This is a genomic window from Paracoccus sp. (in: a-proteobacteria) (assembly GCF_030538495.1).
In the GTDB taxonomy this organism is placed as follows: Bacteria; Pseudomonadota; Alphaproteobacteria; order Rhodobacterales; family Rhodobacteraceae; genus Paracoccus.
On the sequence record NZ_JAUNTW010000006.1, the window covers coordinates 158108 to 213605 of the forward strand.

Genomic DNA, 55498 nt, shown 5'->3' on the forward strand with positions numbered 1-55498 from the left:
CACACACACAACGCCCGCGAACGCGCGCACCCCAAACCAAAAGCCGCAAAGGCACAACACCCCTGCGGCTTCTTCTGTGTCTCAATCCTCACATCGCGACGGGGCCGCGCGTGTTACGCCTGTTGGCTTTTGGGACGGCGCGACGGGCGGCGGGCGGGGCGTTTGTTGGCCGCGTTGTCCATCGGCTTGCCCGCAGGTTTCCCGGCCCCACGACCCGCACCACCCCCACGGGCGGGACGCGCGGCCGCCGCATGGGCCGGGCGTTCGCCGCCGATCAGGGGAATGTCCGCCTTCATCGCCTTTTCGATGGCGCGCAATTCGCCCAGTTCCGCGGGCGAACAGAACGCCACGGCGCGGCCATCACGACCGGCCCGCGCCGTCCGCCCGATCCGGTGGACATAGTTCTCCGGCACATTCGGCAGGTCATAGTTATAGACATGCGCGACCTGCGGAATATCCAGCCCCCGCGCGGCCACATCGGTGGCGACCAGCACATGGGTCTGGCCCTGACGGAACGCCTCAAGCGCGCGTTCACGTTGGCCCTGACTTTTGTTGCCGTGGATCGCGGCGACCGCAAAGCCCCATTTTTCCAACAGCTTGGCCAGCTTTTCACAGCCGTGCTTTGTGCGCCCGAACACCATGGCCAATTCGCCCGGATGCTTGGCCAGATATTCCGACAGCAGCGTCGCCTTGTCGCCCTGATTGACGAAATGCACGCCCTGTTCGATCTTTTTCGCGGCCTGACCCGGCGGGTTGACGGCCACGCGGACCGGATCGGTCAGATAGGTGTCGGCCAATTCCTCCATCAGCTTCGGCATAGTGGCCGAAAACAGCAGGGTCTGGCGATCACGCGGCAGCATCTTCGCAATCTTGCGCAGCGTATGAATAAAGCCGATGTCCAGCATCTGATCGGCCTCGTCCAGGACCAGATAGGTCGTCGCCTCAAGACTGATGGCGCGGCGTTCGATCAGGTCCATCAGACGCCCCGGCGTGGCGATCAGCACGTCCACACCGCGCGACAGGCGTTCGGTCTGCACATTGATCGATGCGCCGCCAACCACGCGAAAACTGCGAATCGGGGTGCCTTCGGCATAGGCATCAATGTTCTGCGCGATCTGAGTCGCCAGTTCCCGCGTCGGCGCCAGAATCAGCGCGCGGCAGGTTTTCGGATCGGGCTTTTTGCCGTATTTAATCAGCCGCGTCAGCATCGGCAGACCAAAGGCGGCGGTTTTGCCCGTCCCCGTTTGCGCCAGCCCCAGCACGTCGCGGCCCGCCACAACCGACGGAATCGCCTTTTCCTGAATGGGCGTCGGTTTGACCAGCCCCATAGCGGTGATGTTGGCATTGATGCGGTGATCAATCCCCATATCGGCAAACGGCCCGGTTTGCATGGGCGGGCGCGACGGCGCGCGGCGGCCTTCGTTTGCGATCGGTTCCGCGTGGCGCGGATTGGGTTTGGTGCCACGGTTAAAGCGGCGGTTTTTATTACGTTGTTCCATCATATCACTTTCACACGCCCCGCGCCCCCCTTATCGGGCAACGGGACAAGGGCCGCGTGTTGCGGCCAATCAAAGGGGGTGCAGACGCGATAGGGTGCCTGCAAGCCTCCCCGCGTGAATGGGAAACTGAAAACGGTGTGCCATCGGGGCAGAGTTCTGCGGCTGCTCACGCGGCAGCGGATGGCGACGTGTTGCAGATGGGGGCTGGTGGCGCGGATGTCAAGCGCGGTCGGCGCTGTCCAGCCAGATCGTCACCGGCCCGTCATTGGTCAGGCTGACCGCCATATCCGCGCCAAAGCGTCCGGTTTCCGTCGCAACACCCAGATCACGCAGCGCGCCCGCCAGCCGTTCATACAGCCGCCGCCCATCGTCCGGGGCGGCGGCGGATGAAAAACCGGGGCGGTTGCCGCTGCGCGTATCGGCGGCCAGCGTGAACTGACTGACGACCAAAGCGCCGCCGCCGATGTCCAGCAGCGACCGGTTCATCCGCCCCTGATCGTCGCGGAAAATCCGCAACTTGGCGATGCGCGCGGCCATTTTATCGGCGGCGTCGTCCGCATCGCCCTGCATCGCGCAGATCAGCACCAACAGCCCCGGCCCGGTTTGCCCGATGACCTGACCATCGACCGCGACGGATGCGTGGGTGACGCGCTGAATTAATGCCCTCATCTACGGCTCCATATTCCGAACAGGGCCATGCCGGACGCCATGGCCGCCGCGAATATCAGCACGGGAACCCCGCCATAGGCAAGGGACGCAATCGCCGGGCCGGGACATAAGCCCGCCAGCCCCCAGCCCAGCCCGAACAGCGCCGCGCCGGTGATCAGCCGCGCGTCGATGGTGGGCGGCGGGGGCGGCGGGGGTGCGTTTCTGGCCACGCGCCCGACCAGTCGCCCCACCCCATGCCACGCCATCAGCATCGGGATAATCGCGCCGGTCAGCACAAAGCCCAGCGTCGGATCCCATGCGCCGAACACATCCAGCCAGCCTTGCACCCGCGCGGGGTCGGTCATGCCCGACACCACCAGACCCGCGCCGAATAACCCGCCCGACAGGGCTGCGATGATCACCCTCATGCGGCACCTAAGGCGCGGGCGGCGATGACGGCGATGCCTCCGGTCAGCAGGTAAACCACGGTTGCCACAATGCCGCGCCGCGAAAACCGCGATATGCCGCACACGCCATGCCCAGAGGTGCAGCCATTGCCCAGCCGCGTGCCAAACCCCACCAGCAGCCCCGCCAGCACCAGAACCTCTGTTCCCGCGACCGGAGCCGCCGCCTGCGTCAGCCCAGCCGCCGCCATCAGCGCCGGCACCCCGATCAGCGCCGCGACAAAGGCCACGCATTCCGCGCTGCGCCCGCTGCCGTCGATCAGCCCGCCCATAATACCGCTGGCCCCCATCACGCGGCCATTGCCCAAGAGATACAGTGCCGCCGCGCCGCCAATCATCAGGCCGCCCAGCAGCCCCATTAACCAATCGTGATTCATCATCGCCCCGCCTTTATTGACGGGGCCAACATATTCCCATTTCGGAATGCGTCAAGGCTTCAGAAAAATCCCCACCACCACCATCATCAGCCCAATGGTGGACGCGGCCAATGCGCCCATATTGACCGCCAGCACGCCCTGCATTTTCTGGCGCAGGGCGTCGTCGTCCAGCCCCGCGCGGCGGGCGCGTGTCACGGTCAGGATGCACCAGACCAGTGCCGCCAGCCCCGCCATCGTCAGCGCAGCACCCGCCCAGATAATCATGTCATACATCACGCGATCCTTTCCGTTTCGCGCGGCTTAGCGGCGATTGCACCGCGCGGCAAGACCGCCTAACAGAGGGGCAAAACCATCATGAGGATCCCGCAATGGCGAATGATCAGGCCTATAATGTCGCCGCAGACGAGCTGCGCCAGTTCATCGAACAATATGAACAACTGGAAGCCGAGAAAAAAGACATCACCGAACGCCAGAAAGAGGTCATGTCCGAAGCCAAGGCCCGCGGCTATGACACCAAAGTGATGAAGAAAATCGTCGCTTTGCGCAAACGCGACCGCGACGACGTGGCCGAGGAAGAGGCGATTCTGGATCTCTATAAATCCGCCCTCGGGATGGAATAATCAGCGCTTCAGCCACGGGGCGTCGTCGTTTTCCTGCCATCCCGTGCGGTGCAGCAGCGGCGTGTCGTCGCTGCGTTCGGGCCAGCCGATGCACAGCCACGCCGCAAACCGCCAATCCGGCGGGGTGTCCAGCAACGCGGTGATCCGGTCGGGGTTCAGGATCGACACCATCCCCACGCCCAGATTCTGCGCCCGCGCCGACAGCCACAGCGCAAACACCGCCATCGACACCGATTGCATCAGCGTGTGCGGCATCGTCTGGCGGCCCAGCCCATGCCCCTGCGCCGGGTCATCCACGCAAAACACCGCCAATTGCACCGGCGCGGCGTCCAGCCCCGCCAGCTTTAGCGCGGTGTATTCGGCGCGTTTGTCGCCCTGATACCGCCCCGCTGCGGCGGCGTTGCAGGCCGCGAAATCGTCGCGCACGGCGGCGCGAATGGCGGGGTCATCCACGCGGATCACCCGCCACGGCCGCGCATTCCCGACAGAAGGGGCCAGACGCATCGCGGCCTCTAACCGGGCGATCATGGGTTCTGGCACCGGATCAGGTCGGAAATGGCGCACATCGCGCCGCCATGCCAACAGCGTCATCAGCGCATCATGATCGGCGGAGGAAAACTGCATCGGGCATCCTTGGGGTCTGCGTGGTCTTTTCATGGCGCGCGCGCCGGGCTATGGCGCGTCATGGCGAAACTGTATTTCCATTATTCCACCATGAACGCGGGCAAAAGCACGCTTTTGTTGCAGGCGTCCTATAATTACCGCGAACGGGGGATGGCGACGCTGCTGCTGACCGCCGCATTGGACGACCGCGCCGGCGCGGGCCGCATTGCCAGCCGCATTGGCATTGGCGACGACGCGCTGACCTTTTGCGCCGACACCGACCTGTTCGCGCTGATCGACATGCGGGGCCGCGACTGCGCCTGTGTGTTCATCGACGAAGCGCAATTTCTGTCGCGCGAACAGGTCTGGCAACTGGCGCGTGTGGCCGATGATCTGAACATCCCCGTCATGTGCTATGGCCTTCGCGTTGATTTTCAGGGCGAATTGTTCCCCGGATCAGCCGCGCTGCTGGCTTTGGCGGATGATCTGCGCGAAGTCCGCACCATCTGCCATTGCGGGCGCAAAGCCACCATGGTGATCCGCCGCGACGATCAGGGCCGCACCATCACCACCGGCGCGCAGGTGCAGGTGGGCGGCAACGAAACCTATGTGTCGCTGTGCCGCCGCCATTGGCGACAGGCGGTGTCCTGACCGGCGTTGCGGGTTCGCGGGGGTTGTTGTATCCACGAGGGCAAACAGGCAAGGAAATATCAGATGCGTGGATTGCTGTTGTGGATCGTCGCGGTGCTGGCTCTGGCGGCTCCGGTTCGGGCGTTTGATACCAATGCGACGGCGGCGTGGGTCTTGGACGTCAACACCCACACCGTGTTGATGGAAAAAAACGCCGATGCGCCGATCCCGCCCGCGTCGATGTCGAAACTGATGACGCTGTATATGCTGTTCGAGGCATTGGAGGATGGCCGCCTCAGCATGGACACCCAACTGCCCGTATCGACCAAGGCGCGTCAGATGGGCGGATCGACCATGTTCCTGAACGAACGCGACCGCCCCACCGTTGCCCAACTGATCAAAGGCATCATCGTGCTGTCCGGCAATGACGCCTGTGTCGTCGTCGCCGAAGGTCTGGCCGGGACCGAGGACGCCTTTGCCCGCCAGATGACCGAACGGGGCCGTCAGATGGGGCTGACCCATTCGACGTTCAAAAACTCGACCGGGTGGCCGCATCCCGAACACCGCATGTCGGCCGAGGATCTGGGCATCGTCGCCCTGCGCCTGATCGAAGATTTCCCCCAATATTACAGCGATTTCGCGCTGACCGAATACCGCTTTGACGACCGCGCGCCGTCGAACCGGTATAACCGCAACCCGATCCTGTCGCTGGGCATCGGGGCCGACGGCCTGAAAACCGGCCACACGCAAGAGGCGGGCTATGGTCTGGTCGGCTCTGCCCAACAAGACGGGCGGCGGGTGATTTTCGTCATCAGCGGGCTGCAAACCGACCGCGCCCGGGCCGAGGAATCCGAACGCATCGTCAACTGGGCCTTTCGTCAGTTTTCCATGCAAACGCTGGTTCCGGCGGGCGAAACCGTGACGCAGGCCCCCGTCTGGCTGGGGACGCAATCCCGCGTCGGGCTGACCGCGCAGAACGGGGTGAATGTGCTGATCCCCGCCGGTGCGCAGGATCGCGTCCGGGTCGAGGTGGTGTATGACAGCCCCATCCCCGCCCCCATTGCCAAGGGCGACCCGATCGGCCAGTTGGTCGTGACCGTCCCCGGCGCGCGCGACGCCATCACGCCGTTGATCGCCGCGCAGGACGTCCCCGAGGCGGGCTTTGCCGGGCGGATGAAGTTCGCGGTGATGCAACTGGCGCAACAGGCCATGCACGCCGCAGGCATCTGATGTTCATCAGTTTCGAAGGGATCGACGGCTGCGGCAAGTCCACTCAGGCGCGGATGCTGGCGGATGCTCTGCGCCGGGATGGCCGCGACGTGACCCTGACCCGCGAACCCGGCGGCAGTCCGGGTGCCGAAGAAATCCGCAACCTTCTGGTTCAGGGCGCGGGCGAACGCTGGTCGGCGGAAACCGAATGTCTGCTGTTCACGGCGGCGCGGCGCGACCATCTGGAACGGGTGATCCGGCCCGCTCTGGCGGCGGGGGGCGTGGTCATTACCGACCGCTTCGCCGACAGCACCCGCGTTTACCAAGGCACCACGCGCGGCGATTTGCGCGCCATGGTGGACCGGCTGCACGACCTGATGATCGGGGCGGAACCGGATGTGACCTTTGTCATCGACATTGCGCCCGAAACCGGGCTGGCGCGGGGCAAGGCGCGCGGCGGAGCCGAGGATCGCTTTGAAAACATGGGGCTGGCGTTTCAGGAACGGCTGGCGGCGGGGTTTCGCGCACTGGCCGCCGAATATCCGGGCCGGGTGCGGCTGATCGACGGATGCGGCACGCCTGAACAGGTCGCCGCCCGCGTCCGGGCCGCGTTGTGAAGGAACCGGATGACATCCCCGAACCCGACCGGGTTCCCGGCGCGCCGCATCCGCGCCATGCCCCCCGCGTCATCGGTCAGGATCAGGCCGTGCGCGATTTCATCGACGCCGTGCGGTCGGGGCGGCTGCATCACGGCTGGTTGCTGACCGGCCCGCGCGGCGTGGGCAAGGCCACGCTGGCCTGGGCCATTGCCCGCTGGATGCTGTCGGGCGCGGTCAGCGACGATCTGACCACCGACCCCGACGCCCCCGAAATTCACCGCATCACCGCGCTGTCAGAACCGCGTTTGCAGCTGATCCGTCGCCCATGGGACGACAAAGCGGGCCGCCTGCGGGCCGAGATCACCGTGGACGAAATCCGCAAACTGCTGTCGTTTTTTCACCTGTCGGCGGCGGGTGGCGGGCGGCGCATCGCGATTATCGACGCCGCCGATGACCTGAACCCAAACGCGGCGAATGCGCTGCTTAAGGTGCTCGAAGAACCGCCCGCCGACGCGCTGATCCTGCTGATCGCGCATCAGCCCGCCGGTTTGCTGCCAACGATCCGGTCGCGCTGCCGGACGCTGCGGCTGTCACCTCTGACGCCGGGGCAGATGGCGGGCATCCTGACCGATCACGGCATCCATGACGACGCGGACGCCTTGGCCGCGCTGTCGGGCGGATCGGTGGGCGAGGCGCTGCGCCTGTCGGGTCAAGACGGGCTGGATCGGTATCAGGAACTGGTGAACCTGTTCGCCACCCTGCCCCGTCTGGACCGTCTGGCGGCGGCGACATTTGCCGATGGCGCGGCGGGGCGTGCGGGCGCGGATGGCGACCCGTTCGATCTGACCATGACGCTGCTGGATGTGTTCCTGAACCGGCTGGCGCGCGCGGGGCTGATGGGCGCGCCCATCCCGCAGGCCGCGCGCGGCGAAGGCGCGGTCATGGCGCGTCTGTCCCCCGATGATCTGGCCGCGCGGGCTTGGGCGGATGCGCAGGCGCGGCTGTCGGCGCGGGCGCGGGCGGCGCGGGCGGTGAACCTTGACCCCGCCGCTTTGGTAATGGATATGGTTCTGGAATTGGGGCAGTTGCCGCCGGCGCTGTCCGCCCCACCCGCCAAAGGTTGACGGATGAATGATGCGGCCCCCCCGCCAATCGTGGACAGCCATTGTCATTTGGACTTTCCCGATTTCGACGGTGAACACGACGCCCTGATCGACCGCGCCCGCGCCTCTGGCGTCACGCGCATGGTCACGATTTGCACGAAACTGCGCCAGGAACCGCAGGTGCGCGCCTTGGCTGAACGGTTCGACGGCGTGTTCTATGCCGCCGGAACCCACCCGATGAGCGTGGCGACCGAGCCCATGGCCACGCTGGATCAGCTGATCGCACTGGCCGCGCATCCGAAATTCGTGGGGATTGGCGAAACCGGGCTGGATTATCACTATACCGCCGACAGCGCCGCGGTGCAGCAGGACAGCCTGCGCATCCATATTCAGGCCGCGCGCGCCACGCGGTTGCCGCTGATTATCCATTCGCGCGATGCCGATGACGATATGGCCCGGATTTTGGCGGATGAACACCGCAACGGCACGTTCAGTTGTGTGATGCATTGTTTCACCTCGTCCCCGGAACTGGCGCGGGCGGCCTTGGATTTGGGGTTTTACCTGTCCATGTCGGGCATCGCGGCATTTCCGCGATCGGGCGATCTGCGCGACATTTTCCGCGCCGCGCCCATCGACCGGATTCTGGTGGAAACCGACAGCCCCTATCTGGCGCCGCCGCCCTATCGCGGCAAACGCAACGAACCCGCCTATGTCGCGAAAACGGCGGCTGTGGGGGCGGACCTGTTCGGCATGGATTACGCGGAATTTGCTGCTCAGACATCCGCCAATTTTGACCGCCTGTTCTGGAAGGCCGCGCCATGATCCGCGCCACGATTCTGGGCTGTGGATCATCGGGCGGCGTGCCGCGCATCGGCAATAACTGGGGAACCTGCGACCCCACCAACCCCAAAAACCGCCGCCGCCGCTGTTCCTTGCTGGTGCAGCGTGTGGGCGCGGAAGGGACCACCACGGTTCTGATCGACACCGGCCCGGATCTGGTGCCGCAGATGCTGGATGCGGGCATCGCCACGCTGGACGGCGTGGTCTATACCCACGCCCATGCCGACCATGTCCACGGCATCGACGATCTGCGGCAACTGGTGTTCAACGCGCGGCAGATGCTGCCCGTCTGGGCGGATCGCGACACCGCCGATCAGCTGGTCAGCCGGTTCGGCTATGTGTTCACCACGCCCGAGGGCAGCTTTTACCCGCCCATCTGCGAACTGAACCTGATCGAAGGGCCAATCACCATCACCGGCGCGGGCGGGCCGGTGCGGCTGATCCCGTTCCGGGTGCAGCATGGCGAAATCACCGCTTTGGGGTTCCGCATCGGCGGGCTGGTTTACCTGCCCGATGTGTCGTCGATCCCGGATGCCGCTTGGCCGCTGATCGACGGCGCGCCCGTGTTTATCTGCGACGCGCTGCGCCCGGTGCCGCATCCCAGCCACGCGCATCTGGATCTGGCACTGGAATGGATGGCCCGCGCGCAGAACCCGGCGGGCGTGTTAACCAACATGCACTTTGACATGGACTATGCCACCGTCGCGCGGATCTGCCCGCCGCATATCCGCCCGGCCTTTGACGGGATGGAGATTGACACGACCGCCGACACCCCGGACCTGCCCGCCGCATTATGACCGCGCTGTTCACGATCATTCTGCCGGTGTTTTTGGTCGTGGGCTTTGGCTATGTCGTCGCGTGGCGTGGCTGGTTCCGCGAAGGGTCGGTCGATGGGCTGATGATGTTCGCGCAGAATTTCGCCGTGCCGATGCTGCTGTTTACGTCCATGGCGCGGCTGGACCTGTCCACCGGGTTTCGGGCGGCGCTGTTGGTGCCGTTCTATGCCGGAGCCTTTGCCAGCTACGCGATTGGGTGGAGCGCGGCGAAATTCGCCTTCAGACGCCCGCCGATGGATTGCGTGGCGATTGGGTTTGTCTGCCTGTTTTCCAATTCGCTGCTGTTGGGGGTGCCGATCACGGAACGCGCCTATGGCACCGACGCGCTGCTGGGGAATTGGGCGATCATCGCGCTGCATTCGCCGCTGCTCTACACCTTTGGCATCACGATGATGGAGTTCACGCGCGCCCGTGGAACCGGCCTGTCGGTCGGGCGCGTGGCGATGCGGGCGCTGTCGGGGGTGGCGCGCACGCCGCTGGTCATCGGCATCCTGTGCGGGCTGGCGGTGAATCTGATGATGGCGCAGGGGCTGATCCTGCCCGAAGGGTTCTGGGCCGCCGTGGATATGATCGCCCGCGCCGCCCTGCCCGCCGCGCTGTTCGGCTTGGGCGGCGTGCTGCATCGTTACCGCCCCGAAGGCGATGCTGGCCCCATCATCATCTGCTGCGCCTGCGCGCTGATCCTGCATCCGGCGATCACGCTGGGGCTGGGGCGCGTGATGGGGCTGGACAGCGCCGGGATGCGGTCGGCGGTGATGACCGCGGCCATGGCGCCGGGGGTCAACGCCTATCTGTTCGCCAATATCTATGGCGCGGCGCGACGGGTGGCGGCGTCCGCCGTGCTGGTCGCGACCGCGCTGTCGGTGCTGTCGGTGTGGATGTGGCTGGCGGTGCTGCCTTAATCGGCGGTTTCAGCCGCTAGGGCCTTTTCCAACTGCGGCAAAAACCGCTGCGTGTAATCATCGCGGATCAGCGGCCCGGCATGGCGGTATAACACCTCACCCCGGCTGTTGATGATAAAGGTCTCGGGCGGCGCGCTGACGCCCCAGTCAATCGCCACACGCCCGCGCGGGTCGTTGCCGATCGCTGCAAACGGATCGCCATCCACGGCCAGAAACGACAGCGCGTTATCGTCATTATCGCGCAGCGCGACGCCGTAAACCGGCATCTGCTGCGACAACTGCATCAGCGTGGGATGTTCAGCGCGGCAGGGCGGACACCAGCTGGCCCAGAAATTCACCAGCTTGACCCCCGGTTCGCGCAGCATATCGTCGGTCAGTTGCACCTTACCGGGCAGCGTTTCAACCGGGACAGAGGGCGCCGCTTGCCCGACAAAGGCCGACGGCAGCGCCTGCGGATCATCGCGGTTCATGCCCCACAAAAACATCGCGGCCAGCCCGGCAAAAGCCAGTGGCGGCAGCGCAACAAGAGGCGAGATTTTAGCCATTCTTGCGTCCCTCGTGCTGGTCCAGATCACGGCGGGCGCGGGCATTGGCGGCGACCGTCTGCCAGATCAGCCCGCCCAGCAGCGCCAGCGAAATCCCCCAGGACGCCAGAACCGTGACCGCGTATTTTCCCAAATCCATCATGCGCGCAATTCCCGTGCTTGCAGTGCCGCCAGACGACGGCGGCGAATCTCGGTGCGGGTGCGAATCAGCATCAGCGCCAGAAACAGCAACCCAAACCCCGCCATCGTCAGATAGAGGGGGTAACGGTAAACCGCGCTCATGCGTTCGCCCGATTGGACCGACAGCGACGCGCCCTGATGCAGCCCTTGGTTCCAGAACAGCACAGCATAACGCGACAACAGCGCAAACAGCGATCCGACCAGACACAGAACGCCGGTCAGATCGGCGGCGCTGTCGGGATCATCGACCGCCGACCACAGCGCCATATAGCCCACATAAAACAGAAACAGGATCAGGAAACTGGTTAATCTGGGATCCCATTCCCACCACGTCCCCCACATAGGTTGCCCCCACAGCGCGCCGGTGATCAGCGCAATCAGCGTCATGATCGCGCCAATCGGGGCGGCGGCGCGCGCGGCCAAGGCGCTGACATGGTGGCGGCGGATGATCCAGATCAGCGATGCCACCAGCATCATCACCCAGATATTGATCGCCATCATCGCCGCCGGGACATGCAGGAACACGATTTTGACCGTGGACCCTTGGCGGAAATCATCGGGCGTCATGAACCCCCAGACCAGCCCGCCAACACAGGCGATTGCGGCGGCCACAACGACGAAGGGCAGCACCTTATCGGTGGTGCGCATGAACTTGACGGGGTTTGCGTATTCCCAGATCGACATAGGCTGTATCTATCCCCCGGCGGGCTGTGGCTCAAGCCTTGGCTAGCGCAGATTAACGCGCAGCGCAGCCGCTGCGGCAAAAGGTATCAGGGCGATGACGCCCAGCGTGATGCCCGCCTGAAACACCAGCGGAGTCGTAACGGGCGCGCCTTCGGAACCGCGGCGGATGATCTCGGCCCCGAAAATCAGCGTCGGGATATACAGCGGCAGCACCAAGAGCGACAGCAGCAACCCGCCCCGGCGCAGGCCAACGGTGATCGCCGCACCAAACGCGCCCAGCATCGACAGCGCAGGCGTGCCAATCAGCAGCGACAGCACCAGCCACGGCACCGCCGCCCCCGGCAGATGCAGCAACAGACCGAATACCGGCGCGGCCACGATCAGAGGCAGGCCGGTGGTCAGCCAATGGGCGAATGCCTTGATCGCGACCGTGCCTTCCAGCGGAATGGGCGCGGTTGCCAGCAGGTCCAGACTGCCATCTTCGTGATCCAGTGCAAAGATGCGGTCCAGCGACAACAGGCAGGCCAGCAACGCGCCGACCCACAAAATCCCCGGCGCGACGGGGGCCAGCGTGTTGCCCCCCGGCCCGACCCCAAACGGCACAAGCGCGCACAGGATCAGGAAAAACGCCACGCCCAGACCGAATCCCCCGCCCGCGCGGGTGGCCAGTTGCAGGTCGCGGATCAGCAGGGCCTTCATGCGAATGCCTCGTTAAAGCCTGCGGGACGGGCGGCGCGTCCGGGGGCGGCGCGATAAGGGGTCAGGTCCAGAACGCGGGCCTCGGCCAGACCCAGATCAATATGCGTGGCCATCAGCGCCGCCCCGCCCGACGCCAGATGCGCGCGGATCACGTCGCCAAACCGCGCCACCGATGCCGCATCCAGCGACACCGTCGGTTCATCCAGCACCCAGATGGGACGCCCGCTGACCAACAGCCGCGCCAGACCCAGACGGCGTTTCTGCCCCGCCGACAGCGCCGCCGCCGGACGATCGGCAAGCGCGCTCAGGTCCAGTGCCGCAAGCGCGCGCTCCACCTGCCCGCCGCCGAAAATCGCGGCCCAAAAGGCCAGATTTTCCGCCGCCGTCAGCGCGCCTTTCAACCCATCGGCATGGGCGGCATAGGCCACGGCGTCGTCGGGCATGGTGATGGTGCCGTCAACCGGCGCTTGCAGCCCGGCGATTGTGCGCAGCAGCGTGGTTTTGCCGATGCCGTTGGGGCCGCGCAGGATCAGCGCCTGCCCGGCCTGCACATCAAAACTGACGCCCTGAACCGTGCGCAACCCGCCACGCGATACGGCCAGATTGTGAACGGTCAGCAGCGTCATACCGGCAACAGCGCGCAGGCAACGCGGCGGCCTTCGGACAGGGTGACGTTGTAAATGCGCGCGGCTGTGGACGAGGCCATGGGTTCCACCTGTATACCCACACCCGCCAAAGCATCGACCAGATCGCGCGGGGCATAGGCGATGTCAGCGCCCATCCCCAGAAACAGCACATCCACCCGACCACCCAAAGCGACCAGCGGGGCCAGATCGTCCAAGCCGCCCCACGCAATCGCGGTGTCCTGTTCCACGATGACCGGGCCGTGATGCACCTGCCCGCCCACGCGGAAAAAGCCGGGGCCGAACCCGTCAATCGCCGCCGCGCCTTCGAATTCGGACGGGCGCAGGGCCATCAGCCTTCCTCGGCGCCTTCGAAGGGGGAAACGGCTTTGCGCTTTTTCGGCTCTCCGTCATTGCCCCAGTCGCGTTTGACGCCCAGCCACAGGACGAAGTAGTTCGCGACATAGATCGACGAATAGGTCCCGATGATGATGCCCAGCGTGATCGCCGAGACAAAGCCCCGGATCACATCGCCGCCCAGCACCACAAGCGCAATCAGCGCCAGCAGCGTGGTTCCCGACGTCATCACCGTGCGCGACAGCGTTTCGTTCACCGACAGGTTGATCAGATCGCGCAGATCGCGTTGTTTGAATTTGATCAGATTTTCGCGCAGGCGGTCATACACAACCACGGTGTCGTTGATCGAATAGCCCACAATCGTCAGCAGCGCCGCAATGGTGGTCAGATCGAACCGGATCTGGAACAGCGCGAAAATGCCAATCGTGATGACCACATCATGAAACAGCGACACAATCGCGCCCACGGCAAATTGCCATTCAAACCGCACCCAGATATAAATCGAAATCCCGATCAGCGCCGCCAGCACCGAATAAATCGCGGTGTTGATCAATTCGCCCGACACCTTGGGACCAACCGATTCGACGGACGGGAAGGTGATCGAAGGCTCGACGGTCTTCAGCGCCTCTTCGACGGCGGCAATGATTTCGGGGGTGATCGCCTCGGCCCCGTCCTGCGCGCTGATGCGGACCTGCGCGACATGCTGATCGGCGCGGAAACTGGGGTCAAAGACCTGCGTAATCGCAACATCGCCCAGATCCATATCCGACAGCGCCGCGCGATAGGCGGCGACATCGACGGGTTGGGTCGCCTCGGTCCGGATGGTGGTGCCGCCGCGGAAATCGATGCCGAAATTCAGCCCGTTCACGAACAGCAGCACAACCGACGCCACGCACAGGAACACCGACAGGGCAGAGGTTACATACTGCCACCGGATAAAGTCGAAATTCGTGTTGTCCGGGACCAGTTTAAGACGAAAGGCCATGTTACACCTCGACGGTTTTGGGGCGGGCGCGTTCAAACCACATCACGGTCAGAAGGCGGGTGACATACAGCGCCGTAAAGACCGAGGTGATCAACCCGATGGTCAGCGTCACGGCAAACCCTTTGACCGGGCCAGAGCCCAGAACAAACAGAATCCCCGCCACGATCAGCGTGGTGATGTTGGCGTCCACAATCGCCGACATCGCCTTTTCATAGCCCAGTTCAATCGCACGCGCCGGACCGCGCGCAGTGCGCAATTCTTCGCGGATGCGTTCGAACACCAGCACATTGGCGTCAACCGCCATGCCGATGGTCAGCACGATCCCGGCGATGCCCGGCATGGTCAGCGTGGCCCCGATCAGCGACAAAATCGCAAACATCAGCGCCATGTTCAGCAGCAGCGCAATCGACGCGAACACGCCGAACAGCCCGTAACACGCCACCATCAGCACAATCACCGCGACAAAGCCAACCGCGCCCGCGATTTTACCCGCGTCGATGCTGTCTTGCCCCAGTTCGGGGCCGATGGTGCGTTCTTCCAGAAAGTTCAGTTCCGCCGGCAGCGCACCCGCGCGCAGCAGCACGGCCAGACGGCTGGCTTCGTCAAAGTTCATCGACCCCGAAATCTGGCCCGACCCGCCGGTGATGGCGGAACGGATGGTGGGGGCGGAAATCACTTCGTTATCCAGCACAATCGCGAAAGGCTGGCCGATATTGGCGGCGGTATAGTTGCCGAACGCGCGCGCCCCGGTCGGGTTAAACCGGAAATTAACCGAGGGCATCCCGTTTTCATCGGTCGCGGGCATGGCATCGACCAGTTCTTCGCCCGTCACCACCGGCGAGGCGTCCAGCGTGTAAAACAGCCCCGGATTATCCACGGATGGCAACACCATCTGCCCCGCAGGCACCAAAGCGGCCGCATCGCTGCCGATCCCCAGAACGGGGTTAAAGGTCAGTTGCGCCGTGGTGCCGATCAGCGCCTTTAGTTCATCGGCGGACCCGATGCCGGGAACTTGGATCAGAATACGATCTTCGCCCTGACGCATGATGGTGGGTTCGCGGGTGCCGACTTCGTCCACGCGGCGGCGGACGATTTCCAGCGATTGCTGGATCGTGCGATCGTCGGTCAGCGATTTTTCCGCATCCGACATTTGAATCGTGATGACATTGCCGCGCGTGGTGATGGCCAGCGATTGCTGGCCCACTCCGGTCAGCGTCTGCACCGGCGTGCTGAAGGTGCGGGCGATTTCAACCGCGCGGGTCATGGCATCGGCATTGCCGATTTCCACCGACAGCACGCCATCGGGCGCGTTCACGCGGCGCACCGCGCCGATGCGGTCGCGTTCGGCGGTCAGCGCGCGGCGGTATTCCGGCCACAGCGAATCCATCCGCGCCTTATAGACCTGTTCGACCTTGACTTCGCCCAACAGATGCGCGCCGCCGCGCAGGTCCAGACCCAGATTGACCAGACTGGAGGGCAACCACCCCGGCCAGCCATCCCGCGCCGCCTGCAATTCGGGCGTGGTCACGCCGGTTGCAGTGATGGTTTTGACGGCATCGTTATGCGCCTCGACCCGGGGATAGAAAATGTTCGGCATCGAAAACAGCAAACCAAGGGCGCAAATGGCCCAGATCAGAATGCGCTTCCAGCGGTCAATCTGCAACATAGTGGCTTACGCCTTTCAGTTATTGGCGGCGACGGGGGTTGTGGCGGTCACAACCTGACTGATGCTGGCGCGCACCACGCGAACACGAACACCGGTCGCGATTTCGACTTCCAGTTCGTCATCGCGAACCGACGTGATTTTGCCCAGGATACCGCCTTGCGTCACAACCTGATCGCCTTTTTTGATCGCGGCGACCATGTCGCGATGTTCGCGCAGGCGTTTTTGCTGCGGGCGGATCATCAGGAAATACATGATCGCGAAAATCAGGATCAGCGGGATGAACTGGGCGAATGCCGCACCGGCACCACCACCAGCGGCCTGAGCGTAAGCGGGGGTCACAAACATAAGCAATCCTTTCGGGCTTGGGGGCGACACCCGTGGCGCCGACCTGTCTATTTGGCGCGCAACCTATCGCCGCCGCCCGCCCTTGGCAAGAAAGGCGGGCGCGTGGCATGGCAACGCCTGCGTGATCTAGTGCGCGGGCTGGGCGCGTTCCACCAGCCGGGCGAAAAAACTGGCCCCGATGGGCGCGATGTCGTCATTGAAATCAAAGCCGGGATTGTGCAGCCCCGGCCCTATGCCTTGGCCCAGAAACAGGTAACAGCCCGGACGTTCGGCCAGGAAATAGCTGAAATCCTCGGCCCCCATTTCGCGGCCTGCGTCGTCATGAACCAGGGCATCGCCGGAAATATCGCGCGCGACCTGCACGGCAAAGGCGGTTTCCGCGGCGTCATTCACCGTCGCGGGATAGCCCTGTTGGTAATCCAGCCGCACCGCCACGTCATAGGCCGCCGCCTGCCCGTCGCAAATCTGCGCCATGCGCCGCGCCACCATGTCGCGCACCGCAGGGTCAAAGGTGCGCACCGTGCCGCAGATATAGGCCCCGTCCGGCACGATATTATCCGCGCTGCCCGTATGGATCTGCGTCACCGACAGCGCCAGTTCCTGCAACGGGTTGTGATTGCGGCTGGAAATCGTCTGGATCGCGTTCACCACCCCCACGGCGGCAACAATCGGGTCGGCGGTCTGATGCGGCATCGCGCCATGCCCGCCCCGCCCCTGAACATAGATTTCGAACGTATCAACCGCCGCCATGATCGGGCCGGAGGTGGTGTGGAAACTGCCCACCGGCTGATTGGGGTTGGTGTGCAGCGCAAACAGCCGCGAAATGGCGAATCGGTCCAGAATACCGGCGCGGGTCATGACATCGGCGCCGCCTCCGCCTTCTTCGGCCGGTTGAAAGATCAGCGCGACCCGGCCCGCGAAATTGCGCGTTTCCGCCAGATATTTCGCCGCCCCCAGCAGCATCGTGGTGTGGCCGTCATGGCCGCAGGCATGCATCATTTCCGGCACGCGGGACGCCCATTCCGCGCCCGTGGTTTCGGCCATGGGCAGCGCGTCCATATCCGCGCGCAGGCCAATGGTGGGGCCGTCCCCCTGCCCGTTGATGATCGCGACGATGCCGGATTCCGCGATGCCGGTGTGAATCTCATCCACGCCAAAGTCGCGCAGGCGTTCCACGACAAAAGCCGCTGTTTCGTGGCAATCAAACCCCAATTCCGGGTGCTGATGCAGATGCCTGCGCCATGCGGTCATCTGGTCAGTGAAATCGGCAATTCGGTTCAAAACGGGCATGGTGGACTCGCGCGGCTGGCTGTGGCAATCGGGCCGCATCTTGCCCCAGCCACAGGACGCCCGCAATGGCCCAACCGCCCCGCGATCCCGCCGCCGAAATCACCCGCCTGATCGACATCATGGCCGCGCTGCGTGACCCCGACACGGGCTGTCCGTGGGATATTGAACAGACATTCGCCACAATCGCCCCCTACACCATCGAAGAAGCGCACGAAGTCGAAGACGCCATCACCCGTCAGGCATGGGACGAATTGCCCGCCGAATTGGGGGATTTGCTGTTGCAGGTGGTGTTTCATGCGCAAATGGCGTCCGAAGATGGCATGTTCGATTTCGCCGATTGCGCCGCCGCCATTTCGGATAAGCTGATTTCGCGTCATCCGCATGTGTTCGGCGACGAATCCCGCGACAAAACCGCCGAACAGCAGGTCGCCGATTGGGAAGCGATCAAGGCCCAGGAACGCGCGGGCAAGGCCGAACGCGGCACGCTGGACGGGGTGGCCTTGGGCCTGCCCGCGCTGACGCGGGCGGTGAAACTGCAAAACCGCGCGGCGCGTGTGGGCTTTGACTGGCCCCATGCGGGCGATGTGCTGGACAAACTGGCCGAGGAAACCGCCGAGCTGGTCGCCGCCCACGACATGACCGCTGATGACCGTCAGGAAGAATTCGGCGATCTGTTATTCGTCATGGCTAATCTGGCGCGGCATCTGAAGATTGACCCGGAACTGGCGCTGCGTCAGGCGAATACGAAATTCACCCGGCGGTTTGAATATATCGAAGCCGCCCTTGCCACCGAGGGCCGCCGCCCCGCAGACAGCGATCTGGCCGAAATGGACGCGCTGTGGAACGCGGCAAAACGCGCCGAACGCGGCACGCCCGATTAAGTATCGGGCGTTTTGTAATCGTCGGAATCGCGATCCGGTTCGGCGTCCGTGTTGTGGGTCAGCTCGTCGGCGGTGACCTCTTCGCCGCTGCGGATCAGACGGCGTGAGGACGGAACCTCGGGCGATCCGGCGATGCGGTCGCGGTGCAGCGCGACGCGCCCCAACAGCATCAGCGTGACCGGGGTTGTGATCATCACGAAACAGCCGATGACCAATTCGTGAATGATCGTCCGCCCGTCCAGCCACGAAAACAGCCCCATCGACGCCAGCAAAATGCCCGCCGCGCCCCAGCTGGTCCCCATAGTCGGCGCGTGGATGCGGTCATAGAAGCTGCGCAATTGCAGCAGGCCCAGCGTCCCCAGCAGCGTCAGCCCGCTGCCCAGCAGCACGAAAAACGCGACCGGAATCGCCAACCACAGCGGGATTGCGTCCAGATGGGTCATTCGATCACCTCGCCACGGATCAGGAACTTGGCCAACGACACCGTAGCGACAAAGCCCAGCATCCCGATGACCATGGCCCCTTCAAAGAAAAACGGGCTGCCCATGCGCATACCGGTGACGATCAGCAGTAACATCGCCGTGACATAGAGCGTATCCAGCCCCAGAACGCGATCCTGCGCGCGCGGGCCGCGCACGGTGCGCACAAAGGCCAGACAGGCCGCAACGCCCAGCAGAAACTGCGCAACCGACAGCGCCATCAGCAAAATCATTCCGCCGGTCATGCAAAAGCCTCCATCAGCAGGGATTCGTAGCGGGTGCGGATCAGCGTCCGCCATTCGTCTTCGTCCACCATATCAAAGACATGCAGCAACAGGATGCCGCTGTCGGAATCGTATTCCAGCCATGCCGTGCCGGGGGTCGCGGTCAGGATAATCGCCAGCAGCGCCAAAGGCGCCGGGTCGCGCAACTGCAACGGGATTTCGACAAAGGCCGATTTGCGTTTGCCATGCCGCCCGCGCGTCAGAATCAGCGTGGCGACGGCGATATTGGACCGCACGATGTCCGCCGACACAATCGCCATCAGCCGGATCAGCGCGGGGATGGACCGGATGCGCACGGCCTCGGGTTCCAGGGGGCGGAACGCCATCCCGGCCATGATGGCAAGCGCGGAACCCAGCACCAGCTGGCCCAGCGAAAACCGCGTCAGCAGCAGCCACATGAACAACAGGACCAGCGACAGCATGGGATGGGGCAGGATACGCTTCATTGGCTGTTCTCCATCACCTCGACCGCGCGGGGGGCGTCCAGAACGCCGTCCACATAGACGGTCTGGCGGTGCAATGCCTCGGCGGTGTTGCGCATAAACCGCATCACATCTTCGGCCTGAACGGTCATGATCACGATCATCCCCAAAAGCGCGATGATCGGCGCGATTTCCAGCGGCATCACCCGCGGCGCGATGCCGTCAGACGCCCAGAAGGTCTGAATACCAATGCGGATCAGCCCGATCAGCGTCGCCAGACCGGCCAGAATAACAATGGCGACAAAGGCCCAGCCCATCGGCGCATCCAGAAGCGGCGACCCGATCATCCCGCGCAGCATCACCAATTTACCGATGAAGCCCGACAGCGGCGGCAACCCGGCAAGCGCGATCAGACAGCCGACAAAGCACAGCGCCAAAATGGTCAGAGTTGCCGGAACCGACAATCCGTCGCTGCCTTCGCGTTCGTCTTCGGTCAGGTCCAGACCATAGGCGTCGGCGGTCAGCGCCAGAAGGTCGGCGATGCCGCCTTCTTCGCGGCTCATGGGTTCGATCAGCAGGAACAGCGCACTGGTCGCCAGCGTGGAACTGACCAGATAAAACAGCGCCCCCGACAGCATTTGCGTGCCGCCTCCGGTGACGGTAAAGCCGATGACCGACAACAGCGTGCCGGATGAAATCAGCACCAGATGCGCGGCCACGCGGCCAATGCCCTGCGATCCCAAGACGCCCAGAATCCCGAACACCATCGTCGCCAGACCGCCCATAATCAGCACCTGCCCGCCGAACCCGGCGGACGGCCCCGCGCCTTCGCCGACCAGCAGCGTGGACAGGCGCAGGATGATATAAACGCCGACCTTAGTCATGATCGCAAACATCGCCGCGACCGGCGCCGCGCCCGCCATATAGGCCGTGGGCAGCCAGAAGGACAGCGGCCAGACACCCGCCTTCACCAAGAACGCCAGCCCCAGAATGGCAATGCCGGTATGCAGCAAGGGCCGGTCGCCCGCAGGCATCAGCGGCACGATATTGGCCAACTGCGCCATGTTCAGCGTGCCTGCAACGCCGTAAATGATCGACACGCCGATCAGGAACAGCAGCGAGGCCGCCAGGTTGATCGCGATGTAATGCAGCCCCGCGCGCACCCGCAACTGACCCGAGCCATGCAGCAACAGGCCATAAGACGCGGCCAGCATCACCTCGAAGAACACGAACAGGTTGAACAGATCGCCCGTCAGAAACGCGCCGTTGATCCCCATCAGCAGGAACTGGAACAGCGAATGAAAATGCTGCCCCTGCCGATGCCAGAACGCCGCCGAATAGATCAGCGCGGGCAGCGCCAAAAGCCCCGTCAGCACCAGCATCATCGCCGCCAGACGGTCGATGACCAGCACAATCCCGAACGGCGCCGCCCAGTCCGCCAGCAGGTAAAACCCGATATCGTTGCCGTCGGACAGAGGCCCGCCCTTGGACTGGTTCAGCAGCTTGACCGCGACAAACAGCATCGCCAGCACCGACAGAATGCTGATGGCCATTTTTTCGCGCCGCTGTTTGTCTTCATACAGCAGCATCAGCGCGCCCGCGAACAGCGGAATCAGGATGGGCGCGATAATCAGGTGGTTCAGCACGTTGGTCATTGGGTCTCACGCTCCTTCCCGTCCACATGGTCGGTTCCGGTCAGACCGCGCGACGCCAAAATCACCACCAGAAACAGCGCCGTAGTGGCAAAGCTGATGACGATGGCGGTCAGAACCAAAGCCTGCGGCAGCGGGTCGGCATAGGTGGTCGGGTCAATCATCCCGCCTTTGGGCATGATCGGCGGACCGCCCAGCGTGATGCGCCCCATCGAAAAGATGAACAAATTCACCGCATAGGACATCAGGCACAAGCCCACGATCACCTGAAAGGTGCGGGGCCGCATCAGCAGCCACACACCGGACGCGGTCAGAACGCCAATCGCAGCGGACAGAACGATTTCCATCAGGCAGTCTCCTTTGCGGTGTCTTTGTCGGCGTCATGTTCGCGCAGGCGCGCCAGACGCAGCGACTGGTGCGCAATCGCGATCAGCAGCAGCACAACCGCCCCCACAACGACCATGTAAACGCCCACATCAAACGCCATGGCCGTGGCCGCCGGAACCGCGCCGATGAACGGAATGTCGATATACTGTGCATGGGCCGTCAGGAACGGATAGCCAAAGGCAAACGCCCCCAGCCCGGTTCCCAGCGCAATCAGCAGGCCAATCCCCATCCAGCGGATCGGCAGCACGTTCAGGCGCGCCTCGACCCAGCGGACATTGTTGCCCAGATATTGCAGCATCAGCGCAATCGCCAGCGTGACACCGCCCGCAAAGCCTCCGCCCGGCAGATCATGCCCGCGCAAGAAGAAATAGGCCGACAGCATAATGATCGCCGGGAACATCCACCGCATGATGACCGACGGCACCAGCAGATAATCATGCAGAGATTCCGCTTCACGCGCGCGTTGCTGATCCAGACTATAGGCGCGGTCCTGCGGCGGGCGGAAACGACGCAGCAGCGCGTAGACCGTCAGCGCCACGATGGTCAGAACCGCGATTTCGCCAAAGGTATCAAAGGCGCGGAAATCGACCAGCACCACGTTCACCACATTGGTGCCGCCGCCTTCGTAATAGGCGTTGCGCAGGAACCAGTCGCCCACATTCGGAACCAAGGGCCGCGTCATGATGATATAGGCGATCATCGCCACGCCAAAGCCCGCAACGGATGCCACCAGAAAATCCCAACTGCGGCGGATGCGCGCGCGCACGGCCCGGTCTCCGGCGATTTCTTCGTTCCGTTTCGGCAACCACCGCAGGCCCAGCAGCAGCAGCACCGTGGTGACGATTTCGACCAAGAGCTGCGTCACCGCCAGATCGGGGGCCGAAAACCACGCAAACGTCACGCAAGTCACCAGCCCCGCGCCCCCCAGCAGCACCAGAGAGGCAAAGCGGTGATATTTCGCCTGCATCGCCGCGCCGACCCCACAGGCCGCGCCGACAATCCACATCAGCGCGAATGCCGGGTGCAGGTCGTTCGAAATCGCGCGCGGCGTCGTCAGCGGCCCGCCCCACAGGATCAGCGCAACCGCCGCAATCGTCAGCAGCGTCATGATCCGCAGCTGCGGCTGCAACCGTTCCGTGCCGAACAAATGATGCAGAACGCGCGGCTGACGCCAGGTCAGTTCAAACAGGGCGACCTCGAACACGCGCTGACCACGGATGTTGTGCAACAGCGGCGGGCCTTCGGGGCCTTCGGCGATCTGGCGCTTAAACGCCCAATACAGCGCGCCGCCAATGACGATGCCCAAAATGCTCAGGATCAGCGGCAGGTTCACCCCATGCCACAGATAGATCGAGGTATAGGGCATATCCGGCCCCACCACCGACCGCGCGGCAATGTTCATGACCGGCACCACCAGCCCCGGCATCAGACCAATCACCACACTGGCCGCAACCAGCAATTCGACGGGGCGGCGCATCCATGCGGGCGGCTCGTGCGGGGTGGGGTTGGGCAGGTCCGTGGTTTTGGGGCCGAAAAACACCGCATGAACCAGACGCAGCGAATAGGCGACGCCGAAAATCGCGGAAATCAACCCAAGGATCGGCAGCGCGTTGTCCAAGACCGACCCGTTATGCGTTTCGGTCAGCAGGGTCAGGAACATTTCTTTCGACAGGAACCCGTTCAGCGGCGGCAGGCCTGCCATGGCCGCCGATCCGATAATCACCAGCGTCCCCGTAATCGGCAGATACGCCATCATCCCCGACAATTTGCGCATGTCGCGCGTGCCGGTTTCATGGTCGATAATCCCCGCCGACATGAACAGCGACGCCTTGAACACGGCGTGGTTCAGAATGTGGAAAATCGCCGCGAAAATCGCCGCCGGGCTGCCAATCCCGGCCAATGCGGTGATCAGGCCCAGATGGCTGATGGTGGAATAGGCCAGCAACCCCTTCAGATCATGGCGGAACAGCGCCACCACCGACCCGATAATCAGCGTCGCCATACCCGTGCCGGTGACCAGCCAGAACCACAGATCCGACCCACCCAAAGCGGGCGAAAACCGGATCAGCAGGAACACCCCGGCCTTAACCATGGTGGCGCTGTGCAGAAACGCGGATACCGGCGTCGGCGCGGCCATAGCGCCCGGCAGCCAGAAATGAAACGGAAACTGCGCCGATTTCGTGAACGCGCCCAGCAAAAACAGCACCAATGCCAACGGATACAGCGGATGCGCGCGGATCACATCGCCGGCCCACAGCACGCGGTCCAAATCATAGCTGCCGACGATCTGACCAATCACGATCATCGACAACAGCAGCGCAAGGCCCCCGGTCGCGGTGATAATCAACGCCATACGCGCGCCGTCGCGGGCCGACTGGTTCTGATACCAATACCCGATCAGCAGGAACGAAAAGATCGAGGTCAGTTCCCAAAACACCACCAGCATGATGATGTTGCCCGACAGCAGCATCCCCACCATGGCGCCGGTAAACGCCATGAGGAACGAATAAAACCGCGGCACCGGGTCGGTTTTCGACATATAGAACCGCGCATACAGCACGACCAGCACGCCAATCGCCAGAACCAGCGTGACAAACATCCACGCGAACCCGTCCATGCGGAAATTCAGGTTCAGCCCGATGGACGGCATCCATTCGAGCGTGCCACGGATCACGCGGCCTTCGTCGATGGTGTCGTAAAGGCCCGCCATAATCGCAAGGCCCCCGGTCAGGAACAGCCCCGACACCCAAGCGGCGGCGGTGCGCCCATGCTGCGGCAGCGTAGCGCAGGCAATCGACGCGATAAAGGGCAACAACACCAATGTCAGGATCAGGTTCTGGTCGATCATTCCGGTCTGGTCCCTTTCGTCATCGGCATCACGCAGCCCCAAAGATCAGGCGCGGCAAGGCATCGTCCAAAAGGGCGACCGCAATTTGCCTGTCCGGGGTTTTGCCTTTCCTTAAACGCCCCGCCCCCGGTTTTTCAATAGCGCGCGCATGACAAAACCGCCGCCTGTCACGAAAACGTCAAGCGCGCCAAACAAAAACGGGCAGACCATCGGCCCGCCCGTTTCGTTTTCAGAGGTCGCCCGGGATCAGATCACGCCAAGCGCGCGCATCGCATCGGCCACCCGGACAAAGCCCGCGATATTGGCGCCCAGAACGTAATCGCCCGGCGCGCCGTATTCGTCAGCGGTCGCGGCGCAATCGTCGTGAATGTTGCGCATGATCTTGGCCAGACGTTCCTCGGTCTGGTCAAAGCTCCAGCTGTCGCGGCTGGCGTTCTGCTGCATTTCCAGGGCCGAGGTCGCCACCCCGCCCGCATTCGCGGCCTTACCCGGCGCGAACATGACGCCCGCTTGCTGGAACACGCGAATCGCTTCGGGGGTGGATGGCATATTCGCGCCCTCACCCACGGCGATGACGCCGTTTTTCACCAGCGTCTGCGCGTCTTTGCCGGTCAGTTCGTTCTGCGTGGCCGACGGCATGGCAACATCACACGCCACATCCCAGACCGAACCGCCTTCGATGTAATGCGCGCCGGTGCCTTTCAGGCGGGCATATTCGGAAATGCGTTCGCGGCGCACCTCTTTGATTTCCTGAACCAGTGCCAGATCAATGCCGTTTTCATCGACGACATAGCCGTTGGAATCCGAACAGGCCATGACCTTGCCGCCCAGCTCCATCACCTTTTCCATGGTATAGATGGCGACGTTCCCCGACCCCGACACGACCACCTTTTTGCCGTCAAAGCTGTGGCCTTTGGTGGCCAGCATGGATTCGACGAAATAGGTGTTGCCGTAACCCGTGGCCTCTTTCCGGGCGCGCGACCCGCCATAGGACAGACCCTTACCGGTCAGAACCCCCGCCTCATAGCGGTTGGTCAGGCGTTTGTATTGGCCGAACATGTAACCAATTTCACGCCCGCCCACGCCAATATCACCGGCCGGAACATCGGTATATTCGCCCAAGTGACGGTGCAGTTCGGTCATAAACGACTGACAGAACCGCATGATTTCCGCATCCGAACGGCCCTTGGGGTCGAAATCGGTGCCGCCCTTGCCGCCGCCGATGGGCATCCCCGTCAGAGCATTCTTAAACGTCTGCTCAAAGCCCAGAAACTTGATGATGCCGACATTGACGGACGGATGGAACCGGATGCCGCCTTTATACGGGCCTAATGCGCTGTTGAACTGCACGCGGAAACCGCGGTTGATCTGAACGCGGCCTTTGTCATCGGTCCACGGGATGCGGAAAATGATCTGGCGTTCGGGTTCGCAAATCCGTTCGATCAGCGCGTCATCGGCGTAATCGGGGCGCTTGGCGATCACGCGGCCCAGACTTTCCAACACCTCGCGCACGGCCTGATGGAATTCGGGTTCGCCCGCATTGCGGTGCATCACCGATTGCAAAATCGGTTCCAGCTTTTCGTTCAGGTGAGTCATCACGCTGCCCCTTTGTTATTTCACGTCGCTGGCAATGGCATAGCGGCAAGAAATGCCAATGAAAAGCACCGCCCGCGTATTTTTCGCAATTGCAGCATGACGCGACAACGCACCAAGTCGCAGCCCGCTCATCCCGCCGCACAGAACCCGCCCGCGACCAATCAGAAAACGCGCCGCCCTTTCATCTTGGCCCAAATATCCCGGGGGTCCGGGGGCTGGCCCCCGGCCTTTCCCGTCGAACGCCCGCCCCCGTGGGGCAGGCTGGGGGGCTGGCCCCCGGCGCTCTCCACCAGCCTACTCACCATCCAATGCCAAAAACCCCGCCCGCTGCCGCGCGGTCCAGCGCAGATGCAGCACCAGCCCCTCATCCCCCGCATCTTCGCGTTCGACCACACCCGCCTCGTGCAACCACGCGCGGCGGCGGCCGTCGCTGAAATCCAGCGTCACGGCCTCAGACAGGCGGGGTTCGTCCAGAACCTCGCCCAGACGCAGGTCGATGGCGGCGATCAGATCGTCCAGCCCTTCGCCGGTCAGGGCGCTGACGGCCTGAACGCCCGCCGTGCGCGCATCGGTGCGGCGCAAAGCGGCGCGGGTGTCGGGGCCAAGCGCGTCAATTTTGTTCCACACCTCGATCAGCGCGACATCCTCGTCCACGCCCAGACTGTCCAGAATCTCGGCCACATCGGCGGCCTGTTCTTCGGTTTCGGGGTGGCTGATGTCGCGGACATGCAGGATCAGATCGGCCTCTAACACCTCTTCCAAGGTCGCGCGGAAGGCGGCGACCAGTTCGGTGGGCAAGTCGCTGATGAACCCCACCGTGTCGGACAGGATGATCTTGCGCCCCGACGATCCGCCGCCCGCATCCGGCAGACGGATGGCGCGCATGGTCGGGTCCAGCGTGGCGAATAACATATCCTTGGCGAACACATCCGCGCCGGTCAACCGATTGAACAGCGTCGATTTTCCGGCGTTTGTATAGCCGACCAAAGCCACGATGGGATAAGGCACCCTGGCCCGCGCCGCGCGGTGCAGAGTGCGGGTTTTGACCACGCGCTCCAATTGCCGGCGGAGCCTGGTCATCTGTTCGTCGATCGCGCGGCGGTCGGCCTCGATCTGGGTTTCGCCGGGACCGCCCACGAATCCCAAACCGCCCCGCTGGCGTTCAAGGTGCGTCCAGGCCCGCACCAGCCGCGTGCGCTGATAGGACAGCGCCGCCAGTTCCACCTGCAACACCCCTTCGCGGGTCCGCGCGCGGTCGGCAAAGATTTCCAGAATCAGGCCGGTGCGGTCCAGCAGTTTGACCCCCCATTCCTTTTCCAGATTGCGTTGCTGAACGGGCGTGACGGGGCCATCGACCAGCACCAGTTCGACCTCGGCATCGGTCAGACGTTCGCCGATTTCGGCCAGCTTGCCCTTGCCAAACAGCTTGCCGGGATTGGGGTCACGCAGACGCGCGACCTCGGCCCCGACGATGTCGATACCGGGCAGCGCATGTGCCAGTGCCACAGCCTCGGCCAGTGCATGTTCGGGTTCGCGCCGCTGCGTGCGGGCATGGCCCAGATCCGGATGCAGGACATAGGCGCGCGTCGGCAGCGCCTCGGTCGGGGTTAATTCGGCCAATCAATCCTCGCCTTCATACAGGCTGATGGGCTGGCCCGGCATGATGGTGCTGATCGCGTGTTTATAGACCAGCTGCGATTGACCATCCCGGCGCAGCAACACGCAAAAATTGTCAAACCACGTGATCACGCCCTGCAATTTGACGCCGTTAATCAGGAAAATGGTGACCGGCACCTTCGCCTTGCGGACATGGTTAAGGAATGCGTCCTGAAGGTTTTGCTTATCGCCAGCCATTGGTTTTCCCTGTTGTGTTGTTGGCTTATCCTGAAATGTTTAGGCCAGACCGCGCCCCCATGCAAGACCGGCGCTTTACCGCCTGCGCCAGAATTCCGGCGACATCAGCGCCAGCACCGCCAGCGTTTCGACCCGCCCGATGATCATGGCAGCCGCCAGCACCGCCTTGGTCATCACGGGCAGACCCGACCAGCCTTGCCACGGCGCCGATGCCATGCCCGCCGTGCCATCGGTTGCGGGGATCAGCGGGATCGTCCCGGCCAGAGGCCCGGTATTCGTCAGCACCGCAATCGACAGCACGGTCGCGGTTTCAAATTCCAGCGGGTGAATGGACACGGCGGCAATCACCACGGCCAAGGTCAACGCAAACAGCATGAAAAAGATAAACGCCAGATAGGCACCCGGCCCCGCCAGACGCCGCGCCATTTCGCCGCCGCCGCCCACGGAATTGGGATGGGTGACGCGCTCCAATTCCCGCGCCCCATGCCGCGACAGGGCATAGACCCGCAGCAATTTCACGCCCCCCGCCGTGGTGGCCACGCCGCCCCCCATCATCGCCAGCCCCGCCAGCACCAGCCCCGGCGCGGTCAGTCCCGACCATGCGCGCATCCCCTGCCATTCGATTGAATTCCAGCCGGTCGTTGTCAGAAAACTGATGGCGTTGAACAGCCCGCCCCAAAACGCGCGCAGCGCCGACAGGATGGCGGTTCCGGTGCCGCCGTCAATCGCAGCCCAGAAATGGCGCAAAAACAGCGCGCACGCCGTCAGCAGCACCAGCCCCGCCGCCAGCCGCAATTCCGGGTCATCGCGCAGCCGTTCCGACGCGCGCAGCCGCACCGATCCCGGCCAGAACCGCCGCGACAGCGCCGGGATCAGGAACAGCGCGATCAACACCTCGCCCACGATACCGCTGGTCACGGGGGCCATGGCGGGCGCAATCCCCGATGTGGACAGCGTCCCCATAGCGCGGCACAGCGCGACAAAGGACGTGTCCCCCGCCAGCGACAGCCCCACCCACAGCGCCAGCGTCAACCCGCCATAGACCGGCAGCACCATCACCACAGCGCGGCCCAGCCGGTGATTGGGCGGATGCGGGCGGCCCTGCGGTTCCAGATGCGGGCGGCGGGCGGCGGCATTGGGGCGCGGATCGGGGGTGTCCATGATCTCGAACCCGCCCAACCGCAGCGGTGCCAGAATCGCGACCGCCGCCGACAGAACGAACAGCCCGCCCAGCCAGCCGACCAAAGCGCGCCACAGATGCAGCGGCGGCGCGATCAGATCGGCAGAATACAGCGTCGCCCCGGTGGTCGTCAGCGATGACACCATTTCCCACCACGCATTGAACCAGCCCGTATCCGGCACAGACAGAACCCAAGGCAGCGCCAGAACCAGCGGCAGCGCGGCAAAGGTCACCACCACCGACAGCAGGCTGTCGCGCGTGCTGCGGTCGCCGCGCCCGGCAAAGGCCAGCCCCATCAGCACCGCGCCCACCATGACCAGCCCCGCACTGGCCGAAAATATCCGCGCAAGCCCCGCGTCCCCCGTGATCTGCGCAAACACCGCCGGCACCAGCATCGCCACCCCCGACAGCCCCATCAAGATCACCAGCACCGGCAGGCGGATCAGCACGCGCATCAGAAAAAGTCGATGCTGACTTGCAGCAGAGATTCAACCTCGGGGACATCGCCGGTCAGGGCAAAGATCAGGATCACATCGCCTTCATCCAGCCGCAGATCGGGCAGAGGCTTGACGATGCGGTCGCCCTTTTGCACAGCGCCGATCAGCGCGCCTTCGGGCAGGTCCAGATCACGGATCGCCCGCCCCGCCATGGATGAGGTGGACAACACCTGAGCCTCGATCATCTCGGCCTCGGCGTCACCGATGGAATAAATGTCGCGCACGCGCCCATGCCGGATATGGCGCAGGATCGACGACACGGTGGTCGCGCGCGGGTTGATATAGGCGTCAATGTCCAGAACATCCGTCATCGGAACCAGCGCCGGATCGTTAATCAGCGCAATGGACAACCCCGCCCCCGCCTGTTTGGCCCGCACCGAAGCCAGCAGGTTCACCTTATCATCATCGGTCACGACCAGAACGGCGTCGGCATCCGGCACGCCGGCCTCGGCCATCAGATCGGACGACAGCCCGTCGCCATGCAAAACGATGGTGCGCTCCAGCCGGTCGGCGGCGTATTCCGCGCGGGTCCGGTCGCGGTCAATCAGCTTGGCGCGGATGCGGCGGCGCTCCAATTCGCGCGCCACGGCCAGCCCGACATTGCCCGCCCCGATAATCGCCACGCGGTCCAGTTTCGGCGGCGGCTTGCCGAAAATCTCTAACGTGCGCGGCACGTCATCGCTATGGGTGACGACATAGATCTGATCGCCCGCAAACAGCTGATCGCCGGGTTCGGGCGCGAACAAATGCCCGTCACGCCGCACCCCCACCACAACCGCGCGGAGGCTGGAAAACAGATCGTTCAAATGCCGCAAGGGCGTGTTCAGCGCCGGACAATCGGGGTCCAAGGCGATCCCCAGCAACTGCACCTGCCCACGCAAAAACACTTCCACATCAAAGGTGGACGGCGCGGACAACCGTTGCAGCGCAGCCTTGGCGATCTCTAATTCGGGGCTGATGACGACATCAATGGGCAGATGATCGGTGCGATACAGATCGGAATAAATCGCCTCCAGATAAGACTGCGCCCGCAGCCGAGCAATCTTGCGCGGCACCTGAAACACGGAATGGGCCACCTGACAGGTGACCATGTTCACCTCGTCCGAATGGGTGGCGGCGATGATCAGATCAGCGTCCCGCGCCCCCGCCCGGTCCAGCACATCGGGATGGCTGGCAAAGCCCACAACCCCCTGCACATCTAACGCATCGGTGGCGCGGCGGATCAGATCGGGGTTGGTGTCAATCACCGTCACGTCATTGCGTTCGCCCGACAAATGCCGTGCGATCTGCCAACCGACCTGCCCCGCCCCGCATATAATGATCTTCATCCGCGCCTTTCAGAACCGCGCTTGCGGCTTCTTCTGTGCAAAAATACTCATCTTTTGGGGCGACCGGGCGGGCCGGTGCAACGGCTATTTTCCCATCACCAGATCGTCATCGCCCCGCATGCCCCCAACCACGCCCAGCGATTTTAACTTGCGATGCAGCGCGCTGCGTTCCATGCCGACGAATTGCGCGGTGCGGCTGATATTGCCGCCAAAGCGGTTGATCTGCGCCAGCAGATATTCGCGTTCGAACAATTCCCGCGCCTCGCGCAGCGCCATCGACGTGACCAGCGGCCCAAGGCTCAAACTGTCGGTGTTGTCCGGCGTCGCGCCTTGGGGCTCCAGTTCCGCCGGTTGGATCGGGCCGGTTTCTTCGGCCAGAATCAGCACGCGTTCGATGATGTTGCGCAATTGGCGGATGTTGCCGGGCCAGCGCATGGCCTGCAACGCGGCCACGGTTTCATCGGGCAGATCGCGCGGCGTCAGGCCCTGCGATTGCTGGCATTGGTCGATGAAATGCCGCGCCAAGAGCGCAATATCATCGCGCCGTTCGACAAGGGAAGGCACCGCGATCGGCACCACATTCAGCCGGTCATAGAGTTCCTGACGAAACCGCCCCGCCGCGATTTCGGTGGGCAGATCGCGGTTCGTCGATGACAGAACGCGCAGATCGACGCGCACGCGGTCCGACCCTCCGGCGCGAACGAATTGCTGTTCAGTCAGCACGCGCAGGATTTTCGGCTGCGTTCCCAGCGGCATATCGCCCACTTCGTCGAAATAGATCACGCCGCCATGGGCCTGTTCCAACAGGCCCGGCTCAACGCCGCGTTCGGGGGTTTCGCGGCCAAACAGAACCTCTTCCATGCGTTCGGGTTCGATGCTGGCGCAGGGAACGGTGACAAAGGGCGCAGAGGCGCGCGGGCTGTTGGCGTGGACGTATCGGGCCGCTACCTCTTTGCCGACGCCGGGTTCGCCCGACAGCATCACCCGCCCGTTGGATTTCGCGACCTTATCCAGATTGTCGCGCAGCCGTTTGAACGCAACCGACTGGCCCAGCATATCAAGCGCGCGTTCACCGCCCCGGCGCAGCGTGCTGTTTTCACGGCGCAGGCGGCTGGTTTCCATGGCGCGGTTCACCACCACCATCAACTGGTCGATGTTGAACGGCTTTTCAATGAAATCATAGGCCCCCTGCCGGATCGCCGCGACCGCGATTTCGATATTGCCATGGCCGGATATAATAATCACCGGCACATCGGGATTGTTGCGTTTGACCTGTTTCAGAATGTCGATGCCGTCCATCCGGCTGTCTTTCAGCCAGATATCCAGCACCATCAGCGCGGGTTCGCGGTCATTCAGCGCCGCGATCGCCTGATCGGAATTGGCGGCGGTGCGGGTGTCAAAGCCTTCGTCTTTCAGGATGTCAGCGATCAGGTCGCGAATATCCCGTTCGTCATCGACAATCAGAATGTCGGTCATTGGGTCGCCTCATGATGTTCGTGTCTGTTTTTGGTTTTTGGGCCTCGGACGGGCTGCCGTTCGCGGGGCAGGCGTATTTCGGCCACGGCGCCGGGATGGTCCGGCGCATCGGTCAGGGACAGGCTGCCGCCATGTTCCTCGACGATCTTTTTGACGATGGGCAGGCCCAGACCGGTGCCGTGGGACTTCATCGTGACATAGGGGTCAAACAGCCGCGACCGATCCGCCGGCAGGCCGGTGCCGTTATCGGTGATGCGGATGGTGACGGCATCGGGCTGGGCGGTCATGGCCACGTCGATGCGGGGCGTCCAATCGGCGGGGGCGGATGGGGCGTGTTCATCGACCGCCTCGCCCGCGTTTTTCAGCAGATTGGTAAACGCCTGACGCAGCATCCCCGCGTCGCAATCCACGATGACCGGAGCGTCGGGGATGTCCACCACCTGCGCCCCATGCAGCGCATCGCGTTGCAGCAAGGTGACGTCGCGCAGCAGGGCGGCGATGTCCACCTGCGCGCGGTCGGGTTCGGGCATCCGGGCAAAGCGGCTGAATTCGTCCACGATCCGGCGCAAATCGCCGGTCTGGCGGATGATCACATCGACATATTGATCCAGTGCCGCGCGGTCATCATCGGGGACATGCTGACCGAATTTGCGGCGCAACCGTTCGGCGGACAGCTGAATCGGCGTCAGAGGGTTCTTAATTTCATGCGCCACGCGGCGGGCCACGTCGCCCCATGCCGCCATCCGCTGCGCGCTGACCAGTTCGGTGACGTCATCGAATGCGACGACATACCCTTCCAGCCCGCCTTCGGCACCGCGCCGCACGGCCATGCGCACCAGCAGGCTTTCGACGCGACCGTCGCGCATCAGGCGCACTTCGTCCTGAATGGTTTCGGCGACCGATGCCGACAGCCGGTCGAATAAGGGTTCAAATTCCGGCACCGCCTGCGACAACAGCGCGTCGATATCGCGCTGCGGGTCCAGCCCCAGCAACCGGCTGGCGGACCGGTTCACAAAGTCAATCTCGCCCGCCGCGTCCAGCCCGATCACGCCCGAGGTGACGGACGACAGCACATTATCAAACAACCGCCGCTGATCGTCGCTGACGCGCCAGCTTTCAACCAGTTCCTGACGCTGCGCCTTCAGCTGGCGGGTCATGCGGTTAAACGACTGGCCCAAGGTTTGAATTTCATCGCCCGTTTGCGGTTCGGGGATTTGCAGGTCCAGATTGCCGCGCCCGACCTGTTCGCTGGCGCGCGCCAGCAGACCGATGGGGCGCGACAACCGGCTGGCAAACCACAGCCCCAGCCAGATGGCCGCCGCCACCAACAGCAGCGCAAAGCCCAGATACACCAGCGAAAATTCAAACAGCACCTGCCCCCGCGTCGCTTCAAGCTGGCGGTAATCGCCGACCGTGGCGCGGGTGTCGTCCAGAAGGCCCAGCAGGCTGCCATCCACGTCGCGGGTGACATACAGATACCGGTCGGCCAGTGGCGCCAGCGACACAAGCGCGCGGAACTGGTCCTGTTCCCAATCCTCGATCAGCGCGACACCATCGGTTTGCGCCTGATCCAGATGGGCGCTGTCGGGCGCGGCATACCAGAACAGATAGCTGCGATCCCCCCGCGCGCGGATTTCGGCGGTGCCGCTGATGATATAGGCTTCGCGCAACCCGCGTTGAATCAGCCCCTGCCCCTGCACCAGCAACTGACGCAGCTCGGCATCCTCGATCAGGGGGTTTTGCCGCGCGGCTTGGGTCAGGACGGCGGCAAGGGCGGTCGCGTCCTCGGTCAGGTCGCGGCGGTGTTCGTCCTGATAGGCCTCGGCTGCGGCCTGGGCATTGGTGACGACCTGCTGCACACGGCTGGAAAACCAACCCTCCAGCCCGATATTGACCAAGACCCCCGCAAACAGCGCGACCAGCACCGTGGGAACCAAGGCCAGCCCCGCAAAGACCGTGACCAGCCGCCCATGCAGCCGTGACGCCCCCGCCGCCCGGTCGCGCCGCGTCATCAGCCGCGCCATGCGGGCGACCACAAATCCCGTCAGAACAATCAGATAGGCCAGATCCAGCATCAGAACGATGCGCAGCGCGTCGCCCCGCGCGCCCTGACTGAACAGGCCCAGCGCGGCCATGGTGGCCCCCGCCAGCAACGCGCCCGCAAGCGCAACGAACCACACCACCACGCCCCGCCATTCCCGCGGCAGGCGGATGCGCGCCAATCTGTCCCAGCCCCACAGCTTTGCGGATACTGCCATAACCTCACCTGCCGTCTGTCGCGGCCTTACAATGAACGTGGCTTTCACGCCGCGCCCTGTGGCCGTTTTACATCAGTTTGCGGCGGCGTGTCACCTCGATATTCAAATCAGTCAGCTTTTTGCGCAGCGTGTTGCGGTTGATGCCCAGCAAATCGGCGCATTTCAACTGGTTACCCCCCACGGCATCCAATGCGACCTGCACCAAGGGCCGTTCGATTTCGCGCAAAACCCGATCATACAATCCGGGCGGAGGCAGCGCGTCCCCATGCAGATCGAAATAGCGTTGCAGATGCGCCATGACGGAATCCGCCAGCAGCGCCCCGGCGGGCGGAGGCGGCGCGGATTGCGGCGCGTCGATGACCTGCTGACCTAACGCGTCGCGCATCTCGGTCACGCTGACCGCCGCCCCCGCCGCCGTCAGCGCCAGCCGCCGCATCAGGTTTTCCAATTCCCGGACATTGCCGGGGAACGGGTGCGCGCGCAGCAGCCCCGCCGCGTCATCGGACAGGCTGCGCGACGGCAAGCCCTGCCCCGCTGCGCGCGCCAGAAAATGCGCGGCCAGCGGCAGAATATCATCGACCCGCGCGCGCAGAGGCGGGACAGTGATCGTCACCCCCGCCAGCCGATAATACAGATCGGCGCGCAACGCGCCCCCTGCCACCTCTGCCGCCGGATCGGGGCCGGTCGTGGCCACAATGCGCGGGGCGTGGCTGCCGTCAGGGCCGGCGTCGGCGGATTCGATCATCGCAATCAGCTGCGCCTGCGCAGGCGCGGAAAACCCGGCGGGGTTTTCAATCAGGATCGTGCCGCCCTGTGCCGATGCGGCGGCGCGGGTGATGGCATCCTGCGCGCAGGCCGGGGTCAGCACGACCATGCCCCGCCCCTGACGATCCGACAAATCGTGGAATGACCGCGCAATCGTGGATCGCCCGACGCCGGGTTCGCCCGCAATCAGCACCGCCAGATCAGCGTTCAGCACCCGCGCCACGGTCCGAAACAGCGCCTGCATCGCCGGGGCGTGACCAATCAGCGGCAATCCCGGATCGGCGCGTTCGGGCGCGGCCTCGACCGCTGCACGCCTGCGCCGCCGCGACAGCGCCAGCCCCGATTTCGCCATCAGATCCGGCAGGTCAAAGGGCTTGGGCAGGTAATCAAATGCATCGGCCTCGGTCGCGCGAATGGCGGTGACGATGGTGTTCTGCGCGGAAATGACGATCACCGGCAGGTCGGGCCGCGCGCGGTGAATGGCCGGGATCGCGTCCAGACCGTTGCCGTCGGGCATCATGACATCGGTAATGACCAGATCGCCGCGCCCTTCGTCCACCCATTTCGTCAGTTGCGCCAGACTGCCGGTGGCGTGAACGCGGCACCCCGCGCGGGTCAGCGCCTGCGTCAGAACCATGCGAATGGTGCGGTCGTCATCCGCAATCAGAACCGTGCCGTCCATCAGCCCCCCTATGCTTTGGCCAGAGAAATACGAAACACCGTCCGCCCCGGCTGGCTGTCCACGCGGATCAGGGCGTCGTGATCGGTGATGATTTTGCTGACCAAAGCCAGCCCCAGCCCGGTGCCGTTTTCGCGCCCCGACACAAAGGGGTCAAAGACCTGATCCGCAATCGCAGCCGGCAGGCCGGGGCCGTTATCGTCAATCTCGATCTGCAACGGCACCGGGCCGGTCGCCATGCGTCGGGCATGGTCGTAAAAGGTGCGCAGGCGGATGGTGGTTGCCCCGGCCTCGGCCGCGTTTTTGACCAGGTTCAGGCAGACCTGCATCAACTGATCCGCGTCGGCCAAAGCAGGCGGCAAAGACGGGTCGTAATCCGTCACCATCCGAACGCCCTGCGCAAAGCCCGCCGTCGCATTGCGCCGCACCTGTTCCAACACGTCATGCACATTCACCGCCGCCCGTTGCGGGGGCCGCGTGTCGCCAAACCGTTCGACCTGATCCAGCAGCGCCACGATCCGGCGCGATTCGGCGACGATCATGTCGGCCATTTCGCGATCCTCGGGTCCGACATTCATCGCCATCAGCTGCGCCGCGCCGCGTATCCCGGCCAGCGGGTTTTTGATTTCATGGGCCAGCATCTCGGCCATGCCGATGGCGCTGCGGGCGGCGCGGGGGGCGGGGGCGGCGTGGTCGGCCTGCGGAACAATGACGATCATCACCCGGTTTGGCGCATCGCCGGGGGCGGCGTGAACCGCGCCGATCCGCGCCTGATGCCCGCCCGCGCGGTCGCCGATGCCGAACCAAACCCCCGGCTGCACGACGCTATCCCCCTGCGCCAAGACCCGCGCCGCCAAGGGCGCCAGAGGCGGCACAATCCGCAACCGCGCCGCCAGATCGCCGCTGTCCACCCCCCGCCCGATCAGCGCGTTGCGCGACAGGTTCAGCCAAATCTCGGCCGCGTCGTTCACATCGGCCACACAGCCCGCCCCGTCCAGCATCAGCGACGGCAGAGGCATCACCTGCCACGCGGTCATGCAATATCCCCCATGACGTCACCGGGCGCATCAGCAAACGCCGCCCGGATCAGGGCCAGAGTCTCAGCGGGGCTATCCGCCCGCATCATCTGATCGCGCAGCGCCGCGCCGTTGACATCAGCATACCAGCCCAGATGTTTGCGCGCCACGCGCAGGCCCAGATCGCGCCCGTAAAAGCCCAGTATTTCCTCGTAATGTTCCGCCACCAGATCGGCCAAATCGCCCCCGCGCGGCACCTCAACCGCCGGACCTGCGCCCAGCTCATGCGTGATCTGCGCCAATCGCCACGGCGCGCCCTGCGCCCCACGCCCGACCATCACCGCATCCGCCCCCGACGCCGCCAAAGCCGCCCGCGCCGACGCCGCATCCACCACATCGCCATTCGCAACGACCGGAGGACGCCCCGCCAGCCCCGCCACCGTCGCGATCTGCGCCCAATCCGCGCGGCCTTTGTAAAATTGCGCCCGCGTGCGCCCGTGAACGGTCAGCATCGCCACACCCGCATCGCGCGCCCGCGCCGACAGATCGGCGGCGTTCCGACAGTCGTCATCCCAACCCAGCCGCATCTTCAGCGTCACCGGCACAGAGACCGCGCCCACAACCGCATCAATCAACCGCAGCGCCAGATCCAGATCCCGCATCAACGCGGCCCCCGACAGCCCGCCCGTGACCTTTTTCGCGGGGCACCCCATATTGATGTCGATGATCCGCGCGCCCATGCCTGCGACGATCCGGGCGGTTTCGGCCATGGCGGCGGCCTCGCGCCCGGCAATCTGGACACTGACCGGCAACGCGCCATGGGTCAGGGCCTTGGCGCGAACCGCAGCGCGGGTCGATGGGCGCGGCGTCACCATTTCCGAACTGGCCACCATTTCGCTGACCAGCAACCCCGCGCCGAACTTCGACACCGCCCGGCGAAACGGCAGATCGGTGATCCCCGCCATCGGCGCCAGAAACACCCCCGGCCCCAAGGCTTCGGTCCCCAGAATAATCGGCTGTGACAGCGGCATGATGCGTTCCATAGAATAAACCCCGCCATTGCCCAATTTTTAGGCAAATCACAAGTCCCTTGCGCGCGCCCCCCACGCCCCTAGACTGGACGCGTCACGAAAGGATGCGCGATGTTTCTGTCGGTCTTTGATCTGTTCAAACCGGGCGTCGGCCCGTCATCGTCGCATACGATGGGACCGATGGTGGCGGGGGGCCGGTTTCTGGCCGCCCTGCGCCAGCAACCCTTTCGCCCGCATGGGCTGAGGGCCAGCTTGCACGGCAGTCTGGCCTTTACCGGGCGGGGCCACGCAACGGACCGGGCCACAATTCTGGGGCTGGCGGGGTTCGATCCGGCGACCATCGACGCCGATCAGGCGCAGGCCGCACTGGACCGCAACCGCGACACGCATACCCTGACGCCGCCCGATTTGCCGGAACTGGCCTTTGACCCGGACCGCGACCTGAAATTCGATTACGACAACGCCCTGCCGGGACATGCAAACGGGATGACCTTATCGGCCACGGATTCGCAGGGGGACGTAATCTTTCATCAGGTCTATTATTCGATCGGCGGCGGGTTTGTGCTGACCGACCGCGAACTGGCCGATCAGGCCAACAAACCCCGCAGCGATGCCGTGGCGCAGGTGCCGTTCCCCTTTGCGACCGCCGCGCAGATGCTGGACATGGCGGCGGCGTCCGGCACATCCATTGCCCAGATGAAGCGCGCCAACGAATTATGCTATCGCAGCGCGGCGGAACTGAATCAGGGCCTGCGCCAGATCTGGCAGATCATGCGCGACTGCATGGATCGCGGCCTGACCACCTCTGGCACCCTGCCCGGAGGGCTGCGCGTTCAACGCCGCGCGCAGGCCATTCACGAAAAATTGCTGGCCGAACGGGGGATGAACCTGACCGCGCCGCATGTGATCAATGACTGGATGTCAACCTATGCCATGGCCGTGAACGAAGAAAACGCGGCGGGCGGTCAGGTCGTCACCGCGCCCACGAATGGGGCGGCGGGAACGGTGCCAGCGGTGATCCGATACTGGCTGGACCACGTCCCCGGCGCGTCGGAATCCGCGCTGCCCGATTTCCTGCTGACGGCGGCAGCGATTGGCGGGCTGATCAAACACAATGCCAGCATCTCGGGCGCCGAATGTGGCTGCCAGGCCGAGGTCGGCAGCGCGTCCGCCATGGCCGCCGCAGGTCTGGCCGCCGTTCTGGGCGGCACCCCGCAACAGGTTGAAAACGCCGCTGAAATCGCATTGGAACATCACTTGGGCATGACCTGCGATCCGGTGGCGGGGCTGGTTCAGGTGCCCTGCATCGAACGCAACGGTCTGGGCGCGATCAAGGCCGTCAGTGCCGCCAGTCTGGCCCTGCGCGGAGACGGCCGCCACTTTGTCCCCTTGGACGCCGCCATCGAAACCATGCGCCAAACCGGCCGCGATATGAGCGATAAATACAAAGAAACATCCCTTGGCGGTCTGGCGGTGAATGTGCCGAATTGCTGAACCGGCGGCTTCTTCTGTGTCTAAATACTCATAATCCCGCACCATCCGCCCGCGCCACGCCGGATTTGGGCGATTCCGCGCCGCAGACGCCCAGCAACCGCGGCAGACATTGCGCCACGGTGCGGCTGTTGGTAACGATTGGGCGACAGTTTTCGATAAAAGGCCCGCTTATGTATTCGCGTCTTGCGCTGATTGCCATGATGACCCTGCCGATTGCTGCCTGCGATCAGGCGGCTATGGATCAATTCCGCCGTTCCATCGGTGGTCAGGCCGAACAGGCCGAATCGGACACGCCCGACGCGCCGCGCGCGCCCGCCGTGTCGCCGCTGGTTCAGGCGATCGAGGTGGGCGGCGAGACCCGCGCCCTGTCAACGGCGGATGCCGCGACCTATCAGCAGGTGGCCTTTGCCGCGCGGGGTCATGGCGGCGCGTGGACCGTGGGCGTGGACGGAGGGCGCGCCAATTACCGCGCAGGCGGCACCAATCGCCGCATCGACGTGAACCGCATCGTCTTTGCGCAGGGCGTTGAATATGTGGGCTTTCTGGATGGGCGGGCCTTTGTGCTGAACATCCGCAACGCCGCCTGTCGTGACACCGCATCGGGCGAAAATTTCCCGCTGACCGCGCGCCTGACCGTGGCCGGGCGCAGCCAGAACGGTTGCGCGGCACCGGCGACGGCGACGGCCTCGGCGCCTGCGGCATCGCCCACTGTGGCCCCGGTGGCGGGTCCGGCGCGCGCGACCCCGGCCCGTGCGGCAACGCCTGCGCGCACGCCCGCACCGGCGGCGCGTCCGGCAACCCCTGCCCCCGCGACCCCTGCCCCCGCGACGCCGGAACCCGCACCCGCAGCAACCACCACGCCCGAACCGGCCACCCCGGCACCTGCCACGCCCGAACCGGCTCCGGCTGCCACAGCCCCGGCCACTCCGGCGCCCGCGACTCGGGCCCCCGTGGTCATCCCGCCCGCACCGTTTTCGCTGGACAACGCCGCCCCGGTGGTGACGCCGCCCGCCGCGAACTGATCCCGCGCCACGCACCAAAAAACCGGCCCCGAAGGGCCGGTTTTTTCACATCGACCCAAAGGCCGGACATGAAAAAGGGCCGGCAAAGCCAGCCCTCTGCAACAGCCAAAGCTGTTGATATTCTTATTTGTTTGCTGCGACTGCGGCGATAACGCCCAGCACCAGCAGGGCCGGAACGACCAGACCAGCATTCGACGAAGCGGGCTGAGCGGTGACAACAACCGGCTCAACTTCAACGACGGGTGCAACGTAACCACCAGCCAGAGCCGAGGTTGCGGTCATGCCAGCGACGGCGGCGACGATAGCGACTTTTTTCATGTCATGCTCCATTACATTGACCGCTGCCATGACCGGCAGCATCACCCGAACAGTTACACAAAGCGAACGCCTTGAAAAGCCGCGACCGATGAAATCACCCGCGCCGCGGGCAAAACTGTTGCATATTCGCCAGCATGGCCGCGAAAAACGCGGTAAAACCCGCATATCGGCACAAAAAAACCACGCGACCGGGGCCGCGTGGTGTGTGATCGCATCAGGCCAATCGGCCCGACGGATTATTTGTTTGCTGCGACTGCGGCGATGACGCCCAGCACCAGCAGAGCCGGAACAACCAGACCAGCGTTCGACGACGCGGGCTGAGCGGTGACAACAACCGGCTCAACGGTGACGGGGGCGACGGGCGCAACGTAACCACCAGCAACAGCCGAGGTCGCGGTCAGGCCAGCAACGGCGGCGGCGATAGCAACTTTTTTCATGATAAGCTCCTGTTTCAGTTGAACTGCCAAAGGCGGCATTGCGGGCAGATTAACGTGCTGTGCGCGATTCGACAGGGGGCAAAGCGATTTTTCCCCCATTTTGTGCCGATTGTTGCGGTTATGCACCCGCGAAAATGTGAACGCTAGGACCGACGAAGCAGTTGCGACAGAACGAAAAACACCGCCGCCGCCGTGATGATCGACGGCCCCGCCGGGCTGTCCAGCCGCAAACTGGCCCACAGCCCCGCCAGAACTGACGCCCCGGCAATCAGCGACGCCACCCCCGCCATCCATTCCGGCGACCGGCTGATCCCCCGCGCCGCCGCCGCCGGGACAATCAGCAGCGCCGAAATCAACAGCGACCCCACCACACGGATCGCCAAGGCGACCACGACCGCCAAAGCCAGCGACAGAATCAGCCGTTCGGTCCGGGGGTCGATGCCCGCGGCCATGGCCAGTTCTTCGTTCAGGCTGGACGTGACCAGACGCTGCCACCGCCAGATCAGCAGCGCCAGCACGGCCGCCGCTCCGCCCCAGATCAGCGCCAGATCGCCGCGCCCCACGGCCAGAATATCGCCGAACAGATAACGCGACAGATCCGTGCGCGCGGCCGGAACAAAGCTGATCCCGACCAAGCCCACAGCAAGCGCCGAATGGGACAGCACCCCCAGCACCGTGTCCATGGCCTGCCCGCGCGTGACCAGTGCCGACACCACGGCGGCCATCACCGCCGCCACGGCCAGCGTCCCGGCATAGATCGACACGTCAAACGCCAATGCCAAAGCCACGCCCAGAATCGCCGCATGGGCGGTCGAATCCCCGAAATAGGCCATCCGCCGCCACACCACAAAGCTGCCCAGCGGCCCCACGACCAGCGACAGCCCCAGCCCCGCCAGCACCGCGCGCGCGAAAAAATCATCCAGTATCATAGCGTTATCCGTGCGCGTGGTGGCTGTGGTCGTGATCGTGGTCATGGTCGTGATGGTGACGATAGAGCGCCAGCATCCCCTGCGCCTCGGCCCCGAACAGGGCGCGATATTCGGGCGCGCCGCTGACATGGGCGGGGCTGCCTTCGCAGCAGACATGCCCGTTCAGGCACACCACCCGATCCGACGACCGCATCACCACCAGCAGATCATGACTGACCATCAGCACCGCGGCCCCGGTCTGGCGGCGCACATCTTCGATCAGTTTGTAAAACCCCACGATCCCCGGCTGATCCAACCCCTGAGTCGGCTCATCCAGCACCAGCAATTGCGGATCATGCAACAGCGCCCGCGCCAGCAAGACGCGCTGAAACTGCCCGCCGGACAGTTGCGTCAACTGCCGGGTTTCCAGCCCCGGAACCCCGGTCCGGCGCAGCGCCTGTGCGGCCAGATCATCGCCAACCCGTTGGGGCAGCGATAAAAACCGCCGCACGGTCATGGGAATGGCGGTGTCCAACTGCACCCGCTGCGGGACATAGCCGATGCGCAGCCCCCGCGCGCGATCAACCCGCCCTGACGCCAGCGGCATATGCCCCAACAGCGCCCGAACCAGCGTCGATTTGCCTGACCCGTTGGGACCAACCACGGTCACAATCTCACCGGCCTTGATGCTGAAATCGACGTGACGCAGCACCGGATCGGACGCGCCAGGGCGGTGAATGGTCACCCCCTGCGCCGTGATCAGCGCGGTCATGCGTCACCCGCGCAGGCGGGGCAGAGGCCCAGCGCCTCGATCGTGGCGCGTTCGACACGGAACCCGCCATGCCCCGCCAACCCGGCCAAGGCGTCACGCACCGGATCGCCCGCCATCTCTGCGACATGATCGCATTGGCGGCAAATCAAAAAGGCCGGGCTGTGGTCATGGCCCGGATGCAGGCAGGCGACAAAGGCGTTCAGACGCTGCAACCGATGCGCCAACCCATGCGTGACCAGAAACTCTAACGCGCGATAGGCGACGGGCGGCTGGCGTCCGAACCCTTCGGCGGCCAGACGGTCCAGCACCTCATACGCACCCATGGCCCGGTGCTGTTCCAGCAGAATCTCCAGCGTGCGACGGCGAACCGGGGTCAGGCGCGCGCCCTGTTCGGCCAGCCGCGTTTCCGCCAAATCCAAGGCATGCGACGAACAGGCATGGTGATCATGGGGCGCAAAGGCCGGGGCGATATGGGCAGAGTTCGAGGTCATGAATGTTATTTTATCACATAAAGGTTGACTTGTTATTCTATAACGCGCAGATCTGCGCTTCGCAATCACACTAAAAGAGGTTTCCATGAACCGCATCCTGACCGCCGCGCTGTTGTCGCTGACCGCAGCCCCCGTTTGTGCCGCGCCGAATGTGGTGGCCGACATTCCCGCCATCGGGTCGCTGGCGCAGCAGGTGATGGGCGATCTGGGTCAGGTGCGGGTGCTGCTGCCGGACGGAGCAAGCGCGCATCATTACCAGATGCGCCCGTCGGATGCGGCGGCGCTGCAATCGGCGGGGCTGTTGGTCTGGGTTGGGCCGGACCTGACGCCGTGGCTGACGCGGGCGGCGGGCAATCTGGGCGCGGGCGTGGCGCAGGTGGAGTTGCTGCGCGTGGACGGCACGCATCTGCAAGATTATGGCGACGGCGCGGCGCATGATCACGGTGATCATGACGACCATGGGCATGATCACGACCACGACGATCACGCACATGATGACCACGACCACAGCCATGACGGCACCGATCCCCATGCATGGTTGGACCCGGCCAATGCCGTGATCTGGCTGGGCGCGATTGCCGACGCTTTGGCCGAACAGGACGCCGAAAACGCCGCCACCTATCGCGCCAATGCGGACGCTGCGGCGGCGCAGATCACCGCGCTTGACGCCGAACTTAAGGCGCAGCTGACGCCCTTGGCCGACCATTCGTTCGTGGTGTTCCACGATGCCTATGGCTATTTCACCGGGCATTATGGGCTGCAACCGGCGCTGTCTGTGACGCTGGGCGATGCCTCGACCCCGTCCGCCGCGCGTCTGGCCAGCATCCGCGCGACGATTCAGGACACCGGCGCGACCTGTGCCTTTCCCGAATACAATCACGACGATGCCTTAGTGAAAACCGTGATCGAAGGCACCGGCGCGCGTCTGGGCGGCAAACTGGCACCCGAAGGCACGAATGTCGATCTGGGCGCCGATCAATATGCGGCGCTGTTGCGCAATCTGGCCGATACGCTGACCGATTGCTTGGCCGCCGATTAAACCGCCCACACGGAACGAATCCCGCAGCGATGCCCCTATCGCTGCGGGATGTTTAATTCCTGACTTTTTTACTTTGACATTCCAGATTCTTTTTGTCAGATTTGGCGGGCAACCACCGAAAGGCCCACGCCATGACCGCCACCCGTCCCGCCGATTTTCACCGCCCCGGCACTGAATTGCTGGCGCGCATCCCGCAATATGACGCCACCCGCCTGACCCAAGGCGGCAATCAGGCGATGATTGTTCTGGATGAACAGATTTATCAGCTGCGCATCACCCGCGCGGGTAAGCTGATCCTGACGAAATGAAAAAACCGGGCCTTGCGCCCGGTTTTTGATTAATCGCGCGGTTTGCCGCCGGGGCGTCCGCCCGGTTTCCCGCCGGGCTTACCCCCCGGGCGGCCACCAAATCCGCCGGGTTTGCCACCCGGTTTGCCACCCGCGTTGAACGGGCGATCACCGCCGGGTTTGCCGCGGAAGCCGCCCGGACGATCTCCGGCGCGGTCATCCGAACGCGGTTTGTCGCCCCAGGGTTTACGCGCTTCGCCCGGTTTGCCGCTGTGACGCGGTTTGCGTTCGCCGTCACGCTGACCGTCACGGGCGGCAAAATCGCGGCGCGATCCGTCGCCATCCCGGCGCGGCCCCGGCTTCCCGCCAAAGCGCGGACGATCCCCGCCCTGCCCGTCGGGCTTGCCAAAGCGGCGGCCTCCGTCTTGCCCATCACGCCCCTGCCCATCACGGGGGCCGTCAAAACGACGCGGACGGTCGCCATCGGGTTTCCCGCCAAAGCTGCGGCGGGGTTTGTCCCCATCATCACGCCGAGGACGATCGCCCTCATCCCGTCGCGGAAAGCGCGGGCGGTCGCCATCCTCACGCGGGCGGAACGGGCGGGCGTCGTCGCGGTTGCCGAAACGGCGCGGTTTGTCGCCATCGTCCCGACGCGGGCGGTCGCCGTCATCCCGGCGCGGAAAGCGCGGCTTATCGCCATCGTCGCGCGAACGGAACGGGCGGTCATCGCGGTTCCCGAAACGGCGCGGCTTGTCGCCGTCATCCCGACGCGGGCGGTCACCGTCATCCCGGCGCGGAAAGCGCGGACGGTCGCCGTCGCCCCGGCTACCCGCACCGCGCGGGCGCATTTCGCGTTCTTTTTCCTCAACCTCGCCGGTCAGAAGCCCGCCCAGCTGGTCGCGCAGGACGCGGCGTTTCACCTCGACCACTTCGTTCTTTTCCATGCCGATCAGCTTGAACGGGCCATAGCCGATCCGAATCAGCCGGTTCACCTGCAAGCCCACATGCGCCATAGCGCGGCGGATTTCGCGGTTTTTGCCTTCACGGATGCCGACGGTCAGCCACGCATTCGCGCCCTGCTGGCTGTCCAGTTTAATTTCCATCGGCGCGAATTCTTCGCCGTCAATCGTCACGCCCCGGCGCAGAGGGTCAAAGGTCAGGTCGTTCGGCTGCCCGTTCACCCGCACGCGATAACGCCGCAGCCAGCCGGTTTGCGGCAATTCCAACCGGCGTTTCAATTCGCCGTCATTGGTCAAGAGCAACAAGCCTTCGGAATTCAAATCCAGCCGCCCGACCGTCATCACGCGCGGCAAATCGCGGGGCAGCGCGTCGAACACGGTCTGACGCCCCTTTTCATCGGATTCCGACGTGACCAGCCCGATGGGTTTGTAATACAGCCACATCCGCGTTTCCTGCGGCGCGTCCAGTTTTTTGCCGTCCACGGTCACGCGGTCGGTGGGCAAAACGTCCAAAGCCGGGCTGGTGATTTTCTGGCCGTTCACAGTGACGCGGCCTTCGATGATCATGCGTTCCGCCTCGCGCCGGCTGGCGACGCCGGCGCGGGCGATCACCTTGGCGATGCGGTCGGCATCGGGGTTTTGCGGGGTGTCGGGGGTGTTTGGGGTGTCGGTCATGCGAAATCTCCTGCGCATCGCTGCGGTGGTTAAGCGCGCGTCATACGCCCCTTAACGCCGCTGCGAAAGGATTCGTTTCACCGCCTTGCGGAACCTCGCCCATGTTGCGACAACCCCGATATGACACGGTTTATCAGCCATATGCCGCAGGCACTGGATCAGGCGCGCAAGGCCGCGCAGCGGGGTGAGGTTCCCGTGGGCGCCGTCATCATCGCCCCCGATGGCCGCGTTGTGGCGGCGGCGGGCAACCGCACCCGCGAATTGTCCGACCCGACGGCGCACGCGGAAATTCTGGCGATCCGCGCGGCCTGCGCCGAATTGGGGTCGGAACGGCTGCCGGGGTTTGATCTGTGGGTGACGCTGGAACCCTGCCCCATGTGCGCGGCGGCGATTTCGGCGGCGCGGATCGGGCGGCTGTATTACGGCGCGGGCGATCCGCGCATGGGGGGCGTGGCGCATGGCGCGCGGGTGTTTGACCATGCGCAATGCCACCACCGGCCACAGGTCTATGACGGCATCGACGACGCGCCCGCCCGCGACCTGCTGCGCGATTTCTTTGCCGCGCGGCGTTAGCGCGGGTTGCACCCTTGGGCGCGGCGTTTTATACGGGCTGAACGCGGGTGTAGCTCAATGGTAGAGCAGCAGCCTTCCAAGCTGAATACGTGGGTTCGATTCCCATCACCCGCTCCAACCCACACACATCACCCATGCGTCACCGGGTCGATCAGCACCCGATGCCCCGGCGCCACGGTCTGATAAGTGGACGGCACCGCGACATAATCCACCGGGTGAATGGGGGACGGGATGGGGCGGAAGTTCAGATCCTCGGATATTTTCTTTTGCCGGGGATCGGCGACCGGGACCGCCGCCATCAATTGCCGCGTATAGGAATGTTGCGGGTTTTCAAAGACCTGCGCGCGGCTGCCGATTTCCACAATCCGGCCCAGATACATCACCGCGACCTGATGGCTGACGCGTTCGACCACGGCCATGTCGTGACTGATGAACAGCATGGAAATGCCCAGTTCCTGCTGCAATTCCATCAGCAAATTCAGCACCTGCGCCTGAACCGACACGTCAAGCGCGCTGACGGCTTCGTCCGCGACAATCAGTTTCGGGTTCAGCGCCAAGGCGCGCGCAATCGCGATCCGCTGCCGCTGACCGCCCGACATTTCATGCGGATAACGACGCATGAAACTGCGCGGCAATTCCACGCGGTCAAACAGCGCGGCGATGCGGTCGGCGCGTTCGGACCGGGTGCCGATGCCGTAATTTTCCATCGGTTCGGCGACCTGATCGAACAGCTTCATATGCGGATCAAGGCTGGCAAAGGGATCCTGAAAAATCATCTGCATATCGCGCCGCGCCCGACGCAGGGCCGATTGCGACAGCGCCAGAACATCGGTGCCGTCCAGATGCACCCGCCCCGATTCCGGTTCCACCAGCCGCAAAATCGACCGCCCGCAGGTGGATTTACCGCAGCCCGATTCCCCCACCAGCGACAGCGTTTCCCCGGCATTGAGGGTAAAGCTGACATCTTCGACCGCGTGAACCCGCGCGACGGTGCGGCGCAGGATGCCGCCTTTGACCGCGAAACGGGTGGTCAGGTTTTCCACCGTCAATAACGGGCGCGGATCGGCCACGATGATGGGTTTGGGGTCCGGGCCGGGGCTGTGCATCAGGCGCATGGGTTCGGGCGCGGCTTTGCCGGTCATTTCGCCCAGACGCGGCACGGCGGCCAGCAGCATTTTCGTGTAATCCTGCTGAGGGTTTTCAAAGATTTGTTCGACCGGGCCTTCTTCGACTTTGTCGCCGCGATACATCACCACCACGCGGTCCGCCATCTGCGCCACGACCGCCATGTCATGCGTGATGAACATCACCGCGATCTGTTTTTCGCGCTTCAGCCGGTCGATCAGGGCCAGAATTTCCGCCTGAATCGTCACATCCAGCGCCGTGGTGGGTTCGTCGCAAATCAAGAGGCGCGGCTCGCACGCCATGGCAATCGCGATCACGACCCGTTGCCGCATGCCCCCCGACAATTCATGCGGATATTGGTTCAGGCGGCGTTCGGGTTCGGGGATGCGGACCTGACGCAGAATGTCCAAAGCGCGCGCGCGGGCCTGTTTTTTGGTCATGCCGCGATGCGCGATCAAGCCTTCGGTCAGTTGGTCGCCGATGGTAAAGACCGGGTTCAGCGCGGTCATCGGTTCCTGAAAGATCATCCCGATCTGGTTGCCGCGAATGTCGCGCATGGTCGCGGTCGATTGCCGCGCAAGGTCGATCATGTGCCCGTCTCCGGGATCGAACATCAGCTGACCGCCCGCAATCGTGCCGCCGCCATATTCCACCAGCCGCATCAGTGACAGCGACGACACCGATTTGCCGGACCCCGATTCCCCCACCACACAGACACATTCGCCCGGTTTGATGGTGAAGCTGACATCCTTGACCCCCACCACGATGCCGTCATTCGTTTCAAACTCAACCCGCAGATTGTTAATCGAAACAAGCGGTTTTTCGTCCAGCATCCAGCGGCCCCGTGGTTAAGGTTCAGGCGCACAGGCTAACCACCCGCCGCGAAAAGTCAAAGGCGAAACGTCCCCGCAGCGTTCCGCCCGGCCGCGCGGTCTCGCCGTGAGTATTTTTGCACAGAAGAAGCGGCAGGGGCGGCGCGCATCCGACAGGGGGGCGACAGGGGGGGGGCCGCGATAAGGGGGCTTGCCTTTGCGGCGGGTCTGGATTGAAACTGTCATCCAAGCCGCGGGGTGCGGCGCAGATCGCAGATCAAAAACCCCGCGACCGACACCAACAGGAGAGTGTGATGAATCTGAAAACCGTTCTGATGGGCGCCGCCGCATCGCTGGCCTTGGCCCCCGCCGCCTTTGCCGAACGCGGCAGTGATGGCCAGCTGAGCCTGATTTTGTGGCAAGCGCCGTCATTGATGAACCCCTATCTGTCGGGCGGGACCAAGGAAACGCTGGCGGGCAGTCTGGTTCTGGAACCGCTGGCCAGCTATGATCCCGATGGCAATATCTTTGCCCGTCTGGCCGCCGACATCCCCACCGTCGAAAATGGCGGCGTGGCCGAGGACTACACCAGCATCACCTGGAAGCTGAAAGAGGGGCTGAAATGGTCCGACGGCAGCGATGTGACCGCCGATGACGTTGTGTTCACCGGCGAATATTGCATGGACGAAGCGGGCGGCTGTTCGCGCATGGCCAAATTCGAAGGCGTGCAGTCGATCGAGGCCATCGATCCGCTGACCGTGCGCATCACCTTTACCGGGCCGCGCCCGGATCCGTATTCGGCCTTTGTCACCTATGAATCGCCGATCCTGCAAAAGGCGCAGTTCGAAAACTGCAAGGGCGAGGCCGCGCCGACCTGCACCGATCAGAACTTTAACCCCATCGGCACCGGCGCGTTTAAGGTCACGCGTTTTCTGACCAATGACAGCATTTCGTTGGAAGCGAACCCCGAATATCGCGACCCGGCCAAGCCCGCCTTTGCCACCGTTCTGGTCAAAGGTGGCGGCGATGCCGCAGGCGCCGCGCGGTCGGTTCTGGAAACCGGCGAATTTGACTATGCGTGGAACACCCAGCTGGCCCCCGATGTCATCGCCGGGATGGAGGCCGCAGGCCGCGGCAAAGTCAGCGCCGCATTCGGCAGTCTGGTGGAACGCATCCATGTGAACCTGACCGACCCGTCATCGTCCTGGCCCGAAGGGGAACGGTCGACGACCGCGCATCCGCACCCCTTCCTGTCCGATCCGGCGGTGCGTCAGGCGCTGTCCATGGCCATTGACCGCGAATTGCTGGTCGAAATCGGCTATGGCCCGGCGGGTCAGCCGGTCTGCAACTATGTCCCCGCGCCTGCGGCCTGGGCGTCGGACAACACCGACTGTCTGACCCAGGACATTGACGGCGCGAACGCCCTGCTGGATGAGGCCGGTTGGGTCAAAGGCGCAAACGGCATCCGCGAAAAAGACGGCGTGCCGTTGAAGATGGTTTACCAGACATCCGTCAACGCCGTGCGTCAGGATTTTCAGGCGCTGATCAAACAGTGGTGGTCGGAAATCGGCGTTGAGACCGAATTGAAAGCGATTGACGCGTCGGTCTATTTCGGCAGCGATCCGGGGTCGCCCGACACGCTGCAAAAATTCTATGCCGATGTGCAGATGTATGCGGATAACTTTGCCGGCACGAACCCCGCGCCGTATCTGGGCAAATACACCTGCGCCAACATCGCCAGCCCCGCAAACCAGTGGCAGGGCGAAAATGTCAGCCGCTATTGCGACCCGGAATTTGACCGGCTGATGACCGAAATGGATACCACCTATGACGCCGACGAACGCGCGGCGCTTGGGCGGCAGTTGAATGATATGCTGACCAAAGACAGCAACGCGATCATTCCGCTGGTCTATCGCGGGACGGCGTCGGCCCATGCCAACAGCTTGGGCGGGGTTGCGCTGAACGCGTGGGATTCGGAAATGTGGAACATCGCCGATTGGCACCGCATTAAGTAAGCCCCTATCGGCCCCCGTTTCGCGACGGGGGCCGTCACCCTGACATCAAGGAAACGCTCCATGATCCGCCGCAGCCTTTTGACCGGCACCGCAATCGCGATTGCCGCCACCGCAGCCTATGCCGAACGCGGCAGCGACGGCGAATTGCGGATCATCTACTGGCAAGCGGCATCGACGCTGAACCCGTATCTGTCCACGTCGGGCAAGGATGTGGACCCGGCTTCGCTGGCACTGGAACCGCTGGCGGGTCTGGATGGTGACGGCAATCTGGTGCCGCGTCTGGCGGCCAGCATTCCGACGCTGGACAATGGCGGCATTGCGCCCGACCATCAGTCGATCACATGGACTCTGCGCCCCGATCTGGTCTGGTCCGATGGCAGCGCCGTGACCGCACAGGATGTGAAATTCACCGCCGATTATTGCATGGCGCCGGGGTTTGGCTGCGCCGTTCTGGCCCGGTTCCAAGGCATCTCGTCGGTCGAGGTGATCGACGACCTGACCGTCCGCATCCATTTCGACGCGCCGAAATTCGCGCCTTATCAAGCCTTTGTCGGATCGCGCGTGCCGGTGTTGCAGGCGGCGCAGTTTGACGGCTGCATCGGCCCGGCGGGCGCGGCCTGCACGGCGCAGAACTTTGCCCCCATCGGCACGGGGCCGTTTGTCGTGACCGATTTCCGGCCCAATGACGTGGCAACCTTTGCCGCCAATCCGCATTACCGCGACCCGGCTTTGCCTGCCTTTGACCGCGTTCTGGTCAAAGGCGGCGGCGATCCGTCCGGGGCGGCGCGCGCCGTTCTGGAGACCGGCGAATTTGATTTCGGCTGGAACCTGATGATCGCGCCCGAGACGCTGGCGCAAATGGAATCAGCGGGGCGCGGCAAAACCTTTGCCAGCTTTGGCACCATGGTGGAACGGATCGAACTGAACCAGACCGACCCATCGTCAGACCTTGGCGCCGAACGGTCCACGCTGGCCCATCCCCACCCGTTTCTGACCGATCCGGCGGTGCGTCAGGCGCTGTCCATGGCGATTGACCGCGATTTGCTGGTGGAAATCGGCTACGGTATGGCGGGGCGGGCGACCTGCAACATCGTTCCCGCGCCTGCGGATTTTGTCTCTGACAACACCGCCTGTCTGACCCAGGACATCGAGGGCGCGAACGCTCTGCTGGATCAGGCGGGATGGACGCGCGGGGGCGACGGCATCCGCGCGCGCGACGGAGTGCGGTTGTCGGTGGTGTTCCAAACCTCGGCCAATGCGGTGCGTCAGGATATTCAGGCCTTGGTCAAACAATGGTGGTCCGAAATCGGCGTTCATGCCGAATTAAAGGTCGTGGATGGCAGCGTGTTTTTCGGCGGCGATCCGGCCAGCCCGGACACGATCCAGAAGCTGTTCGCCGATGTGCAGATGTATACCAACAGCTTTGATAACCCCGACCCCGAAGCGTATATGACCAATCTGACCTGCGCGCGCATCCCCAGCCCGGACAACCAGTGGCAGGGCAACAACTTTGCCCGATTCTGTGACGCGGATTACGATGCGGGTGTGGCGGAACTGCGCCAGACCGCCGGACGGGCCGAACGCGCCGAGTTGGTCAAACGCCTGCAAGACATACCGACCAAAGACACCAACATCCTGATCCCGCTGGTGCATCGCGGCATGGTGTCGGCGCATACCAATTCGCTGGTGGGTGTGGTCCCGAACGCGTGGGAAAGTGACCTGTGGAATATCGAAACCTGGCACCGTTCGGAATAACTCTATGCTGAATTTTATCATCCGCCGGCTGTTGTTGGCGATTCCGACGCTGCTGTTCATTTCGCTGGTGATTTTCCTGCTGTTGGAAATGTCGCCGGGCGATCCTTTGGCCGATGTGCCGCTGACCGTCCCCCCCGAGGTGCGCGAACGGATGCGCGCCGCATTAGGTCTGGGTGAGCCATGGCCCGTCCGCTATGTCCTGTGGCTGAAACAGTTTTTCTGGGTCGAGCCGCTGTATTGGTTCGACCGCGCCACCGGCACCGGCTTTGCCGACGGGATGCAGCGGATCATCAGCTTTCAGTCGCGCAGCCCGGTGTTTGACGTGATCGCGCAGCGTCTGCCGCAGACTCTGACGGTGGTGGGGCTGTCCTATATCGTGGGGATCCTGATTGCGCTGCCGATTGGGATTATCTCGGCCTATAAACAATATTCGTGGTTCGATCAGATCGGCACGTTCATTTCGATGATCGGCTTTTCGATGCCCACGTTTTTCACCGGCGTGCTGCTGATCATTATTTTCGCGGTCAATTTGCAGTGGTTTCCGTCGGTCTATAACACCACGCTGGTGGTGCGCGATTGGGACAGTTTTCTGGCGCAGGCGCGGCAGATGGTGATGCCGGTCACGGTGCTGGCGCTGTATAACGCCGCGCAGATCAGCCGCTATATGCGGGCATCCATGCTGAACAACCTGTCGCAGGATTACGTCCGCACCGCCCGCGCTAAGGGTCTGTCCGAACGCAAAGTCGTGCTGAAACACGTTCTGCGCAACAGCCTGATCCCGGTGATCACCGTCATTGCGCTGGGCCTGCCGGCGGTGTTTGGCGGCGCGATCATCACCGAACAGGTGTTCAAGGTGAACGGGCTGGGCCAGTTGCTGATCTCGTCCATCCACGCCAATGACATTCCGATGGTGCTGACGCTGACCTTTATCTTTGCCATTCTGATTGTGGTGTTCACGCTGATTGCGGACATCCTGTATGGCATCCTTGACCCCCGGATTCGCTATGACTGACGCCGCCGCACCTGAAAACCGCAGCCAATGGGCCGATATCTGGCGCCAGTTCCGCCGCAGCCGGGGCGCGATGATTGCGCTGGTTCTGTTCGTGGGGATCATCCTTTTTGTGTCAGTCGGGCCGCTGTTGTGGACGCTGGACCCGACCTATGTAAACATCCGCGCGCGCAATCAGGGCTTTAGTCTGGCCCATCCGTTAGGCACCGATCATCTGGGCCGCGATCTGCTGGCGCGGCTGATGGCCGGGGGGCAGGTGTCCATTGCCGTGGGCCTGACCGCCATGGTCATCGCCATTGTTCTGGGCAGCGCCATCGGGATTTTGTCGGGCTATTTCCGGCGGCTGGATGCGCCCTTGATGCGGATGACGGAACTGTTTCTGGCGCTGCCTCTGTTGCCGCTGCTGCTGTTGATGGTGACGCTGTTTCGCGATCCGTTGTCCAAGAACTTTGGCACCGGGTTGGGGATGTTTTTGCTGATCGTGTCTGCGATTGGCGCGACCAGCTGGATGCAGGCCGCTCGCATCGTCCGGGGCGAGGTTCTGGGCGTCAAGGAACGCGAATTTATTCTGGCCGCGCGGTCCATCGGCACGCCGCCCATGCGCATGATCCTGCGCCATATTCTGCCGAATGTGCTGTCGCCGATCATGGTCGCCGCCACGCTGGGCATTGCCACCGCCATCATCACCGAATCGGCGCTGTCCTTTCTGGGCTTGGGCTTCCCGCCGGATTTCCCGACCTGGGGGCGGTTGCTGTTTGATGCCATTGACCAGATGGTTCTGTATCCGTGGCGGGTGATCTTTCCCGGCGTGATGATTTCGCTGACGGTGTTGTGTGTGAATTACATCGGGGATGGTTTGCGGGATGCCATGGACCCGCGTATTCGGGGGCGGTAGCCGGGGGCCAGCCGTCAAGCCGGGGGCCAGCCCCCGGACCCCCGGGATATTTGTGCCAAGATGAAAGAGACGCCGGTTCGCGGTTGGTGAGCGGTCCAGCCCGCGCCGCGAGGGGGCATTCGATGGGGAAAGGTTCGCTGGCCTTTTCCTGATCCGTCTCACCCCGGGATATTTGCGCCAAGATGAAAAAGCTGTCGGTCTGCGTGGAAACCGGGTTCGCCTTCGCCTAAGTAGAGGGCGGATGAGCAGGTAAAGGGCGGCAGATGGGGCTGGGCGCGACATTGTTATCGGGGATCGGGCTGGGCGATCCGGTCGTGCGGCTGGGCGTCACCGGGCTGACACGCGCGGGCAAGACGGTGTTTATTACGTCTCTGGTCGCCAATCTGCTGGACCGGGGCCGGATGCCCGCGCTGCACGCGGCGGCGAATGGGCGGCTGCGCGCGGTGTGGCTGCAACCGCAGCCCGATGACACGATCCCGCGCTTTGATTACGAACGCCATCTGGCCGCGCTGACCGGCCCCACCCCGTTTTGGCCCGAAGGAACCCGCCATGTCAGCCAGTTGCGCCTGTCGATG

58 protein-coding genes and 1 tRNA gene (1 of these 59 only partly in view) are annotated in these 55498 nt (G+C 64.0%); 20 read left to right on the top strand and 39 right to left on the bottom strand.

Translation table 11 applies throughout. The features are described from left to right. Window positions 1-113: 113 nt before the first annotated feature. From Q4G20_RS07620 to Q4G20_RS07640, 5 genes are all read right to left on the bottom strand, one after another. On the bottom strand, window positions 114-1367 hold the full coding sequence (locus tag Q4G20_RS07620; RefSeq protein ID WP_303342897.1) for a DEAD/DEAH box helicase: 1254 nt from the start codon (window positions 1365-1367) through the stop codon (window positions 114-116). Window positions 1368-1718: 351 nt separating this feature from the next. Continuing rightward, the gene (gene dtd, locus Q4G20_RS07625; protein WP_303342826.1) at window positions 1719-2168 is read right to left on the bottom strand and encodes a D-aminoacyl-tRNA deacylase; all 450 of its coding nucleotides are present in this window, start codon (window positions 2166-2168) and stop codon (window positions 1719-1721) included. Further along, the gene (locus tag Q4G20_RS07630) at window positions 2165-2575 is read right to left on the bottom strand and encodes a DUF6691 family protein (RefSeq protein WP_303342827.1); all 411 of its coding nucleotides are present in this window, start codon (window positions 2573-2575) and stop codon (window positions 2165-2167) included. Before Q4G20_RS07630 ends, dtd begins: the two co-directional genes overlap by 4 nt. Continuing rightward, window positions 2572-2988 carry a YeeE/YedE family protein gene (locus Q4G20_RS07635; RefSeq protein ID WP_303342898.1) on the bottom strand — a complete coding sequence of 139 codons (417 nt, stop codon included), beginning with the start codon at window positions 2986-2988 and terminating at the stop codon, window positions 2572-2574. The genes Q4G20_RS07630 and Q4G20_RS07635 overlap by 4 nt, the downstream gene beginning before the upstream one ends. Window positions 2989-3039: 51 nt before the next feature. Further along, window positions 3040-3261, bottom strand: coding sequence for a hypothetical protein (locus tag Q4G20_RS07640; RefSeq protein ID WP_303342828.1), 222 nt, complete (start codon window positions 3259-3261; stop codon window positions 3040-3042). A 95-nt stretch (window positions 3262-3356) separates the two neighbouring features. Here Q4G20_RS07640 and Q4G20_RS07645 point away from each other — a divergent pair, with 95 nt between their 5' ends. Further along, entirely contained in the window at window positions 3357-3608 is a 252-nt protein-coding gene (locus Q4G20_RS07645; protein ID WP_303342829.1) for a DUF2312 domain-containing protein, read from the top strand. Here the strand turns inward: Q4G20_RS07645 and bluB are convergent, their stop codons facing one another. Then, window positions 3609-4232: a 5,6-dimethylbenzimidazole synthase gene (bluB, locus tag Q4G20_RS07650; protein WP_303342830.1), complete on the bottom strand. Its 624-nt coding sequence runs from the start codon at window positions 4230-4232 to the stop codon at window positions 3609-3611. A gap of 60 nt (window positions 4233-4292) precedes the next feature. Here bluB and Q4G20_RS07655 point away from each other — a divergent pair, with 60 nt between their 5' ends. The 7 genes from Q4G20_RS07655 (at window position 4293) to Q4G20_RS07685 (ending at window position 10330) form a co-directional block, all read left to right on the top strand. Then, window positions 4293-4862, top strand: coding sequence for a thymidine kinase (locus tag Q4G20_RS07655; protein WP_303342831.1), 570 nt, complete (start codon window positions 4293-4295; stop codon window positions 4860-4862). 63 nt (window positions 4863-4925) lie between these two features. Continuing rightward, window positions 4926-6071: a D-alanyl-D-alanine carboxypeptidase family protein gene (locus Q4G20_RS07660; protein WP_303342832.1), complete on the top strand. Its 1146-nt coding sequence runs from the start codon at window positions 4926-4928 to the stop codon at window positions 6069-6071. Next, the gene (gene tmk / locus Q4G20_RS07665) at window positions 6071-6667 is read left to right on the top strand and encodes a dTMP kinase (RefSeq protein ID WP_303342833.1); all 597 of its coding nucleotides are present in this window, start codon (window positions 6071-6073) and stop codon (window positions 6665-6667) included. The genes Q4G20_RS07660 and tmk overlap by 1 nt, the downstream gene beginning before the upstream one ends. After that, a complete protein-coding gene (locus Q4G20_RS07670) occupies window positions 6664-7773 on the top strand; it encodes a DNA polymerase III subunit delta' (protein WP_303342834.1) in 1110 nt (369 codons plus the stop codon). The genes tmk and Q4G20_RS07670 overlap by 4 nt, the downstream gene beginning before the upstream one ends. Before the next feature lie 3 nt (window positions 7774-7776). Next, on the top strand, window positions 7777-8574 hold the full coding sequence (locus Q4G20_RS07675) for a TatD family hydrolase (protein WP_303342835.1): 798 nt from the start codon (window positions 7777-7779) through the stop codon (window positions 8572-8574). Next, entirely contained in the window at window positions 8571-9389 is an 819-nt protein-coding gene (locus Q4G20_RS07680; RefSeq protein WP_303342836.1) for an MBL fold metallo-hydrolase, read from the top strand. Before Q4G20_RS07675 ends, Q4G20_RS07680 begins: the two co-directional genes overlap by 4 nt. Then, complete coding sequence (locus tag Q4G20_RS07685; protein ID WP_303342837.1) at window positions 9386-10330, top strand: AEC family transporter; 945 nt, start codon at window positions 9386-9388, stop codon at window positions 10328-10330. Before Q4G20_RS07680 ends, Q4G20_RS07685 begins: the two co-directional genes overlap by 4 nt. Here Q4G20_RS07685 and Q4G20_RS07690 read toward each other — a convergent pair. The 10 genes from Q4G20_RS07690 to Q4G20_RS07735 form a co-directional block, all read right to left on the bottom strand. Continuing rightward, window positions 10327-10875 (bottom strand): DsbE family thiol:disulfide interchange protein, encoded by a 549-nt coding sequence (locus tag Q4G20_RS07690; protein ID WP_303342838.1) that lies wholly within the window; start codon window positions 10873-10875, stop codon window positions 10327-10329. The two genes, Q4G20_RS07685 and Q4G20_RS07690, sit on opposite strands and share 4 nt — an antisense overlap. Next, window positions 10868-11017 (bottom strand): heme exporter protein CcmD, encoded by a 150-nt coding sequence (gene ccmD, locus Q4G20_RS07695; RefSeq protein ID WP_303342839.1) that lies wholly within the window; start codon window positions 11015-11017, stop codon window positions 10868-10870. Before ccmD ends, Q4G20_RS07690 begins: the two co-directional genes overlap by 8 nt. Continuing rightward, window positions 11014-11739: a heme ABC transporter permease gene (locus Q4G20_RS07700; RefSeq protein ID WP_303342840.1), complete on the bottom strand. Its 726-nt coding sequence runs from the start codon at window positions 11737-11739 to the stop codon at window positions 11014-11016. The genes ccmD and Q4G20_RS07700 overlap by 4 nt, the downstream gene beginning before the upstream one ends. 42 nt (window positions 11740-11781) lie before the next feature. Beyond that, the gene (ccmB, locus tag Q4G20_RS07705; RefSeq protein WP_303342841.1) at window positions 11782-12438 is read right to left on the bottom strand and encodes a heme exporter protein CcmB; all 657 of its coding nucleotides are present in this window, start codon (window positions 12436-12438) and stop codon (window positions 11782-11784) included. Beyond that, on the bottom strand, window positions 12435-13064 hold the full coding sequence (ccmA, locus tag Q4G20_RS07710; protein ID WP_303342842.1) for a heme ABC exporter ATP-binding protein CcmA: 630 nt from the start codon (window positions 13062-13064) through the stop codon (window positions 12435-12437). Before ccmA ends, ccmB begins: the two co-directional genes overlap by 4 nt. Continuing rightward, on the bottom strand, window positions 13061-13414 hold the full coding sequence (locus tag Q4G20_RS07715) for an Mth938-like domain-containing protein (protein ID WP_303342843.1): 354 nt from the start codon (window positions 13412-13414) through the stop codon (window positions 13061-13063). Before Q4G20_RS07715 ends, ccmA begins: the two co-directional genes overlap by 4 nt. Then, window positions 13414-14403, bottom strand: coding sequence for a protein translocase subunit SecF (gene secF / locus Q4G20_RS07720; RefSeq protein ID WP_303342844.1), 990 nt, complete (start codon window positions 14401-14403; stop codon window positions 13414-13416). The genes Q4G20_RS07715 and secF overlap by 1 nt, the downstream gene beginning before the upstream one ends. A 1-nt stretch (window position 14404) precedes the next feature. Next, window positions 14405-16069 (bottom strand): protein translocase subunit SecD, encoded by a 1665-nt coding sequence (gene secD / locus Q4G20_RS07725; RefSeq protein WP_303342845.1) that lies wholly within the window; start codon window positions 16067-16069, stop codon window positions 14405-14407. 15 nt (window positions 16070-16084) lie between these two features. Then, a complete protein-coding gene (yajC, locus tag Q4G20_RS07730; protein WP_303342846.1) occupies window positions 16085-16414 on the bottom strand; it encodes a preprotein translocase subunit YajC in 330 nt (109 codons plus the stop codon). A 126-nt stretch (window positions 16415-16540) separates the two neighbouring features. Next, complete coding sequence (locus Q4G20_RS07735) at window positions 16541-17704, bottom strand: M20 aminoacylase family protein (protein ID WP_303342899.1); 1164 nt, start codon at window positions 17702-17704, stop codon at window positions 16541-16543. Between the two features lie 65 nt (window positions 17705-17769). On the opposite strand from Q4G20_RS07735, the gene mazG reads away from it, so the two are divergent. Then, window positions 17770-18585 carry a nucleoside triphosphate pyrophosphohydrolase gene (gene mazG, locus Q4G20_RS07740; protein ID WP_303342847.1) on the top strand — a complete coding sequence of 272 codons (816 nt, stop codon included), beginning with the start codon at window positions 17770-17772 and terminating at the stop codon, window positions 18583-18585. Here the strand turns inward: mazG and mnhG are convergent. The 16 genes from mnhG to dusB all read right to left on the bottom strand — a co-directional run bounded on the left by mnhG (window position 18582) and on the right by dusB (window position 38337). Beyond that, on the bottom strand, window positions 18582-19028 hold the full coding sequence (gene mnhG / locus Q4G20_RS07745; protein WP_303342848.1) for a monovalent cation/H(+) antiporter subunit G: 447 nt from the start codon (window positions 19026-19028) through the stop codon (window positions 18582-18584). The two genes, mazG and mnhG, sit on opposite strands and share 4 nt — an antisense overlap. Next, window positions 19025-19309: a K+/H+ antiporter subunit F gene (locus tag Q4G20_RS07750; protein WP_303342849.1), complete on the bottom strand. Its 285-nt coding sequence runs from the start codon at window positions 19307-19309 to the stop codon at window positions 19025-19027. Before Q4G20_RS07750 ends, mnhG begins: the two co-directional genes overlap by 4 nt. Then, the gene (locus Q4G20_RS07755; RefSeq protein WP_303342850.1) at window positions 19306-19794 is read right to left on the bottom strand and encodes a Na+/H+ antiporter subunit E; all 489 of its coding nucleotides are present in this window, start codon (window positions 19792-19794) and stop codon (window positions 19306-19308) included. The genes Q4G20_RS07750 and Q4G20_RS07755 overlap by 4 nt, the downstream gene beginning before the upstream one ends. Continuing rightward, on the bottom strand, window positions 19791-21425 hold the full coding sequence (locus tag Q4G20_RS07760) for a monovalent cation/H+ antiporter subunit D (RefSeq protein WP_303342851.1): 1635 nt from the start codon (window positions 21423-21425) through the stop codon (window positions 19791-19793). The genes Q4G20_RS07755 and Q4G20_RS07760 overlap by 4 nt, the downstream gene beginning before the upstream one ends. Beyond that, complete coding sequence (locus Q4G20_RS07765; protein ID WP_303342852.1) at window positions 21422-21769, bottom strand: Na+/H+ antiporter subunit C; 348 nt, start codon at window positions 21767-21769, stop codon at window positions 21422-21424. Before Q4G20_RS07765 ends, Q4G20_RS07760 begins: the two co-directional genes overlap by 4 nt. After that, a complete protein-coding gene (locus tag Q4G20_RS07770) occupies window positions 21769-24657 on the bottom strand; it encodes a monovalent cation/H+ antiporter subunit A (protein WP_303342853.1) in 2889 nt (962 codons plus the stop codon). Before Q4G20_RS07770 ends, Q4G20_RS07765 begins: the two co-directional genes overlap by 1 nt. A 246-nt stretch (window positions 24658-24903) precedes the next feature. Further along, window positions 24904-26253, bottom strand: a complete 1350-nt coding sequence (gene gdhA / locus Q4G20_RS07775) for an NADP-specific glutamate dehydrogenase (RefSeq protein ID WP_303342854.1) — start codon at window positions 26251-26253, stop codon at window positions 24904-24906. Window positions 26254-26547: 294 nt separating this feature from the next. Further along, window positions 26548-27873, bottom strand: coding sequence for a GTPase HflX (gene hflX / locus Q4G20_RS07780; RefSeq protein WP_303342855.1), 1326 nt, complete (start codon window positions 27871-27873; stop codon window positions 26548-26550). Then, window positions 27874-28107, bottom strand: a complete 234-nt coding sequence (gene hfq / locus Q4G20_RS07785) for an RNA chaperone Hfq (protein WP_020949330.1) — start codon at window positions 28105-28107, stop codon at window positions 27874-27876. It abuts the gene before it with no gap. A 75-nt stretch (window positions 28108-28182) separates the two neighbouring features. After that, complete coding sequence (locus Q4G20_RS07790) at window positions 28183-29742, bottom strand: TrkH family potassium uptake protein (RefSeq protein ID WP_303342856.1); 1560 nt, start codon at window positions 29740-29742, stop codon at window positions 28183-28185. Continuing rightward, complete coding sequence (gene trkA, locus Q4G20_RS07795) at window positions 29742-31112, bottom strand: Trk system potassium transporter TrkA (protein WP_303342857.1); 1371 nt, start codon at window positions 31110-31112, stop codon at window positions 29742-29744. The genes Q4G20_RS07790 and trkA overlap by 1 nt, the downstream gene beginning before the upstream one ends. A gap of 84 nt (window positions 31113-31196) precedes the next feature. Continuing rightward, entirely contained in the window at window positions 31197-32588 is a 1392-nt protein-coding gene (locus tag Q4G20_RS07800) for a sigma-54 dependent transcriptional regulator (protein WP_303342858.1), read from the bottom strand. Then, window positions 32585-34846: a PAS domain-containing sensor histidine kinase gene (locus Q4G20_RS07805; protein ID WP_303342859.1), complete on the bottom strand. Its 2262-nt coding sequence runs from the start codon at window positions 34844-34846 to the stop codon at window positions 32585-32587. The genes Q4G20_RS07800 and Q4G20_RS07805 overlap by 4 nt, the downstream gene beginning before the upstream one ends. A gap of 67 nt (window positions 34847-34913) precedes the next feature. Further along, window positions 34914-36293 carry a sigma-54 dependent transcriptional regulator gene (locus tag Q4G20_RS07810; protein ID WP_303342860.1) on the bottom strand — a complete coding sequence of 460 codons (1380 nt, stop codon included), beginning with the start codon at window positions 36291-36293 and terminating at the stop codon, window positions 34914-34916. Between the two features lie 8 nt (window positions 36294-36301). Then, window positions 36302-37327, bottom strand: coding sequence for a nitrogen regulation protein NR(II) (locus Q4G20_RS07815; protein WP_303342861.1), 1026 nt, complete (start codon window positions 37325-37327; stop codon window positions 36302-36304). Continuing rightward, entirely contained in the window at window positions 37324-38337 is a 1014-nt protein-coding gene (dusB, locus tag Q4G20_RS07820) for a tRNA dihydrouridine synthase DusB (protein ID WP_303342900.1), read from the bottom strand. The genes Q4G20_RS07815 and dusB overlap by 4 nt, the downstream gene beginning before the upstream one ends. A 111-nt stretch (window positions 38338-38448) precedes the next feature. Here dusB and Q4G20_RS07825 point away from each other — a divergent pair, with 111 nt between their 5' ends. Both Q4G20_RS07825 and Q4G20_RS07830 read left to right on the top strand, forming a co-directional pair. Further along, entirely contained in the window at window positions 38449-39831 is a 1383-nt protein-coding gene (locus Q4G20_RS07825; RefSeq protein ID WP_303342862.1) for an L-serine ammonia-lyase, read from the top strand. A gap of 170 nt (window positions 39832-40001) precedes the next feature. Continuing rightward, on the top strand, window positions 40002-40853 hold the full coding sequence (locus Q4G20_RS07830) for a hypothetical protein (protein ID WP_303342863.1): 852 nt from the start codon (window positions 40002-40004) through the stop codon (window positions 40851-40853). Window positions 40854-40976: 123 nt separating this feature from the next. Here the strand turns inward: Q4G20_RS07830 and Q4G20_RS07835 are convergent, their stop codons facing one another. The 5 genes from Q4G20_RS07835 to Q4G20_RS07855 form a co-directional block, all read right to left on the bottom strand. Next, entirely contained in the window at window positions 40977-41171 is a 195-nt protein-coding gene (locus Q4G20_RS07835) for a hypothetical protein (RefSeq protein WP_303342864.1), read from the bottom strand. Window positions 41172-41407: 236 nt separating this feature from the next. Beyond that, on the bottom strand, window positions 41408-41608 hold the full coding sequence (locus tag Q4G20_RS07840) for a hypothetical protein (RefSeq protein ID WP_303342865.1): 201 nt from the start codon (window positions 41606-41608) through the stop codon (window positions 41408-41410). Between the two features lie 143 nt (window positions 41609-41751). Beyond that, entirely contained in the window at window positions 41752-42534 is a 783-nt protein-coding gene (locus tag Q4G20_RS07845) for a metal ABC transporter permease (protein WP_303342901.1), read from the bottom strand. Window positions 42535-42541: 7 nt separating this feature from the next. Beyond that, window positions 42542-43288, bottom strand: coding sequence for a metal ABC transporter ATP-binding protein (locus Q4G20_RS07850; RefSeq protein ID WP_303342866.1), 747 nt, complete (start codon window positions 43286-43288; stop codon window positions 42542-42544). Beyond that, window positions 43285-43779: a Fur family transcriptional regulator gene (locus Q4G20_RS07855; protein WP_303342867.1), complete on the bottom strand. Its 495-nt coding sequence runs from the start codon at window positions 43777-43779 to the stop codon at window positions 43285-43287. The genes Q4G20_RS07850 and Q4G20_RS07855 overlap by 4 nt, the downstream gene beginning before the upstream one ends. Window positions 43780-43864: 85 nt before the next feature. On the opposite strand from Q4G20_RS07855, the gene Q4G20_RS07860 reads away from it, so the two are divergent. Beyond that, window positions 43865-44818, top strand: a complete 954-nt coding sequence (locus tag Q4G20_RS07860; RefSeq protein WP_303342868.1) for a zinc ABC transporter substrate-binding protein — start codon at window positions 43865-43867, stop codon at window positions 44816-44818. Window positions 44819-44949: 131 nt separating this feature from the next. Further along, on the top strand, window positions 44950-45126 hold the full coding sequence (hemP, locus tag Q4G20_RS07865; protein ID WP_303342869.1) for a hemin uptake protein HemP: 177 nt from the start codon (window positions 44950-44952) through the stop codon (window positions 45124-45126). Between the two features lie 29 nt (window positions 45127-45155). Here hemP and Q4G20_RS07870 read toward each other — a convergent pair whose 3' ends face one another. After that, a complete protein-coding gene (locus Q4G20_RS07870; RefSeq protein WP_303342870.1) occupies window positions 45156-46739 on the bottom strand; it encodes a pseudouridine synthase in 1584 nt (527 codons plus the stop codon). Window positions 46740-46859: 120 nt separating this feature from the next. Here Q4G20_RS07870 and Q4G20_RS07875 point away from each other — a divergent pair, with 120 nt between their 5' ends. Both Q4G20_RS07875 and Q4G20_RS07880 read left to right on the top strand, forming a co-directional pair. Beyond that, complete coding sequence (locus Q4G20_RS07875; protein WP_303342871.1) at window positions 46860-47312, top strand: nucleoside deaminase; 453 nt, start codon at window positions 46860-46862, stop codon at window positions 47310-47312. Window positions 47313-47355: 43 nt separating this feature from the next. Continuing rightward, window positions 47356-47429, top strand: a tRNA-Gly gene (locus tag Q4G20_RS07880). A gap of 11 nt (window positions 47430-47440) precedes the next feature. On the opposite strand, the gene Q4G20_RS07885 is transcribed toward Q4G20_RS07880, so the two are convergent. Then, on the bottom strand, window positions 47441-49270 hold the full coding sequence (locus tag Q4G20_RS07885) for an ABC transporter ATP-binding protein (RefSeq protein WP_303342872.1): 1830 nt from the start codon (window positions 49268-49270) through the stop codon (window positions 47441-47443). A 293-nt stretch (window positions 49271-49563) separates the two neighbouring features. Here Q4G20_RS07885 and Q4G20_RS07890 point away from each other — a divergent pair, with 293 nt between their 5' ends. The 5 genes from Q4G20_RS07890 to Q4G20_RS07910 form a co-directional block, all read left to right on the top strand. Then, the gene (locus Q4G20_RS07890) at window positions 49564-51264 is read left to right on the top strand and encodes a peptide ABC transporter substrate-binding protein (protein ID WP_303342873.1); all 1701 of its coding nucleotides are present in this window, start codon (window positions 49564-49566) and stop codon (window positions 51262-51264) included. Window positions 51265-51324: 60 nt separating this feature from the next. Continuing rightward, on the top strand, window positions 51325-53019 hold the full coding sequence (locus tag Q4G20_RS07895; RefSeq protein ID WP_303342874.1) for a peptide ABC transporter substrate-binding protein: 1695 nt from the start codon (window positions 51325-51327) through the stop codon (window positions 53017-53019). A gap of 4 nt (window positions 53020-53023) precedes the next feature. Next, window positions 53024-54031 (top strand): ABC transporter permease, encoded by a 1008-nt coding sequence (locus tag Q4G20_RS07900; RefSeq protein ID WP_303342875.1) that lies wholly within the window; start codon window positions 53024-53026, stop codon window positions 54029-54031. Continuing rightward, a complete protein-coding gene (locus Q4G20_RS07905) occupies window positions 54024-54923 on the top strand; it encodes an ABC transporter permease (protein ID WP_303342876.1) in 900 nt (299 codons plus the stop codon). The genes Q4G20_RS07900 and Q4G20_RS07905 overlap by 8 nt, the downstream gene beginning before the upstream one ends. A gap of 263 nt (window positions 54924-55186) precedes the next feature. Further along, on the top strand, window positions 55187-55498 hold the 5' portion of the coding sequence (locus Q4G20_RS07910; protein WP_303342877.1) for a YcjX family protein. 1059 nt of this gene lie beyond the right edge of the window; only the first 312 of its 1371 coding nucleotides appear in the window; it begins with the start codon at window positions 55187-55189; the stop codon falls past the right edge of the window.

Excerpts from the sequence above, each read along its gene's own strand:
- Q4G20_RS07620 (WP_303342897.1), bottom strand. The coding sequence starts at position 1,367 with ATGGGGATTGATCACCGCATCAATGCCAACATCACCGCTATGGGGCTG.
- dtd (WP_303342826.1), bottom strand. The coding sequence starts at position 2,168 with ATGAGGGCATTAATTCAGCGCGTCACCCACGCATCCGTCGCGGTCGAT.
- Q4G20_RS07630 (WP_303342827.1), bottom strand. The coding sequence starts at position 2,575 with ATGAGGGTGATCATCGCAGCCCTGTCGGGCGGGTTATTCGGCGCGGGT.
- Q4G20_RS07635 (WP_303342898.1), bottom strand. The coding sequence starts at position 2,988 with ATGAATCACGATTGGTTAATGGGGCTGCTGGGCGGCCTGATGATTGGC.
- Q4G20_RS07640 (WP_303342828.1), bottom strand. The coding sequence starts at position 3,261 with ATGTATGACATGATTATCTGGGCGGGTGCTGCGCTGACGATGGCGGGG.
- Q4G20_RS07645 (WP_303342829.1), top strand. The coding sequence starts at position 3,357 with ATGGCGAATGATCAGGCCTATAATGTCGCCGCAGACGAGCTGCGCCAG.
- bluB (WP_303342830.1), bottom strand. The coding sequence starts at position 4,232 with ATGCAGTTTTCCTCCGCCGATCATGATGCGCTGATGACGCTGTTGGCA.
- Q4G20_RS07655 (WP_303342831.1), top strand. The coding sequence starts at position 4,293 with ATGGCGAAACTGTATTTCCATTATTCCACCATGAACGCGGGCAAAAGC.
- Q4G20_RS07660 (WP_303342832.1), top strand. The coding sequence starts at position 4,926 with ATGCGTGGATTGCTGTTGTGGATCGTCGCGGTGCTGGCTCTGGCGGCT.
- tmk (WP_303342833.1), top strand. The coding sequence starts at position 6,071 with ATGTTCATCAGTTTCGAAGGGATCGACGGCTGCGGCAAGTCCACTCAG.
- Q4G20_RS07675 (WP_303342835.1), top strand. The coding sequence starts at position 7,777 with ATGAATGATGCGGCCCCCCCGCCAATCGTGGACAGCCATTGTCATTTG.
- Q4G20_RS07680 (WP_303342836.1), top strand. The coding sequence starts at position 8,571 with ATGATCCGCGCCACGATTCTGGGCTGTGGATCATCGGGCGGCGTGCCG.
- Q4G20_RS07685 (WP_303342837.1), top strand. The coding sequence starts at position 9,386 with ATGACCGCGCTGTTCACGATCATTCTGCCGGTGTTTTTGGTCGTGGGC.
- Q4G20_RS07690 (WP_303342838.1), bottom strand. The coding sequence starts at position 10,875 with ATGGCTAAAATCTCGCCTCTTGTTGCGCTGCCGCCACTGGCTTTTGCC.
- ccmD (WP_303342839.1), bottom strand. The coding sequence starts at position 11,017 with ATGATGGATTTGGGAAAATACGCGGTCACGGTTCTGGCGTCCTGGGGG.
- Q4G20_RS07700 (WP_303342840.1), bottom strand. The coding sequence starts at position 11,739 with ATGTCGATCTGGGAATACGCAAACCCCGTCAAGTTCATGCGCACCACC.
- ccmB (WP_303342841.1), bottom strand. The coding sequence starts at position 12,438 with ATGAAGGCCCTGCTGATCCGCGACCTGCAACTGGCCACCCGCGCGGGC.
- ccmA (WP_303342842.1), bottom strand. The coding sequence starts at position 13,064 with ATGACGCTGCTGACCGTTCACAATCTGGCCGTATCGCGTGGCGGGTTG.
- Q4G20_RS07715 (WP_303342843.1), bottom strand. The coding sequence starts at position 13,414 with ATGGCCCTGCGCCCGTCCGAATTCGAAGGCGCGGCGGCGATTGACGGG.
- secF (WP_303342844.1), bottom strand. The coding sequence starts at position 14,403 with ATGGCCTTTCGTCTTAAACTGGTCCCGGACAACACGAATTTCGACTTT.
- secD (WP_303342845.1), bottom strand. The coding sequence starts at position 16,069 with ATGTTGCAGATTGACCGCTGGAAGCGCATTCTGATCTGGGCCATTTGC.
- yajC (WP_303342846.1), bottom strand. The coding sequence starts at position 16,414 with ATGTTTGTGACCCCCGCTTACGCTCAGGCCGCTGGTGGTGGTGCCGGT.
- Q4G20_RS07735 (WP_303342899.1), bottom strand. The coding sequence starts at position 17,704 with ATGCCCGTTTTGAACCGAATTGCCGATTTCACTGACCAGATGACCGCA.
- mazG (WP_303342847.1), top strand. The coding sequence starts at position 17,770 with ATGGCCCAACCGCCCCGCGATCCCGCCGCCGAAATCACCCGCCTGATC.
- mnhG (WP_303342848.1), bottom strand. The coding sequence starts at position 19,028 with ATGACCCATCTGGACGCAATCCCGCTGTGGTTGGCGATTCCGGTCGCG.
- Q4G20_RS07750 (WP_303342849.1), bottom strand. The coding sequence starts at position 19,309 with ATGACCGGCGGAATGATTTTGCTGATGGCGCTGTCGGTTGCGCAGTTT.
- Q4G20_RS07755 (WP_303342850.1), bottom strand. The coding sequence starts at position 19,794 with ATGAAGCGTATCCTGCCCCATCCCATGCTGTCGCTGGTCCTGTTGTTC.
- Q4G20_RS07760 (WP_303342851.1), bottom strand. The coding sequence starts at position 21,425 with ATGACCAACGTGCTGAACCACCTGATTATCGCGCCCATCCTGATTCCG.
- Q4G20_RS07765 (WP_303342852.1), bottom strand. The coding sequence starts at position 21,769 with ATGGAAATCGTTCTGTCCGCTGCGATTGGCGTTCTGACCGCGTCCGGT.
- Q4G20_RS07770 (WP_303342853.1), bottom strand. The coding sequence starts at position 24,657 with ATGATCGACCAGAACCTGATCCTGACATTGGTGTTGTTGCCCTTTATC.
- gdhA (WP_303342854.1), bottom strand. The coding sequence starts at position 26,253 with ATGACTCACCTGAACGAAAAGCTGGAACCGATTTTGCAATCGGTGATG.
- hfq (WP_020949330.1), bottom strand. The coding sequence starts at position 28,107 with ATGGCTGGCGATAAGCAAAACCTTCAGGACGCATTCCTTAACCATGTC.
- Q4G20_RS07790 (WP_303342856.1), bottom strand. The coding sequence starts at position 29,742 with ATGCGCGTGCTGATCCGCCTGCCGGTGCTGGTGATCTTGATGGGGCTG.
- trkA (WP_303342857.1), bottom strand. The coding sequence starts at position 31,112 with ATGAAGATCATTATATGCGGGGCGGGGCAGGTCGGTTGGCAGATCGCA.
- Q4G20_RS07800 (WP_303342858.1), bottom strand. The coding sequence starts at position 32,588 with ATGACCGACATTCTGATTGTCGATGACGAACGGGATATTCGCGACCTG.
- Q4G20_RS07805 (WP_303342859.1), bottom strand. The coding sequence starts at position 34,846 with ATGGCAGTATCCGCAAAGCTGTGGGGCTGGGACAGATTGGCGCGCATC.
- Q4G20_RS07810 (WP_303342860.1), bottom strand. The coding sequence starts at position 36,293 with ATGGACGGCACGGTTCTGATTGCGGATGACGACCGCACCATTCGCATG.
- Q4G20_RS07815 (WP_303342861.1), bottom strand. The coding sequence starts at position 37,327 with ATGACCGCGTGGCAGGTGATGCCTCTGCCGTCGCTGATGCTGGACGGG.
- dusB (WP_303342900.1), bottom strand. The coding sequence starts at position 38,337 with ATGCCGCTGTCACAGCCGATTATTCTGGGGACCGAAGCCTTGGGGCCG.
- Q4G20_RS07825 (WP_303342862.1), top strand. The coding sequence starts at position 38,449 with ATGTTTCTGTCGGTCTTTGATCTGTTCAAACCGGGCGTCGGCCCGTCA.
- Q4G20_RS07830 (WP_303342863.1), top strand. The coding sequence starts at position 40,002 with ATGTATTCGCGTCTTGCGCTGATTGCCATGATGACCCTGCCGATTGCT.
- Q4G20_RS07835 (WP_303342864.1), bottom strand. The coding sequence starts at position 41,171 with ATGAAAAAAGTCGCTATCGTCGCCGCCGTCGCTGGCATGACCGCAACC.
- Q4G20_RS07840 (WP_303342865.1), bottom strand. The coding sequence starts at position 41,608 with ATGAAAAAAGTTGCTATCGCCGCCGCCGTTGCTGGCCTGACCGCGACC.
- Q4G20_RS07850 (WP_303342866.1), bottom strand. The coding sequence starts at position 43,288 with ATGACCGCGCTGATCACGGCGCAGGGGGTGACCATTCACCGCCCTGGC.
- Q4G20_RS07855 (WP_303342867.1), bottom strand. The coding sequence starts at position 43,779 with ATGACCTCGAACTCTGCCCATATCGCCCCGGCCTTTGCGCCCCATGAT.
- Q4G20_RS07860 (WP_303342868.1), top strand. The coding sequence starts at position 43,865 with ATGAACCGCATCCTGACCGCCGCGCTGTTGTCGCTGACCGCAGCCCCC.
- hemP (WP_303342869.1), top strand. The coding sequence starts at position 44,950 with ATGACCGCCACCCGTCCCGCCGATTTTCACCGCCCCGGCACTGAATTG.
- Q4G20_RS07870 (WP_303342870.1), bottom strand. The coding sequence starts at position 46,739 with ATGACCGACACCCCAAACACCCCCGACACCCCGCAAAACCCCGATGCC.
- Q4G20_RS07875 (WP_303342871.1), top strand. The coding sequence starts at position 46,860 with ATGACACGGTTTATCAGCCATATGCCGCAGGCACTGGATCAGGCGCGC.
- Q4G20_RS07885 (WP_303342872.1), bottom strand. The coding sequence starts at position 49,270 with ATGCTGGACGAAAAACCGCTTGTTTCGATTAACAATCTGCGGGTTGAG.
- Q4G20_RS07890 (WP_303342873.1), top strand. The coding sequence starts at position 49,564 with ATGAATCTGAAAACCGTTCTGATGGGCGCCGCCGCATCGCTGGCCTTG.
- Q4G20_RS07895 (WP_303342874.1), top strand. The coding sequence starts at position 51,325 with ATGATCCGCCGCAGCCTTTTGACCGGCACCGCAATCGCGATTGCCGCC.
- Q4G20_RS07900 (WP_303342875.1), top strand. The coding sequence starts at position 53,024 with ATGCTGAATTTTATCATCCGCCGGCTGTTGTTGGCGATTCCGACGCTG.
- Q4G20_RS07905 (WP_303342876.1), top strand. The coding sequence starts at position 54,024 with ATGACTGACGCCGCCGCACCTGAAAACCGCAGCCAATGGGCCGATATC.